This window comes from Lyngbya confervoides BDU141951 (assembly GCF_000817775.3).
Classification (GTDB): Bacteria; Cyanobacteriota; Cyanobacteriia; order Thermosynechococcales; family Thermosynechococcaceae; genus Lyngbya; species Lyngbya confervoides.
Genome location: NZ_JTHE03000053.1, coordinates 1 through 42,802 on the forward strand (window position 1 = coordinate 1; position 42,802 = coordinate 42,802).

The window sequence follows — 42,802 nt, forward strand, 5'->3', positions numbered from 1 at the left end:
GGACGAGTTTGATACGTTTAGAGACTGTGTTGATGCAGCTTTTAATAATCATCCTAACGTTTACTCGTAGCGCTATATTTTGAAGCTTTTGGCGATTGTCTGCGACATCCAGATTTTCAGTTTGCGGGGCGATCGCGTCGTCCCCCCGGAAACCCGGTCAATGCCATGTTGAGTTTTGGCTATCAGGTGGTTTGGAATCATATCCTTTCTCTGATTGAGGTTCAGGGATTAGACCCCTACTTCGGCTGCTTACATCAAAGTTCTGATCGCCACCCTGCACTGGCGTCGGATTTGGTGGAGGAGTTTCGGGCTGCGGTCGTCGATTCGCTGGTTTTGCAGTTGGTGAATAATCGGATGGTGGAGGCCTCCAGGGATTTTGAAAACCGGGATGGGGGGTGTTTTTTGAATACTTCCGGGCGGCGAATTTTCTTGAATGCTTTTGTTCAGCGGATGGAACAGGTGATCCAAACCTCTGATGCGGATCCTGAGCCTCGCTGGGATACTTTAAATCGTCAGGTCAAGGCTTTTAAGCAATTTGTCTATGACCCCAGTTTGGGATATGAACCTTATACCATTCGATAAATGGACCGCCATGTTACTCTACGTGATCACCTACGATATTCCTTGCGATCGCCGTCGGAAAAAGGTTTCGGATTTACTGGAAGGGTATGGACAACGGGCACAGTACAGCGTCTTTGAATGCATTTTGTCTGAGAGAAAATATACGGAGCTACAAAGTCGGTTACGCAAGCGGGTAAACTTAGCAGAGGATTCGGTGCGGTTTTATCCGCTTTCGAAGCATACGCTCGGTGGTGTTGATGTTTGGGGGGGAATACCCCTGGTGAAGATGCCGGGTTCTGTGATCGTTTAAGCGCTCGATACCTTGGCTGGATTGGGTTTTGGGTCATGAAAGGGAGTTTGGGAAGGGTTAATGGGTGTGATTTTTGGGAGCGTTCGCAAACGTGGCTTGAAAGTCTTACCTGCTATGGGTTTTAATAGGGGTAGCTCCCCACTCGCTGGGGAACTCATTTGATTGGAAACACACTCCATACCTCGTCACCGACGTAGGTCACCTCGATAAACTCCCCACTCGCTGGGGAACTCATTTGATTGGAAACGACAACTCAAAGTAGGGGGTTGCATCCAGTAATAGCGACTCCCCACTCGCTGGGGAACTCATTTGATTGGAAACCTTCTACGATGTAATCAATCCGCAGAAGTTTGTCTACTCCCCACTCGCTGGGGAACTCATTTGATTGGAAACTCGAAGATGGAGCCGACATCACGGCCCCCGTTTTGGTATTCTCCCCACTCGCTGGGGAACTCATTTGATTGGAAACGCGGATGATTCCCCACCTGCTTAAGGCGATCGCATTCCCTCCCCACTCGCTGGGGAACTCATTTGATTGGAAACAGGGCTATGGACCGGAGGTTTGTATTTCTACCTCTATTTCTCCCCACTCGCTGGGGAACTCATTTGATTGGAAACTACGACAGAAGGCGGCAACATCTGCGCGATCGCTTGCTCCCCACTCGCTGGGGAACTCATTTGATTGGAAACTCTACCACAGAGCTAACCCTCCACGGTCGGGACGACGATGCTCCCCACTCGCTGGGGAACTCATTTGATTGGAAACTCGCCTTTAACTCCTTGTAACCGTCGCTATTTGATCCTCTCCCCACTCGCTGGGGAACTCATTTGATTGGAAACGCTCATCTTTTTAGAACAGATGAGCCGAAACGAGGCGCTCCCCACTCGCTGGGGAACTCATTTGATTGGAAACAAGGATGCGGCCCTAGAGTGGCTGCTAAACCCCAAACCCGCTCCCCACTCGCTGGGGAACTCATTTGATTGGAAACTACCTCAAATCGGGGTCGGTGAACGATTTCACTGAACTCATGCCTCCCCACTCGCTGGGGAACTCATTTGATTGGAAACGCCTGATACCCCCCGGACCGGATAATGAGCTGTTGCTCTTCGAGCTCCCCACTCGCTGGGGAACTCATTTGATTGGAAACAATCAAACCTCAACTTCTCTTAAATATTGATTAGTCCTCCCCACTCGCTGGGGAACTCATTTGATTGGAAACCGGGATGCCTTGGCAACGGACTTACCAAATCCCACCTCCCCACTCGCTGGGGAACTCATTTGATTGGAAACGATCGCCAGGAAGCTGGGGCAGGAAATAATCAGCAAACTCCCCACTCGCTGGGGAACTCATTTGATTGGAAACTTTGATGCCTCCGTGCGGGGCCTAGCTAGCCAGAAATCTCCCCACTCGCTGGGGAACTCATTTGATTGGAAACCAGGATTAGACTGGTATAAAAATGCTGAGCTTATTGCAACTCCCCACTCGCTGGGGAACTCATTTGATTGGAAACTCATGTTACATGACCGTGGTGTGGGGCATCACGTAGCAACTCCCCACTTGCTGGAGGACTCATTTAATTGGAAACAATACGATCGCCCCCTCATCCCCCCTGAGACCCCCACCCAAAATCACCCGCCCTCAGCCCCCTCCCGTTGGTCATTCGCACCAAAAAAAAGATCTGCGATCGCAGCCTCGATAAGCTGAATTTGTTGATGAGACCGAGGCGTGCCCATGACCAGCCTGACCCCCCAATCCAAACTCTCTGCCCACCTCACCGAAAAAAACGTCATCACCGGAGCCATCCTCTCCGCGATCGCTGGCGTTCTCTTCCAGCAAACCACTCTGACCGCCGTACCGCTGGGGATCACCCTGCTCCTGACCCAAACCCAGCGGCGCAGTAACAACACCGAACTCCGCAAAACCCTGCGCCAGCAGACCCAAAGCACAGAGCAGATCTACGCCCAGATCCTCCTGATGCAGCAGCAGCTTAAAACCCTCCAGAACACCAAGCCTGCCGCTGAACCCACCCCCTTAATCCGGCAACACACCACGCCCATCATTCAGCAAATCCATCGACTGCAACGCCAGCAAAAAGCCCTGGAGCTGAGCCACCTGCCCGCCCAACAGCAGCAGTTCACCCACCTGTACAGCCAGCTACAAACCCTCACCCAAACCCTGCAGCAGAGCGTCACCACCTTCCAGGACACCCTCTCCTCGCAGACCCTCGCCCCACCGCCTCCCGCCACCGCGATCAATGCCACCCCCCCGCTCCCCAAGGATCAAACGGTGGTCCTGATCGACGGATCGAATCTCTACCACAGCGCCAAAGGCCTGGGATACAAAATCGACTACCCAGCCCTGCTGACCTACCTCCACACCGAATATCCCCAGGCCCAGATCCGGTTTTATGCCGGCGTCGACCCCAAAAACATCGGCCAGCGATCGCTGTATCGCAGCCTTCGCACAGCCGGCTGTACCCTGATCACCAAACCCGTCATTGCGCGCGCGGACGGATCGTGGAAAGCGAATCTAGACGTAGAAATTGCCCTGGATATGTACGCAACTGCGGCCTCAGCCGCTAAAATAGTCCTGTTCAGTGGAGATGGCGACTTCGTTTGCGCCGTGCGGCGGGTTAAACAGCAAAAAACCCAGGTACAGGTCATTGGCCTGCCAGGATCCACCAGCCAAAAGCTGAAGAAAACCGCCCACCAATACCAGGATTTATCGCAACTGCCAGCTATCTTAAAACCCATCCCCACTCCCCCGGCGAGCCAACCTGCCGACTCCTGAAAGCCGACCCCTGAAAGTTGCCCCCATGCATCCAACCTGTCACATGCTGGTGGGACCGCCCGCCAGCGGAAAAACCACCGTTGCCCAACACCTCAAGCATTGCCTTCCAGAGGCCATTGTGGTGAATACCGACGACCTGCGCCGCGATCTGTTTGGCAATGAAGAAATTCAAGGTCCCTGGGAACCCCTGGAAGCCAGCGTCCTACAGCACATTCAGATCGCCCTTAAGCATGGACAGCCCGTCATTTATGACGCCACCAACGTCAAACGATCCTGGCGCATGGACCTGATCCAAAAGCTAAACTTCCCAGATCTCCCCTGGATCGCCTGGGTCCTGCAAACCCCCCTGGCAATGTGTCTGGAGTGGAACCAGCAGCGTCAACGCCAAGTGCCCAACCCAATCATCCAGACCTTTTATCAAACCCTGCATCAGTTCCCCGTACTTCCCGCAGAAGGATATCAAAGCGTCCTTGCACTGCATCCCCATCTAGAGACTAACCTGCCGCAAGTTCTCCAGCGTGAACTGGACAACCTGGAGACCCGGCAACGAAACCAGCAGAACCGCTATGCTCATTTTCAGCGCCACGGCTACTCACAATTGCTGGACTTCGATCGCCTCATGCACCTGATTCAGCTGTTGAGTCACGCCCCTGGCCTGGGGCAACTGGCCACCCAGGATCCGCAGCGGCTGATGTGTCTCCTTCAAACCCAGCATCTGCCTGCCTTCCTGGAGCCCCTAGAGGAAATTGCCGCCGTGATGGCAGCCCAACACGGTGCCCTCTACGCCGACCCCACGCACCTGGCCCAGGATCTCCAGTGGTTAGAAGCCAACGGATTCTTAGGAAGCCCAGTCCCAAACCGCCCCCTCCAGCTGCCGCCTGCCCCCCCAACCCACCCAATCCGGTGCCATCCCTACAGCGATCGCGACGCCTTCGAGCGTTTGCTCAACACCATTCGCTACATCCTGCAATCGCCCCTCTCCCAAGAACCCGCCCGACAAGCAGAGCAAGACCGGGTCCCCACCCCCCCCGGACAAATCGCCATCCTGGCCCATCAACTCCAGGCCGCAGGCCTGGTCCCCGGCAACCCCCTTCCCATGCTGCGGAAAGACATTGAACGCATCTTGAAACCCTATGGCCTGTTTCCGCCCCAACCGCTACGGAAGGGATACTTTCTGGGCACAGGAATTCTAGATCGTAGCGATCTGCAAGCCCTCTACGAACTGGCCCAAAAACAGGTGGACGGGCTAGATGATGTCCTCTCTAGAGCCCTGGTGGAGCGCTTTGAAACCAGACTGCGCTGGGCTCAATTTGATCTGCAGCAGCATTACCCAGTGCGGGCCATCGAACGCGGCAGCATCGTGAATGTGGATCTGCTCAGTGGAGAGGCCCTGAGTACACCCGCCCAGTCCCAAGCCCTGGAAGCCGATATCCGGCACCGATGTCTAATTGGGCTGGCCTATCGAAAGGGCGCAGCGCTCCACGGCGATCGCCCCCTCCAGGAAACAGTGTGGCCCATTCAAATCTTGTTCCACAACATTGCCTGGTATCTGGGCTATCAGGTCGCCAGTGGCCCCCGCAAAGGACTCTTTTGCTTTGAACGCCTGGATCGCCTCTACCGCACTCCCCCCAAGGAAACCGCCCCCCCCTGGAGTCAACAGCAGCAGCGGCAGGCCCTCAAACATCTGGAAACCCTTTGTCAACATAGTTTTGGCATTTACTTTGGACAAGATCCCGCCCAGCAGGAGGCCTTCCTCCAGGCCACCCCCCGGCAGCGTCTCCAGCACATGGGGACCCTCAAGCTGCGGGTGACCCCAGCGTTGTTTCGCTTCATCAGTGAAGCCACCCAGCAGTTTCCCCGCGCTCAAGTGGCCATGAGTCGACCTGAACAGCGGGACCTCCATGGCCATCCCGACCTCAAAAAACTGTACAAATTACCCAGGGCTCAAGACCCCCAGCATCCCTTTCGTCTCCAGGTCAAACTGCCAGCCTGGTGCTTTGAAGATGTCACCTTAAAAGCCTGGGTCTTGGGCTTAGGTCCAGGTGTGAAGGTCATGGGACCGCCTCCGTTTCAAGCGTGGGTCCTCCAGGAGATCCAGCAAGCCGCAAACCTGTACTCAGCGCCCCCATCCTCAGCGCCTAACCCCAGTCCATCCTTGCCCTCCTAGACATCTCTCCCCCGCCCTAACCCTGCAGCCACCGCCCAGGGCGTCCCGCCTCAGCGCTAAAGATCCGCCTCTGGCAGTTCCTCCTTGAAATCCAGAATGAGCTGCATGGTCTCCACCGATAAATTCCGCAGGTCCCGCGTCATGGGCGCCGCTCCCTCAGGGCCAAACCAGCGATCAAAGACGGCCTGATATTCTGGCTTTTGCTCAAGAAATCCCTGCATGTAGCGCACCAGGGCAAGATTCACCGAGTCTTGGAAATCCGAATGGTTTTCGGGAAGCATACAGGCAATCCCCTCCTTGGAATAGGGATAGCTGGCAATCCTAAACTGTGAGGGATCGGGTTGTCGTTGCAACCACGACTCCAGCAAGATGCCGTCATCCGCAAAGGCATCAATTTCACCCTGGGCCACCGCCTGATACCCACTGGCGCGATCGCGCATGAGAACCAACTTGGCTTCGGGCTGCAGCCTCCGGACAGCCGCTTCATTGGTGGTTTTAGGCAAGGCTCCAATCCGCTTCCCTGCCAGGGACTCAGGATTTGAAAGGACAGAGTTTGCAGGCACGAGCAGACGGGTTCCCGTAATGCCATAGCTCACAGAAAAATCGATCCGCTGATCTCGATCCCAGGTAAAGCTGCTGGCATCACAAACCAAATCCACCTTGCCCGCTTCAAGCTTAGGGATCCGCTGATCCGAGGCCAGGGGGACTAACCGCAGCTGAACCGGTCGCTGCAACTGTGTCTCTAACACCTGACGAACTTGCTGCATCATGTCCACGGAATAGCCCACCAGCTCCCCCTCCTCATTGCGATAGGCGTAGGGAAAGGCATCCTTGCTAGTCCCTCCCACCAAAACCCCAGTCTCGGCAATTTTTTCCATCAGAGGTTGAGCAGGGGCTGGCAACACCAACATCCCAGGAGTTGCCAGAACCAGAATCGAGCCGAGAATTGAACGGAGCATAGCATTAGAAAGTTGAGACTGGCTCGAATATTATCACGGCTTCTCAGAGAAGGCATCCACGATCTGGGGAGTCTCTGGCGCGGGCGGCCCCCCAACGTGATAATGCGCCTTCACCTGTTGCTCAATCTCAGCCAGCAGATCCGGGTTCTCTTGGAGATGGGCCATGGCATTGTCGCGACCTTGGCCAATATTCTCTCCCCCATAGCTGTACCAGGCTCCCTTACGCACCACAATGTTGGCTTCCTCCGCCATGTCCACCAAGCAGCCCAGAGTCGAAATCCCCTGGCCAAACAAAATATCAAACTCTGCAATGCGAAAGGGCGGAGCCACCTTATTCTTGGCCACCTTCACCTTGGCTCGAATCCCAAAATCATCCGTGCCCTTCTTCAAGGTTTGAATCCGGCGAATGTCTAACCGCACCGAAGCATAGAACTTCAGAGCGTTCCCGCCCGTCGTGGTCTCTGGATTCCCGTAGGTGACCCCAATCTTAAGCCGCAATTGATTTAAAAAGATCACCGTGCAGTGGGATTTGCTGACGTTGGCCGTGATCTTTCGCAGGGCCTGACTCATCAAGCGGGCCTGCAGTCCCACATGGGCATCCCCCATTTCTCCCTCCAGTTCCGCCCTTGGAGTGAGCGCCGCCACCGAGTCAATCACCACCAAATCCACGGCGCTGGACCGCACCAGCTGATCGGTAATTTCCAGGGCCGTTTCCCCGGAATCGGGCTGGGCCACCAGCAGGTTGTCAATGTCTACCCCCAGGGCTGCTGCATACCCAGGATCTAGGGCATGTTCTGCGTCCACAAAGGCAGCAACCCCTCCAGTCTTTTGCACCTCGGCGATCGCATGCAGGGCCACGGTGGTTTTGCCGGAACTTTCCGGGCCGTAGATTTCAATGACGCGCCCCTTGGGCAAGCCCCCGCCTAGGGCCAGATCCAAGGTCAAGGCCCCGCTGGAAATGGTCTCCACCCGCATCTGGGGAGCATCCCCCAAACGCATAATCGCGCCCTTCCCAAAGGACTTCTCCAGTTGCCCCAGCACCACCTGGAGGGCCTTTTCCTTGTCTGATACCGGATGGGATGTTGCCATGGTAACCTCGCGCCCTTGACTGAATGGATTTGCATTGATAGTACGCCTATACTATCATGGTGTCAATTCCAAGGGACACCGTCCATGCCAGAGCAACTGATTCAACTGGTGGCCTACAAGGATTGGATCATTGGCGTCACCCATGCAGGTCCGGCGCACTATGCCTGCTGGGTGATTACGCCCGAGGCGATCGCCCTCAATGATGGGGAGATTTATTCCTGTGCCGCTGAGGCGATGACCTCCGGACGAATGCTGGTGCTGATGTCGGTGGATTAGCGCGGTGGATTAGCGCGATCACGCAATGCCTCCCTCTGGGTTTGTCCAAATTTGGGCAGGACATTCAACCTTGTTTTCCAGGCTGAGGCGATCGCCCCGTCAACATCAACGAGGGCTGGCAGTATGACGCCTGCCAGCCCTCGACTCTCATATTTTCTTGGGCGAATGCCTGAGCTTAATAGATCGAGGGTTAGCGGCTCCGGTTGGGAACTGTGGCTTCGATATCCAGTTGTGATAGAGAGGGACGCTCAGGGGAGGCGGCCCGGAGATTGAGCCGACTGGCCATCTGCCTGAACAAGCTAGGATCGCCTGCCTTGGGCTGATTTTCGTAGGAGCGGAATCTGCGAACAGTTTCTTGCCAGATCCCCTGGGGAAAGCCAAGCTGGGTCCGGTGATAGCTATCGTAACGGGGGAGACGAATATTAGACGGCATCTCTCCCAGAACGCGACTGGGCAAAATGCGGCGGCGTTGATAGGGAACGATATTTTCCCCAAAGGCTTCAATGTACTCCTCACTGTCCAAAAGCTGATCGATAAAGCCCTTGACTCCCTGGGTCATCACGATCGCAGACCAGGCAATCTTTTCCGCCTCGCCATAGACCCGCCGTCCTAAGACTCGCTCCACACAGTGCTCCACAAACCGGTAGTTACTGTTCTTGTTATAAAAACTGTCCATGAAGGTGTTGGACAGGAGTAAGCCCCGAATAAAATCTCGAACGGTAATTTGCCGATTGCGGAGCTGAGATTCCAGAATGGTTTCTCGATCCCATCGAAAGGCATGGAAGAAGATCTGACGATAGGCCGCATTGATCAAATTGTCCATCTCCGTGGGGGAGAATTGATCGTCGGCTGAATAAATAATGGCTTCGTCATCCCGAGCGCCCAAGGCATCAACGCGCGAGTTGGGGCAAGTGGGCGAATAGGCTAATAAAGGGATAGTCACAGTGCCAGGAACCTCCAGCCTAAAATTGAAGTACAGATATATGAACAGTAATTATATAGGGGCAAGGGGATCGGCAATGATTCCCTCTGGACAAAACTTTACAAAAGTTCGGGGCGGGGGGAGGCCCAAGGGGATTTCGTGCAAAAAATGTGTAGCTTCTAGCTCAATTATTTTTAATATTTGGCTTTCCGGTTGCAGTGTAAAAAAACTAAAGACCCATTCAAGACCCATTACTGAGATACTCTTTATCTCTTCGGTCATAAGATCAAGGCTGTTTTGAGCTGTGTGCATTTTTTAGGAGATAATCTAATGCTTGATGCCTATACAAAGGTGATTGCCCAGGCGGACATGCAAGGGCAATTGGTCAGTGCGAGTCAAATTGATGCCTTAATGGCAATGGTCAAAGATGGTGCCAAACGGACCGATGTGGTGAACCGGATTACTGGAAATGCCTCCACCATCGTCACCAACGCAGCTCGAGAGTTATTTGCTGAGCAACCCCAATTGATTGCCCCCGGTGGCAATGCTTACACCAACCGTCGGGTGTCGGCCTGCCTGCGCGATATGGAAATCATCCTGCGCTATGTCACCTACGCAATTTATTTAGGCGATGCTAGCGTCCTAGAAGATCGCTGCCTGAATGGTCTGAGAGAGACCTACATCGCCTTAGGGGTCCCCCTCTCCTCAATGGCGAATAGTGTTCAAAAAATGAAGGAAGCCGCCATCGCCATTGCGAATGACCGGAACAATATTCAACCCGGTGACTGCAGTGCTCTCATGGCAGAAGTTGCCACCTACTTTGACCGCGCAGCGGCATCGATTAGCTAAATCGATTAGCTAAATCGATTAGCTAATTAGAGCAGATTATTTGCAGATTATTTAGAGTCTGTAGGGCTCAGCATCAACCTGAAATACCTAAAACAATAGACGGGAGATATCCTTATCCATGAAAACCCAATTAACAGAAGCGGTGGCCAACGCTGATTCTCAAGGTCGCTTTTTAGGAAACACCGAGCTGCAAGTGGCCTTTGGGCGTTTGCGTTTGGCCATGGCGGATCTAGAGGCTGCTAAAACCCTGGGTGCAAAGGCCACCCAGCTAGCAGAGGGGGCCGCCAATGCGGTGTATCAAAAATTCCCCTACACCAAACAAATGCAGGGGCCTAACTATGCCTCAACCTCAGAGGGACAGGCCAAGTGTCTCCGAGATCTGGGATATTACGTGCGGATTATTCAATATTGCCTAATCGCGGGCGGCACCGGTCCTGCGGATGAATACTTGCTGGCAGGACTTGCAGAGATGCATAATCGCTTTGAGCTCGTTCCGGCCTGGTACGTGGAAGCGCTAAAGTACATCAAGGCAAACCACGGCATTTCTGGCGATGCGGGTCTCGAAGTTAACTCCTACATCGACTACATTATCAGTGGTGTGAGCTAGTTTTTGGGAATAAGGCCATGCCATGGTTGTGCAACCTTAAAATTTGGAAGGCAACCGTGGCATTCCCTTGATTATTTGAGAAATTCAAGGCAAGGAAGAGTAGCCCCAGGGCAAATCAACGGGACAGAAGACAGATTACCCTGAAGCTACCGAGTGGAACAGTATTTATGAGGGTCAATCAATATGGCTGGTTTACAAGAGGCGAGTAGACTGGGAATTTCACCCTTTGAAGAAAGCGCACCCGTGGAGTTGCTTCCGGCAAGACCCCCCGAACAAGTGGAAGCCGTGATTGCAGCAGCATACCGCCAGGTCTTTGGCAATGAACATATCCTTGCCAGCGATCGCTTGGGGGGAGCAGAATCCATGCTGCGTTCAGGGGCAATTTCTGTACGAGATTTTGTGCGCATGCTTGCAGAATCGCCGCTTTATCGTGAGAAGTTTTTATATCCTAACTTTCACGTGCGCTTCATCGAGCTAAACTTCAAGCATTTACTGGGGCGATCGCCCTACGAACAGTCTGAAATTTCCGAGCATCTAGATCTATTTCTATCCCAGGGATACGAAGCTGAAATCAACTCCTACCTCAGTTCAGAAGAATATCTGGAGAGCTTCGGGGAGAACATCGTTCCCTACTACCGAGATTTTCAGCTCGATCATCCGGGTCAGCGAGCCATTGGCTTTAGTCGACTGCTGCATCTGCAGCGGGGCTATGCAGCCAGCGATCGGGCGCAGAAGCAAGGGCAGCCCCGTCTCACCACAGAACTGGCCCGCAATACAGCCACCTCAATTACCGCTGCATCCGGAGGGGTGCTATCCGGTGGACTGGGCGGGGCTCGTGGGGATGTCTATCGTCTGCGAGTGATGCAATCGCAAGCGTCGAATGCTCCCGTGGTTCGCCAAAGTATGACGGAATTGCTCGTGTCCTATGATCAGCTGACCACAAAGCTACAGTGCTTAAGTCGGGCGGGTCGGAAGGTGGTGAGTGTCACTGCCGTGTAATTCTGTGGGCAGGGACAGATAAGTCCCAGGGGTGAACGACTCAAATGTATAACCTGTCGATGTTAAGGAGAAATTGAGGTGCCTATTACAACAGCGGCTTCGCGTCTGGGGACATCGGCCTTTACGGATGCCGCACCTTTGGAGTTGCGTCCCAAGGCGACTCCAGATGAGGTGGAAGCCATCATTTCAGCGGTTTATCAACAAGTTTTGGGAAACCCTCACCTGCTGAAGGCGGATAGACTCGTCATTCCCGAGTCCCTCCTGCGCGATCGCAAAATTACGGTGCAAGAGTTTGTGCGTCAGGTGGCAAAGTCAAATCTGTATAAGGACAGATTTTTCCATGGCAACTTTCAAAGCCGCACGATTGAACATAACTTTAAGCACTTACTGGGACGGGCGCCCTACGATCAGTCTGAAATTAGCGAACACATGAATCGCTATGAGACCCAGGGGTTTGAGGCCGATATTGATTCCTACATTGATTCAGCGGACTATCAAGCCAACTTTGGGGAAAACATTGTGCCCTACTATCGGGATTTGGTCACCACGGGAGTCAATCAGCGATCCGTGGGATTTCCCCGGCTGCTCCAGCTTTATCGTGGATACGCCAACAGCGATCGCGCCCAGATCGTCGGCGGGGCACCGCGCTTGGTGCGTGATTTAGCCTTCAATACCGCCACGCCTGTCACCTTACCTTCAGGGAACGGGTTTCAGCCTGCGGCAAAGGGGGACGCCTCCTACAGCGCCTTTGGGGGGTCTAAGGCCTTTGGATCGGGTCGGCTGTTTCGGGTTGAAGTGGCCGCGATCAATAAACCGGGTTATCCCAAGGTCCGTCGCGTGAATAAGGCGGTGATTATTCCCTATGAGTCTCTGAATTCCCATATGCAACGGGTGCAGCGCCAGGGTGGAAAGATCGCCAGCATTACGCCGCTTTAAACGTTTCTGTTCTCACCAGCATGGTCCCGAATTCCCCTCTGCGGTTCTCTGGCAATCCTGGATGAGAACAGATGTCCTCAGGCCTTAACAACGCGCGTCGTCGCCCGACTCTAAGGGGTTCAGACGTCTAACCCCACAGGTCCGCTGGCTGCAACCCTTGGGCTACTGCCCAGACCGGGTCGCCCCCCTCTGTCTAAGCCAGTCAAAGCCTGACCGATCTAGATACCGCCTTTGGTTCAGAAAATCTCGCCCCCCGGCCCAGGAATCTCGCCAAGGGATCTAGAGGCCAAACAGGGCAACGCAGCGACAAGGATCCCTGGCCCACGGGCATAATGGGAGCATCCATCATGAGCTGAGTCGAGCGCAACGATGCTAGTCCCAAAAACGTGGGATCTCCCGGAAGAGATTAGACGCCGCTTTGGATTAAAGGGGGCAGGCCATCAGCGGGCAATGGCGGCGGAGGGACATCTGCTGTTGATTTTGCATTGCTTGCCGCTGACCCAGGGGCGTGGCTCCTCGCAGAGTTCAGACCCATTGGGCCGACGCCAGCCCGTCTTTTTCTGGCGATCGCCCCAGGGTCGTTGGCGTTCGGATCATCGAATATCCGGGATTCAGGGGCTACAGCAGCATGTAAAAAGTTATGAGACGGCCAGTGAGGCCCTGGCGAAACGGCTCCATCGGGCACAGTGGGCGGATGATTATTTTCAGCTTTTGCAAGATATTGCCCCGGTGGAGCTGGCGGCCAAGAATTTGCACGCCACGCTGCAGGCAGCGCGGGAGGCCGTTCCGGAAGATCGAGATTTAATTGATGTACGGGATTGGGCTCGGGAAATTGAGCGATCGCTGTCCTTACTCTATATCAGCACCCAAAATGCGCTGAACTTTTATATGGCGCGCCAGGCGGAGACGCAGGCCCGATTAGGCACTCAGTCGATTAAAATTGGGACGCGGTTAAATGTCTTGGCGGCCTTATTTTTCCCCTTAACAGCGATCGCAAGTTTGTTTGGGATGAATTTACCCAGCGGCTTGGAGCTGCAGGTCGGGTTATTCTGGTTAGTGTTGTTGATCGGAGTGGCCATGGGAGTGGTGACGCAGCGATGGGTATTGGATGGGCGCCATGAGGGATTGAGGGGGCTGTGGCGATCGCCGCAAAAGGCTGAAGGCAATGATTCTTAACAATCCAGGAGAATCCAGGCTGCAAAGGGCTATCCCCTCAAGGGATGCAGCTGACCATTGGCGGCATGGCTCACACCCTCACAAACCGCAAACCACACTGAAATAAACCGCAGGGGAACCACCATTGCTTCGACCGATCACTGGTTTTCATCTAGATGAGGAGTCTCACTGGGTCGCCGACTTGGACTGTGGCCATTCGCAACATATGCGCCACGATCCGCCCTTCTTCTCGCGGCCCTGGGTTCTCTCCGAACCGGAACGGCGCAAGATGCAGGGAACGGCGATTAACTGCGTGCGCTGCGATCGCAGGGAATTCCCGGAGGGATTTAGGGCCTATCGCCAAACCCCAGTGTACGATGCCCACACCATGCCCCCAGGTTTGCGGAACAAGCATTCCACCAAACGAGGGGTATGGGCCAAAATTCATGTCCTGCAGGGGCAGCTTCGCTATGAAATGGCTGATCCCTTCCATCAAGATCACATTCTCACACCAGAAACCCCAGGCATCATCGTTGCAGAAGTCGAGCACGCGGTGCAACCCCTTGCAGACGCTACATTTTTTGTGGAGTTTTGGAAGCGCATTGACTCTGGCCCATCCAACTCCTGACAAGAGGACAGGCCCATTGCCAGATCTCAATCAAATCACCAGAACTGAGCCAGTCTGCCCCTCCCCTGACTGGGCCAAGGGAAGAAAACAGCCTCCCCCTACAACGCCACCTGGGGCCAATTGGCATCGGCCTTAGCAATGTTGCCGGGAATATCCTTTTCCCAACGCTTTTGAACGCTGCGATTGAGATTCAGATACAGCTTGCCATCCACAATTTTCCAAGCGTCTGGATCGCTGGGCGCAGTTGATCCTTGACTCACGGCCCAGGCACAGTAGCCGCCATACTGCGGCGCATACGCCTCAGGATTAGCTGCAAACAGCGATTGATTCTCCGCCGTTGAAAAAAGCCAGGTTTCCCCTGCCCACTGATGACTAAACTCCGGTCGCCCAGCCACCGGCCGTTGTTCCTTAAAGTAAGCAACGGGATCGGTTCCACCCAGGGCTTTCCCATCCTCCACATAAATGGGGAGACGCGCTTGCCCCTGAACAGATCTAGATTCGGGAATGGACCGGTCCGATCCCGCCAGGGTCTGTGTGGATTGGTCGCAGGCTACCAGGCTGGAGGCCCCCAACAGAAGACCTAAAACCATGCCTATCCTCAACTGGATTTTCATCGATATAACTCCATGTCAATCAATCACGTTACTCGACTAGGCCGCTGAGTTTTTAGGGAATTGCAGCCATCCTAACCACTCATGGAGGCTTTCAGCTGAGAAGAACATTAATCTTGCCAGGTGGAAACCACCCACAGCACCTCCGGAATCAGGTCCGTCTGGGGATTAAATTCAAGCTGGGTTTCGCTCAATCCCAGGTAGCCCGAAGCCTGAAAGGCCAGCAAGATGCGTCGAAGCGCCAGCCAAACCTCTGATTCGTATTCCCAGTGACCTGCGCGGGGAGCATGACCCGCGATCGCCTTTAGAGCCCAAAAATAGGAATTGCGCACCACAGATCCCCCCCTTTTGTAACTGGGGCAATCCTCCGCCGCAATAATTAACAGATCCTTTCCCTCTAATCTTGCCTTCATGCTCGCTTGCCTCTGCCGCTTTATCGTCGAGAAAGCAAAGGGGCCTCCCCCTGCGGACTTTTAATTCCCCTATGATGAAAGGGGTATATACTCCTCAAAAGATAGTAATGCGTCCCAAGCTTTCGATCATCCCTCTAATTGCTGCCGTTGTGGTCAGTCTGGCTCTGCTGGGAACTCCAGCCTTCGCAGCCCATGACCTGTCGCCAGCACCAGAAGACGCCAAGGTCTATTTTATTGCGCCTAAAAATGGGGAAACCCTGCCGCAAACCTTTACTGCAAAATTTGGGCTATCGGGTATGGGGATTGCGCCCGCGGGTGTAGATCGGAGCAATACCGGCCACCATCATCTCCTCATTGATCAAGCACCCCTGCCTGATCTCACGGAGCCACTCCAGGTCAATGAGCACATCAAGCATTTTGGAGGAGGGCAAACTGAAGCCGTTCTAAACCTCCCTCCTGGCCCCCACACCCTGCAACTCCTACTCGGCAATGCCGCGCACATTCCCCATGATCATCCGGTCATATCCCCCAAAATCTCAATTACGGTGAAGTAGAGCGCGATCTGTATTCTCTATTTCCTGCCCTTTACCCCCAAACACCGATGAGTGAATCCTTAAACGAACAAGCCAAACGAACCCTGTTGCGCACGCTTCCCCATCCCCTAAACATCTGTGGGGTCAAAGAGGGGGAAACCGTCAACGGCTTTACCCTCAGCTGGACCACCCAAGCCTCCTTCAAACCACCACTGGTGGCCATTGGAGTCCGTCAAGAGTCTCAGTCCCACGCCATGCTGATCGCCAGTCAAGTTTTTGCCATCAGCTTTTTAGAGCAGCATCAAAAAGAGATTGCCGAACTCTTCTTCAAGCCTCAGCAGGGAACGGGGGCCAGATTTGGCGAAGTTGAATACGAGCTTGGGGCAATCACGGGCTGTCCGGTGCTCAAAGATTGCCTTGGGTATGTGGAATGCCGGGTGCAAGGACAGCTAGCCGGGGGGGATCACTCTATTTTTATGGGAGAAGTGGTGGCGGCCCATGAATATCGAACAGGGGACCCTCTGTGGCTTAGCGATACATCCTGGCAGTATGGTGGGTAAACTAAGGGCACAGACTTCGTAACGGATCTGCGCGGCACCTCAGATAGGGGCTCACAGGTTAGGGGTTCTGTGCACTGTCCTGCGTTCTTTGTTTCGGAAATGCCGCATCCTTCTGGTTTTTCGATGGCTCGACTTTCTCTAGGGCTGGGACTCGCCCTTGCCGCAATGACCGCCGCAGGGGACCCAGTTCAGGCACAATATCAAGGCCATGCGGGCGATATTGTGGTTGTCGGAGACTCTCCCGGTGACTGGTCCGCTTATCAAAACTATTGGCGTCAGCTCTTACAGCTCAATCCCGCTCCCCCGCCTAAGGACAACGGACCCGCCGCCCCTTCTGAATCGGCTTCACCAGAAGCCGTGGAAGCCCAATTACTAAAAAACATCACCGTAACCGGTCTCAAGCTTGAACCCATCCTGAAGCTGAACGGATCCTCTCAAGTGCAGGGAACGGTCACCAATCAAAATCAAAAACCGGTCACGATCTCCGCCGTGAATTATGAGATTCGAGATGCAAACGGGCAACTGGTCCAAACGGGCAGCGCGGTTCCTGAACCCGCAATGATTGGGCCAGGACAATCCGTTACATTTCGGAAAGATCTTTTAAATCTTGCGGCTGAACCCGGCTATCGGATTCAGCTGACGCAAAACTCGGTCACCTTGAGCGGGGGGGGCTAGGCCTCTTCTGCTTAAGGCAACCGACAGGGAGCAGAGCCAGGGAGTGTGAACCGGGCCCTGCCGGTTGCACTTGCCCCCTCTCTTAGAGGCCAAAGGTATTCAAGCCCCCATTCCAGGCGGTTGTTCATTGTCCCTCAATTCCGGGAGAAACTTTTGCCGCACTCAACTAGGACTGGAGCACTGGGGGAGAAGCCACGGCCCCCTGGATCGATAAGGCTGAGACAAAGTTTGCGTCAACCTCAGGTAAGCCATCGGTTTCAATCGGCATCCGGGTTTTACAACTTTGGCACAGCCAATACAGACGCCCGGAACTCAAATGCCGCAGCATGGTATCGGAACAACAAGGACAGGTTGTCATCTTTAGATTTTTAACCCTGAATATTAACAAAAAAATCAAGCAGTTTTTAAACTTAGCGATCGCTGAAGTGCTCAATCAACAACTTCAGAAATAATGCAACGGTTTATGCGGGAAAAATGTACAAGTGTATCGCTTTAAGAAGAATCACTAACCCGCTGCTCTAATATAGCGACAAGCCCTCAGTTCCTCTGTGATCCTGGGCACATTTCCAGCGTTGCAACGCTGAAACAATTGCCACCTAAGGCTTAGGGAATTTGTTGTGATTTAATAACTTTTATTTCAGTCCCCAAGGACCCAGGTCGACCCGTGCGGTGATTTTTTAACTCCATCCCCCCAACGGGGAGTGCCAAGATAATCGCGGAAGATGATCTAGGATCGAGGAAAATATAGACCCATAGGACGATGACTGGATTAACAAAACCTGAAGAGATTTCCTCTTTCAATTGCCGGGTTTAATTTCCAGGTTTAACTGCCGAGAAAAGCCCCGGTTGCACACCAGGAACAGACCTATCCACCTGCGAGAGAATCAGGTTTATCCTCGATTAGAGCTATGGCATACTAGGGCCATCCCCCGCCACTTTATCCGCATTAATGGTGAATGAACTAAATCTTGAATGGATTGAAGCGGGTAGCCTCAAAACCCAGAACTTTGTCCCCGGCCAACCCGGTCCGCAGCCAGACACCCTCAGAATTGGCCGCGATCCCAGCCGTTGCGATATTGTGTTGAGCGATGGAAGCGTCTCAGGGCTCCATGTCGAGATCGGCTTTGAGTCTTCATCAGGGCGATTTTATGTTCAAAATCTTCGCCCCACCAATCCAGCCATTGTGAATGGCGAGTCCCTCACCCAGGGGATGATTTATCTGCTACCGGAAAACACCATTCAACTGGGAAATGTGCAAATCCGGGCGATCGCAACGGTTCCGCTGCCGGATCAGGCCGTGCCGCCCACAGAACTTCAACATTGGGGCTATGCCCCGGCGCCGGGTCCCGTCAGTCCCCCCACCCCCGTCTACACTCCGCCCCCCGGCTACGGTGTCGGTGCGCCGGCCCAGTCCCCTCTTCCCTACAATCCGCCCCCCAATTATCAAGGGATTCCGCTACCTCCCCCTGTCACGGGTTCTCCCCCCGGCAGCCAGAATCGGAGCAAACCCTGGGTGTTTGTGCTGGTGGGCGTTGTTGTCTTGGGATTGGTGGGGTTAGTGGGGTCCAACATCCAGCGCTTTTTCGGACTGGCCAACCGCGACAACTCCTCCGGCGAAGTCCAACGGGAGGACTCCAGCAGTCCCTCTAGCAGTGGCCCAGCGGAGGGACCCCTGGGCATAAGCAATCTGGTTCCCTTTGAGCATCCCTCCGGACTCTTTTCCATCAACGTGCCGGACAACTGGCAAGACATTGACAATAGTGAAGCCGGAGAAATTGTCATTCGCGGCTGGCGGCACCCCGACATCTACAGTTTTGTCATCGCCCGGATCTTTGCGGCGGATCGAGCAGTGAGCCTGGATGAGCTCCAAAACTTTAGCGTTGAGCATGTGGAAGCGCTCTTTGAAGACCTTGATCAGTTTAGGCGCAATAATCCTGATCGGCTTCTAGACGGCAGTATTCGCATTACCTGGCAGTATTTAGAGGCCGGAGATGTTCTCAAAGCTGCCACCTTTGTGCGGCAGGACGGTTTAAATGTCTCCTCCTTAACCATTGCCATCCCTGAGGAGTTCGCCAACAGCGACAGCGAGTTTCAGATCAGCATTCATGCCATCGTGGACAGTTTTGAGGTTGATCCTGATGTGACCATTCCTTAAACGCGCCAACCTAGACTGCGGCTTGAGGTGTGGGAGAGAATGAAACTGACCCGGTAGGCAAACCTACCCAAACTCTCCTAAGATTGCTTTAGTTTTCCCCCTTGCATTCTTGTTCGTTCAAGATTGGGTTTGTTCCAGGAGCTGATCAACATCCTCTATGCGCATTCGACGACATCCTTCTAGCCCAGCCGTTTCCATTCGGGAACTCCAGTATCAGATTCAGACCCAGGACTCTCAGCCTCAAAATATTTTGGAGGAGATCGTGTGGCACAAGGAAAAGGAGGTCGATCGCTTTCGAGATCAAACGCCCCTTTCCGATTTGCAGCAGCAGGTGGCGAAGCTCAGCCCACCTCAGGATTTTCTTGCGGCCTTACGTCAAGGGAAGACGACCCCCGCTCTGATTGCGGAGGTCAAAAAAGCCTCTCCCAGCAAAGGGCAATTCCGGGATACCTTTCATCCTGAGGAAATCGCACAGGCCTATGAAAGGGCGGGGGCAAGCTGCCTATCGGTGCTGACCGATCAAAAGTTTTTTCAGGGCGGCTTTGAAATTCTCTCCCAGGTGCGGGAGTCAGTGCAGATTCCCTTACTGTGTAAGGATTTTGTCCTTTATCCCTACCAAATTTATAAAGCTCGCGCCCACGGAGCGGACGCCGTCCTGCTAATTGCTGCCGTCCTGAGCAACCAGGATCTCGCCTATTTTATGAAGATTATCAAAGCCCTGGGGATGACGGCTCTCGTTGAGGTTCATACCCTAGAGGAGCTAGACCGGGTGATCTCGATTCCAGGGGTGGATTTGGTGGGAATCAACAATCGCGATTTAGAAACGTTTCACGTTGATTTAGCGGTGACATGTTCCTTAATTGACGCCAGGGTCAACCCGCTTCGCGATCGCGGCATTTTAGTGGTGAGCGAGTCAGGGATACATGGCCCGCAGGATGTGGCAGCCGTGGCCCAGGCGGGTGCCCAGGCCATTTTAGTGGGCGAGTCCCTGATTAAACAGGAGTCCGACGAGTCCCACTTTGCCTCGGAACTCGAGCGCATGCAGACCAAGATTGACCGGCTCTTTAATCGCCCGGCAGGGAATCTCTAGCTTGGGACGGCTCCACAGGAAGCTCTAGCCGGTCAGCTTGACTCTTGGCTTGGGAGTGCGGTAACTCCAACAGTTCTTTTTCCTTCATCGGCAGAAGCTCCACAGGCTGAGGCACCTGTTCCTTAGGCAACATGACCGGAACGGGCTGTGGCTCTTCCTCCAGCCAGCAGCTCGCGGTGGGCAGAGCGTAATCCAAATCTCCCAAGGGGTTCGGAATGACCATAACGGCATGTAGCTCTCCAATGCGCTCCGCTTCGTACATCCCCGCTTCCACCGCAATAGTGACGTTGGAAATCGATCCGCGGATAATCGCCGTGCAAAGGCCATCTCCCACCGTTTCATAGCCCGCCAGACGAACATCCGCAGCTTTGAGCATGGCATCGGCGGCCCCCACCATCGAAGGAAAACCCCGAGTTTCCAGCAGCCCCACGGCATAGCGAGTCAGGCGATTTTTTCCCTGGGCACGGCGCAGCAACAGCCGCGTTCCAATGGGTAAGATTTTCTCTAAATTCGGCAGCGGTCGCGGGATGACCAGCTTGGACATGAGCTGACCAAATTTCTGAGCAGTTTCGGCCCCCGCCTCTACCGCCAGCCGCACATCGGCTAGTCCCCCCCTCACCACTGCTGTACAGTAACCGGACCCCACCTTTTCGTAACCCACCAGTATGACCCCCGCAGACTTGAGCATCATGTCCGCAGTTCCGACCATGGCCGGAAAACTGCGCGTTGCCACCAGTCCCAAGGCACTCTGTTCCTTAAATTCATTCATGGTTCAGTCTCCAAGGGCAGCCAGACTCTGGTCAACAGGTGATGGGCCGGAGCACCAGATCTAATCTGCCACCGGAATGATTCCAGCATTCAATCCTTCTCACCTACCTCGATAATAATGTTCCTGATCAGGAATGGGGGGAATGGCGAGCCTCTTCAAAGGCTTGTCGATCCGGAAACATCTGACGCACCATCTTCTCAAATTCCGCCTTGCCGATGACTCGTTTGGCAGCATTCGGAGGTCCCCCGGCAGGCGGCGGAGTGGGGCTGGTAGGGGCTGGCGGGGAAGAACCATCCACCGGATCGGGCAGCGGATTCACCGACGGATCTCCAGCCCCCCTTCCTCCCCTGGGGTCCACCTTCGAGGGCGGGGGATCTACTGGGTCCGATGGAACGTCGCGCGGAGATCTGGCGGGCTCAGGGGACTCTAGATTGGGAACATCCCATCCCCGGCTCGAATCTCCAATCCGCGCTTGGGCAGGAACAATTTCGGCCTCGGCAACCGCAGGATTCAGTAAGGTTGCCCCCGCCCCAATGCAGGCCTGACGCCCCAGGGTACCGCATCCCACAATGAGCACATCGCCCGCCACGCAAACCTTTTGATGAATCTCAATCGATCCGCCGGTGGCATGCACAATGACGCCAACCCCCAGACAAGCCCCATCGCGCACAGTGATGGAACAGTTTGGGTCAGCGCGCAAAACCACGCCCGGCGCAATGACCGCGGTGGGAGCAATCATCACATCGCCCACGCAAAACGGGTCGCTTGCGTGAGTGATTGTGGAATAACAAACCTCCCGAAGGGCAATTTCCATCACTGGATCCGCACATTTCACCCAAAGCGGGGACCTCAATCCTCCTAGGGGCGTTGCACAATCGTCTCCGAGACGCGACGCTTTGCCCTGGCATCAATGCCAATCATCCTGACGTAGTTCCCACTTTGCTCAGCCATGCAGCGCTCCAGCGCCGCGATCGCATCGCCCATAGACCGGGCCTGTACCGGAGCGCAGCTTTGCCAGGAGTTAATCTTAAAGCGGCGCGGGTCCGCATATTCAATTCCAACCTTATGCCCCTGACTGACAAGGGCGCGCAGTTGATCGAGGGCCTCCGCATCCAGTTGCCCTGACCCTGCTGATCCGGCCACAGATCGCCCTGAGACACTTCCAGATCCGCTCGCGGCAATGGACGGAGCGGATTGCAAACTGCTGGGAATCCCGTCGGGCTGCTGAATCGGCATCTCCACCACACGCTGCTTACGACCGGTGTCAATCCCGATTAGACGCACGTAATTTCCCTGCTGCTCGGACAAAAAGTGAGCAATGCCATTGAGCACCTCCGCTTCCCGACTGCTTTGGAACGTGGGACCGCTGTACCAGGAGTTCGCCCGGTAGCGACGTGGATCGGCATATTCAGTCCCCACGGCATAGCCCTGCTGCACAAGCTGGCGAACCGTCTGCACCACAGCACTGGGTAAACCGGTGGAGCTGTCCACCGCCGGGCTGCGAGATGCGCCTCCCCCGTAGCTAGCAGCACCGTAGCTCACGGAAGACCCATTCAAGGAAGCCACTGTTTCCCCTGGCCGCTGAATAATGGCTTCAAACACACGACGCTTAGCAGAGGGATCAATGCCCAGAAGCCGCACATATTCCCCTTCATGCTCCGTCAAACAAACATTTAGCGCCGAGAGAACCTCTGACTCATGGCGCCCCTCAAAGGGTTGACAGCTTTGCCATGAACTGGTGCGAAAGCGTCTAGCATCAGCATGCTCAGTGCCAATCTGGTAGCCCTGGGCCAACAGGTTGCGCACCTGCTGCTGAACATCCGCACTCACGCTAAGATTTGCATTGCTGTAACTGTTCACAGTACCGAATCCCTTATTAATAGCAGTAGTTGGTCTCAAGGATTGAGAGGGGTGGGAAGTTGAGGTGCGACGCGTCGTCGCGTTTAATTGACGGCCAGCTTGAACCCTAGCGACGGTCCCATCCGTAGCATTGCTTCCCACCACCTGCTGGGCAAATGCCACATCCTGGGGTCGAACATCAGGAAGGCTGTCCGCCTGCTGCTGCGTAGTAATCACCGCCCCCGAAGGCACATATTTCCCTGGAGGAATGACCACATCTTGAATCAGGACATGCATCATCACGATGCAGCCTGAGCCAATACGCGCATTGAAAACCGTTGTTCTAAACCCAATAAAGCAATCGGAGCCAATATAGACGGGTCCATGGATGAGAGCCTTATGGGTAACAGCAGTGTTCTGACCAATCCAAACAGAATACTGCTGCTGATCATCCCCAAGGACACTCCCCTGCTCTAAACTGTGGATCGCCACCCCATCTTGAATCACCACCCCAGCGGCAATCCAAAACGGGTAGTTGCCATCATCAAACAGGGAAGCCCCCGGTGAAATCACCACGTCTTCAGCCAGAAAGACATGGTGACTCGGGGCTGTCGAATGGGGTGGATAGGCTCCAGTTGCGATCGCAGCCGGGGGCGATATCGAAGGTGCTGGAGCAGCCACACTGCCTACAGCCATAACCCTGAATCTCCTCTAAAATTTTGACTCTATAACCAGGCTCATGGGTCCTAGAGAACCAGCAGCAAACCTGGGGCAAGCCGATTGAACGACACTCTACCAAGAATGAACTGGCCCCCCGTGCCTCGGAGAGTTGCAGCCTCCTTAAAAGAGCGATAAAATCCAACGGCTAATGTCTAGCTTAGGTGAGCCTCTCGCTTGTTGTAAACCAGCTTAGAGGCGACAGAAACGGTGTCAATAATTCCAATCACCAAGGCATCCAACGGACGGTTGGCCTGTTGCTGGGTTTGACGTGCAGCACTGCCGCGACTCACCAAGACCCACTCTCCCACGCCTGCGCCGACGCAGTCTGCCGCCACTTCATATTCCGGCAGCAGTTGGCCAGCCTCATCCACAATTTGCACCAGCAGAAACTTTGTCCCGCGAAGGCTTTCATCTTTGTAGGTACAAACAACGGTACCGAGAACCTGGGCAATCTGCATCCTGAAATCCCTAACTCCGTCGAGAAGGAAGCGTGCGGCGAGGCGCCTGAACTTGCTCTCGAAACTGTTCTACAGCCTCGGTATAGCGAATGGGCAGAACATATTCCAGGTTTTCATGGGGACGAGCAATGATATGGGTAGACAACACCTGCCCCCCATTCACTCGCTTCACCGACTCTGTCCCTGCATCCACCGAAGCCTGAACCTCAGAGACGTCACCTCGAACAATGACGGTAACCCGGCCGCTGCCTATTTTCTCGTAGCCCACCAGGGTTACTCGAGCCGCCTTCACCATGGCATCAGCGGCTTCAACAACTGCGGGGAATCCCAGAGTTTCCACCATTCCAACGGCGATTGACATTGCTAATTTCTACTCCTAAAAAAGAACTCCGCAGTTTGCGAAAGATGGGCCTAGTCTCCACAGGCTAGTCCTTACGGACTGTTTTTCACAGCCTCCTATACACCGGAGGGAATCGAGAGGATGCAGATGGCGCAGGATTGCGCCACTGTTCGCCCAGCTATCCGGTCAAATCCCTAGGTTCGAAACTGCTCCACTGCCTCGGTGTAACTCATGGGCAAGACGTATTCCAGGTTCTCATGGGGACGAGCAATAATGTGAGTCGAGAGCACCTCTCCACCATTCACACGGCGCACCGACTCAGTTCCGGCTGCCACAGACGCTTGCACCTCAGACACGTCGCCCCGAACGATCACAGTCACACGACCGCTTCCAATCTTTTCGTATCCCACCAGGGTTACCCGAGCCGCCTTTACCATGGCGTCAGCCGCTTCAACAACGGCAGGAAAGCCCTTAGTTTCGATCATTCCAACTGCGATAGGCATCTTGATTCTCCATCAAATATTTCGCAAACTGCATTCACGGATTTTGGCCGTAAGCCGAAACAACCCGAGAGTTTCAGACATAGTTCAAACCCAACCTGGAGTGTGTGCAAACCAAGTGACGAACCAATGAAAAGCATAAAATTTCGTATGCCACTTGACAAGATAATCAAGGATTATTATCACAAAACTACTTCATAAACTCTTCTTATTGTCAGCATCGCCTCTAGGGCACCCCATGGGCGGAAAAAGCGCAGGATTATGCAGTCGTCCGGATCGGGCAGGCCAAGGGACCTCGAACCTGGAAAGCGTCTCTGGGAACCGAGGGCGCACCTAACGCTCTTCCTGATTACTCAGGGGTTGCACCCTGCAGGGGCACCAGGAAGGGGACCTGGAATCGAGATTGATGGACTTCCAAACCTGTTGACAATCTATTGACAGTTCTCAGGTCCAGCGCCAAAAACTCATAGATTTTTCTATGATTACGTCAGCTTATGGGTTGGCCGAACCTGGATCTCTGCCTCGAAGGCCAAAGGGACGCAACTAGGGAGGCACCATCCGCGGTATTTTTAAGACATTGGGTTTTATCGCGATGGATAAGCGATTGGGAGGTTTCCCGTTCTAAGGTTCGGTTCGGAAGGCCCTCCATCGGAATGATGCTTCACTTGGTGTGGTTAGAATGGCGCAATATTTTCTTCAAACTTGCTGGTGGATTCCCCTCTATTGTCTGCTAGGCGCCATCGCCACCATTCCCTGGGCTGCCAACATAATTAAGCGCAGCGGGCCTCGTCCGGCAGCTTATCTGAATATTCTCCTCAGCTTGACAGCCTTTATCCATGGGGTGCTAGCTTTTATCGCCATTCGAGGGGATCTGACCCAAACCCTTTCGGTTAACTGGCTCGATATTGCCGATCTCAAGATTTCCTTGAGCTTTGAGCTGTCTCCGGTTTCCCTGGCTGCGCTCACCCTGGTCACCTTCATGAGTCTGATTGCTCAAGTTTATGCCCTGGGCTACATGGAAAAAGACTGGGCTATGGCTCGCTTTTTTGGACTGCTGGGCTTTTTTGAGGCGGCTTTAACGGCGTTTTCCCTGAGTAATTCCCTGTTTTTGAGCTACGGGCTGCTAGAGATGCTGACCCTTTCCACCCTGCTCCTGGTTGGGTTTTGGTATGCTCAACCGCTGGTGGTGACCGCAGCGCGTGACGCGTTTTTAACCAAGCGGGTGGGGGATGTGCTGCTGCTGATGGGCGTCATTTCAGTGTCTTACTACGCCAAGAGCCTGGATTTTCGCGATATTTACGACTGGGTGGATCATGCCCAAATTTCTACCACAACGGCAACCCTGCTGTGTCTTGCCCTGATTGCCGGACCCACGGGGAAATGTGCTCAGTTTCCCCTCAACCTCTGGCTAGATGAGGCCATGGAAGGCCCTGCTCCTGCGTCTATTTTGCGAAACTCTGTGGTGGTTTCAGCGGGAGCCTATTTTCTGATTAAGCTTGAGCCGGTCTTGATTTTGTCCCCGGTTGCTTGCGGGGTTCTCGTGGCCCTGGGCACTATCACGGTGATTGGGTCCTCCCTCGTTTCCATTGCCCAGATGGATATTAAGCGAGCGCTGTCCCATTCCACCAGTGCCTATGTGGGCTTTGTCTTTATCGGTGTCGGCAATCACTGGACGAATTTTGCCCTGCTGGTCCTACTTGCCCATGGGGTAGCCAAGGCGCTCTTGGTCACCAGTCAAGGCAGCATCAGTCTCAACAGCAATTGTCAAAACATGAGCGAAATGGGGGGCGTCTGGTCACGGATGCCGGTCACCACCACAGCCTTTGTGGTGGGCAGTGCGGGACTGGTGGGATTGCTTCCCCTGGGAGGATTTTGGGCCATGCGTGAGGGGATTCACGCCTTCCGCTATGAGCAGATCTGGATTGTGGCGTTGATTTTGCTGGTCAATGTTCTGACGGCAATCAACCTGGTGCGGGTCTTCAGGCTGGTGTTTTTGGGACCCTCAGGCCCTAAGATGCGGCGATCGCCGGAGGCCAACTGGATGATGGTGTTACCCATGGTGACGCTAACGGTGATGACCTTGTTAACTCCAGTCTTTCTCGGCCAGCTCAACGTGATTCCAGCGCCGGAGTATCTTTACTGGGATGAGATTGTGCCGCTGATGATTTCCGGGGCGGTGGGCTGCCTGATTGGGGCCTGGATGCCCCTGAGCCGCGGTGTCTGCCCGGTAAAGCCGCGATTTCAGTTCCTGCGTCAGCTGCTGGCCTACGATTTTTACCTAGATATTGTCTATGACCGCACTGTGGTCGCGGCGGTGGTGTTACTCAGTCGGCTCGGCACCTGGTGCGATCGCGTGATTGTGGACGGGTTAATTAACTTCATTGGCGCAGCGTCGCTGCGTGCGGGAGAGGTGCTGCGTTATAGCGTAGGTGGGCAATCCCAGGCCTATGTCCTGCTGATTTTGGTCAGCATTAGCTTTATTGGTGTGTTTTTGACCTGGTCGTTGTGGTGAGGATCTGTGTGAAATGCTGAGTGTTTTTATCCTGCTGCCGTTTCTGGGCATTACCCTGATTTTTCTCCTCCCCACTCCCCTGGCCACCCAGGCCAGAACGGTGGCCCTGAGCATCCTGGGCGCCCTTCTGCTATGGTCAGCTGTCATTTTGACCCAATTTGACGCCTCGCTGGCCGGATTTCAGCTAGAGGAAGGGTTTAGCTGGCTGGAGGGACTGGGGCTGAGCTATCGCCTCAGCGTGGATGGGTTGTCCTTGCCACTGTTAATCCTAAACGGCCTATTAACCCTGGTCGCCGTTTACTGTAGCGCCCCTGAGATTCATCGCCCTAAGCTCTATTACAGTATGCTGCTGCTGATTTATACCGGGGTCGCTGGGGCCTTTCTTGCAGACAACACGATCTTATTTTTCCTGTTCTACGAGCTAGAGCTGATTCCCCTCTATTTGCTGATTGCCATCTGGGGCGGAACCCGCCGATCCTATGCCGCCACCAAATTTTTAATTTATACCGCCGTTTCCGGGATTTTGATCCTGGCGGGATTTCTGGGACTCGGCTGGCTTTCCGGCAGCTCAAGCTTTAATTACGAAGCAGGATTGGGCAGTAGCCTGCCCCTGGGGCCACAATTTATTTTGCTAACCACACTCCTGGTCGGATTTGCCATCAAGCTGCCCCTGGTGCCTTTTCACACCTGGCTCCCCGATGCCCATGTGGAGGCCTCCACCCCCGTTTCCATTTTGCTGGCGGGAGTCCTTTTAAAGCTGGGCACCTATGGTCTGTTGCGCTATTGCCTGGGGCTGTTTCCCGAGGCCTGGGCCATTGCGGCGCCGGCCCTGGCCACCTGGTCGGTGATCAGCGTCCTCTACGGGTCCGTGAACGCGATCGCCCAAACCGACATGAAAAAGATGGTGGCCTACAGTTCCATTGGCCACATGGGATTCGTCCTGCTTGCCTGCGCCGCCAATACCTCCATTAGCCTGTTGGGCACCCTGTTTCAAATGGTGAGCCACGGCATGATTTCTGCCCTGATGTTTTTACTGGTGGGAGTGGTCTATACCAAAACCGGAACTCGCGATTTACGGGTGCTGCGAGGGCTGCTCAATCCCGAATGTGGTCTACCCATTGTCGGCACCTTGATGATTGTGGGCGTGATGGCCAGCGCGGGTCTGCCAGGAATGATGGGCTTTGTATCAGAATTCCTGGTTTTTCGAGGCAGCTTCGGTAATTTTCCGATTCAGACCCTATTGTGCATGGTGGGTACCGCGTTTACCTCTGTTTATTTTTTGCTTCTCGTCAATCGCGCCCTGTTTGGTCGCTTAGCCATTGAACCTGGCGTGGAACCTGGGAAGCAAGACTTCGTGTTGCCTCCAGTACATTGGAAGGAATACGTACCAGGGCTGGCGCTAGCCGGAGTGATTATCTGGGGAGGACTGCAGCCAAACCTGATTTTACAAATGAGCGAAGCCACCCTGGAAAATTTTATTGTGTCGCCTTCGCTGGAACTGGCGCAGCTTACCCCTGAAGCCCATTCTGCATTGGTTCCCTAGCCTCTCCCTCCCGTAAATCCAACACCGTTAAGTCAACCCATGTCTGCACCGATCAACGTGAAGTCCTCCCACCCTCTGGCTGAATACATTGATCGCTTTTTGAACGGTCAGGCGCTCCTGCCGAATTCTCCCACTAACGTTCAGGAAGTCGTTGGCATTTTAGATAGCTACGGAGTGGTTCTAGATGCCTATTCCAAAAATTTAATTTACATTGCCGATCATCAGTTCCTAGTCTTTTTTCCCTTCTTCAAGTACTTTAACGGCGAGATTTCGCCCCAGAAGCTTCTCAAGCACTGGTGGAACGATCGCATTAACTACGAATATGCAGAATATTGCATGAAGGGCATGTTCTGGCATGGCGGGGGTGGGCTAGATGCCTACCTCGATACCCCAGCGTTTGCCACCCAGGCCCGCAAAGCCATTGAAGCGCGCCTGGGCGCCAACATTGTCCTGCGCCTTTTAGATCAAGCCTTCCCGGATTTCATGGTGGAGCATGTTCGGCAGATGGCCTACTACAGCGGCCTGGGGCAGTTTTGGCGAGTCATGAGTGATATGTTCCTGGGGCTGCGGGATGCCTACGCGGCCGGAAAAATTCAGTCCATTCCCGACGTGGTGGACTTTATCAAGGCTGGCTTGGTCCAGGATGCAGGACGCCCCATCACCTATGCTCCCTGGGTTAGAGGCAAGCGCTACGACCTCTTACCCCAGACAGCTGGGTTGACCTTTTTAATGGACACAGCCGTTCCCTACGTGGAGGCTATTTTCTTCCGGGGAACCCCGTTTCCGGGAACCGTCTCCTACAATGCCCAAGCCTTTCAAATTCCCAGCGAGCAGTCTCAGTTCCAGTATGGGGCACTCTATGCAGATCCCTTACCCATTGGCGGGTCCGGGATTCCACCGACCCAGCTGATGCAGGATATGCGCCATTTTCTGCCGGACTATCTTCAGGAGATTTACCAGTCCCGCGGTCGCGGCCTGGAGAATGTCCGGGTGCAGATCTGTCAGAGTTTTCAAAAATCCATGTTCTGCGTGACCTCAGCCGCTATTTTAGGTCTAGCCCCCCATCCGCTAGACACTCAAGATGAGGCGGAGCAAAGAGCCAACATTAAATATTTTGAGGGATGGATGAGTCGATTGGCCACCTCTCGTCTACCGGTGGTGCAGTCGACCTAGCCTTGCGCTGGGTATAATGGTAAAGTTTTGTGAATATTAAGCGTCTCCAACTGTCGGGGGCGATACCGGACATTGGGACATTAAAGATGCTGCGATTGGAACATATCAGCAAAATTTATCCGACGGGCGAGGTACTCAAGGATGTGACATGGGAGGTCAAGCCCGGCGATCGCATTGGGCTGGTCGGCGTCAACGGGGCGGGCAAGTCCACCCAGCTTAAGATAATTGCTGGAGAAATTGAGCCCACTGCTGGAGAGGTGATTCGGCCTGCCAGTTTACACATTGCCTATTTAACCCAGGAGTTTGAGGTCGAGCCCTCCCGAACGGTGCGCGAAGAATTCTGGACGGTGTTTTCCGAAGCCAATCAGGTGCAGCACCAGCTCTCAGAAGTGCAGCGAGCCATGGAAGCCGCCGACCCCGAGGAGCTAGACCGGCTGATCCATAGACTCGATAAGCTTCAGCGCCAGTTTGAAGCCCTGGATGGCTACGGCCTGGATGCACGCATTGAAAAGATTTTGCCGGAGATGGGGTTTAGCAGTGAGGATGGCGATCGCCTGGTGAGCGCCTTTAGCGGGGGCTGGCAGATGCGTATGAGTTTGGGCAAAATTTTGCTCCAGGACCCCGATCTGCTGCTGCTGGACGAGCCGACCAACCACCTGGATCTCGAAACCATTGAGTGGCTGGAAAACTACCTGCGGGAGCTCAGCACCCCCATGGTGGTAGTCTCCCATGACCGAGCCTTCTTAGACCGGCTCTGTAACCAGATTGTGGAGACCGAGCGGGGCGTTTCCAGCACCTATCTGGGAAACTATTCGGCCTATCTAGAGCAAAAGCTGGAGCAGCAGCAGGCGCAGATGAGTGCCTATGATCGGCAGCAACGAGAAATTGAAAAGCAACAGGCGTTTGTAGACCGATTCCGGGCCAGTGCCACCCGTAGCACCCAGGCTAAAAGCCGGGAAAAGCAGCTGGAGAAAATAGAGCGGATTGATGCGCCCGTAGCCAGCGTTAAAACCTTGAAGTTTCGCTTTCCCGAGCCCCCCCGCAGTGGCCGCGAGGTGGTTAACATTCAAAACCTGGTGAAGACCTTCGGTGAAGATATTTTGTATCTGGGGGCCAATTTACTCATTGAGCGCGGCGATCGCATTGCCTTTTTAGGACCCAATGGCTGCGGCAAATCGACGCTGCTCCACATGATGGTGGGCATTGAGCCGGTGGATGACGGCAGGATCGATCTGGGCGAGCACAATGTGATTCCCGGCTACTTTGAGCAAAATCAGGCAGAGGCGCTGGATCTTAAGAAAACAGTTCTAGAAACCATTCACGATGAGGTGCCCACCTGGAAGAACGACGAGGTGCGGACGCTGCTGGGACGGTTTTTGTTCAGTGGCGATACGGTTTATAAAAAGGTGGAAGCTCTGAGCGGAGGCGAGAAGGCCCGTCTGGCCCTGGCCAAGATGCTGTTAACCCCGGTGAATCTACTCATCCTGGATGAGCCGACCAACCATCTGGATATTCCGGCCAAGGAAATGCTGGAGGAGGCGATCAAGCACTATGAAGGAACGGTGGTGATTGTGTCCCACGATCGCTTCTTCATTTCCCAGGTCGCCAACAAAATTGTGGAAATCCGCGACGGGGATTTTCGGGTGTATCAGGGAGATTACCATTACTACCTCGACAAAATTGCAGAGGAGAAGGAAACGGCACAGCTCGAAAAAATTGCCGCCGAGAAGGAGGCCAAGGCCAAAGCCAAGCGTGAGAAGCAGAAGACTAAGCAAAAAGCGAAGCAGCAGAAGGCCAAAGCCTAGGTCCAATTCGGAGGCACCGGCGCCCTTGGGGAGATAAAACTTGGCACAACGGCAAGGGGCCTTCTCCCTCCTAGGCCCCTTGACCATGCTTAGGGAGCTAACCGCTGAATCTCCCATTCTTGCCTGGCGTTGAGAAGATATAAAAAGCGATCGTGTAGGCGATGGGGGCGTCCTTGCCAAAATTCCAGACTATCCGGCACGACTCGATACCCGCCCCAGGCCTCCGGTAAGGGAATTTCTCCCTGTTGAAACTTGCGTTTCATGGCCTCAAATTGCTTTAACAACAGCGATCGCGAGGAAATAATTGAGCTTTGCTGAGAACACCAGGCCCCTATCTGGCTCTCCCTGGGACGAGACAAGAAATACCGGAACGACTCTGCGGGGGAAATTTGTTCGGCTCTGCCGGTGATCTGAACCTGTCGCTCCAAAGGAAGCCAGAGAAAGAGGCAAGAGACCTGGGGGTTAGCTTGAATATGCTGGGCTTTCCGACTGTTGTAGTTGGTGAAAAAGACAAATCCCCTGGGATCGAAATATTTGAGGAGAACGGTGCGGGTCATGGGCTGTCCCCCCGAGGACACGGTAGCCAGGACCATGGCATTCACCTCTGGAATTTCTGCGACCCTCGCCTGCTCAAACCAGATCTCAAACTGATCGATGGGATCTGCGCAAAGATTGTGTCGATGCAGCTCTGCTTGACGATATTCCTGTCTTAGACTGCTAATATCCATGATTTAATCGGTAATATACCCTTTTACCCTCTCTCTGAGCTGTGGTTGACCCTGACCGTCCCATACCATCTGCCTTACCCCTAACGCTGATCCCAACTCCCCTGCTATTTGGCTAAGATGAAAGCCTCACCTGGGATGGTTTACCGATGCACAGCGATCTGGCCGCGCTCATCCAATCTATTGGATATTTAGGGGTTTGGGCGATTATTTTTGCCGAATCAGGCCTCCTCATCGGCTTTTTTTTGCCCGGAGATAGCCTGCTGTTTACGGCGGGATTTTTAGGATCTCAACATCTCCTAAATCTCTGGATTTTGACGGTCGGGGCCGCCCTGAGTGCGGTGCTGGGCGATAACGTCGGCTACGCCACCGGGCACCGCTTTGGGCGACGGCTGTTTCATCGGGAAGATTCACGGTTTTTTCATCGGAAGCATCTGATTAAAGCCCAGCGTTTTTACGATCGGCACGGAGGCAAAGCCATTATATTGGCAAGGTTTATGCCCCTGGTGCGCACCTTTGCCCCCATCACTGCCGGCATTGGCAAAATGCGCTATTCCACCTTCATGACCTACAACTTGGTGGGGGGCATCCTGTGGACAGTGGGCCTGACCCTGCTGGGATTTTTCCTCGGTCACGCTATCCCCGATATCGAACACTACCTGCTCCCGATCCTGGCCATCCTTGTGATCCTTTCTGCAGCCCCCTCATTGATCCATCTCTGGCGCGATCGCATCCGGGATGAGCAGGGGAAACGGTGAACCGATCAGTGAATCTAGAAACCGCAACGCCCCTGAAACTGAGCCATCGATGATTGCTACGATACGACATGTAACTTTGTACAATCGGCACTTGCCCATGGCTGACCAAGATCTTACCCCTGCAATTGATCCCTCCCCAAGCACCGCTAGCGCCAAGGATAGCCCTGCGGACCAATCCCGCAAAGCTCGGCAGCTTTTGGGCATGAAAGGGGCTCAAAGCGGCGAAACCAATATCTGGAAAATTCGCCTGCAGCTGATGAAGCCCATCACCTGGATTCCGCTCATTTGGGGGGTGCTCTGCGGAGCGGCTTCCTCCGGTCACTTTCACTGGTCTGGGGAATATGTGCTGATCGCCCTGGCCTGTATGCTGATGTCTGGGCCACTCCTGACCGGCTACACTCAAACCATTAACGACTACTACGACCGCGAGATTGACGCAATTAACGAGCCCTATCGCCCCATTCCCTCCGGAGCCATTTCTGTCCCCCAGGTGGTCACGCAGATTGTAGTCCTGCTCCTCGGGGGCTTGGCCATTGCCTACGGTCTAGATCGCTGGGCTGGCCACGAGATTCCCACCTTAACTATTTTGGCCGCGGTCGGGTCCTTAATTTCCTATATTTATTCTGCGCCGCCGTTGAAGCTAAAGCAAAATGGCTGGCTGGGGAACTATGCCCTGGGAGCAAGCTATATTGCCCTGCCCTGGTGGGCGGGACAGGCTCTATTTGGGGACTTGAATCTGAAGATTATGATCCTCACCCTGGTGTATAGCCTGGCAGGCCTTGGGATTGCGGTGGTGAACGACTTTAAGAGCGTCGAGGGCGATCGCCAACTGGGACTGCAATCTCTCCCCGTGATGTTTGGGGTCAAGACCGCCGCCTGGATCTGCGTGCTGATGATTGATGTTTTTCAGCTGGCCATGGCAGTCTACTTGATCAGCATTCACGAGAATCTCTACGCTTCACTGCTAATGTTACTGATCATCCCGCAAATCACCTTCCAAGACATGTATTTTCTGCGAAATCCCCTGGAAAACGACGTTAAGTACCAAGCTAGCGCCCAACCATTTTTAGTCTTTGGCATGCTGGTGACCGGGTTAGCCCTAGGGCATGCTGGCATCTAATCCATGAGTCCATTTTCTTATCAATGCCAGAAAACCTGCTCCTGCACCCAGGCCCGAGCCGGAATTTTCCAGACGCCCCACGGTCCGGTGGAAACTCCCCGCTTTATGCCCGTGGGCACCCTGGCCAATATAAAAACCGTAACCCCGGCCCAAATTCAGCAAACCGGGGCGCAAATGATCCTGGCCAACACCTACCATCTGCATCTTCAGCCTGGGGAACAGATCGTGCACAGGGCCGGAGGACTCCACCGGTTTATGGGGTGGGAGGGGCCCATCCTCACAGACTCTGGCGGGTTTCAGGTGTTTAGCCTCAGCCAACTGCGAGAGATCACGGATGAAGGCGTTACCTTTCAGTCGCCCCGCAATGGCGATCTGATTCACCTGACCCCGGAAAAATCCATCGAAATTCAGAACGCTCTGGGGGCCGACGTGATCATGGCCTTTGATGAATGTCCGCCCTACCCAGCCAGTCAAACCGAGATCACCGCGGCGGTGCATCGCACCACAGCCTGGTTAAAGCGCTGCGTTCAAGCCCACCAGCGCCCCGATCAGGCCCTATTTGGGATCGTGCAGGGGGGAATTTATCCCCCTTTGCGCCAGATCTCCGCCCAGGCGCTCGTGGATTTGGACTTACCCGGCTACGCCATCGGTGGCGTCAGCGTGGGCGAACCCCCTGATCTGATTGAAAAAATTGTGCAGGCCACCACGCCCCTACTTCCCCAGAATAAACCCCGCTACCTGATGGGAGTCGGCACCTACCGGGAGATGGCCCAGGCCATCGCAGCAGGCGTGGATTTGTTTGACTGCGTGATTCCAACGCGCTTGGCTCGCCATGCCAATGCTCTGGTCCAGGGCGATCGCTGGAATTTAAAAAATCGTAAGTTTCGGGAAGACTTCCAGCCCCTAGACGCGAGTTGCCCCTGCTACACCTGTCAAACCTTCACCCGAGCTTATTTAAGCCATCTGGTGCGATCTCGTGAGCTATTGGGGTATACCCTCCTCAGCATTCACAACATTACCGAACTGGTCCGGTTCACCCAGCGAATTCGAGCTGCAATTTTAGCAGACCGTTTTGCTCAAGAATTTCAGTCCTGGCTCCAGCCCCTGTCCTCCAAAGTTTCCTCTTCCCAAACTCCCCGTTGAGAGGGGGAGTCCCCATGGTACGATCAACCATTATTTAATGCTGTTGGTGTCAAAAGGAATTTGAATTCATGGAAGCAGCCCTGCACATTGCCAAACTGCCCGAGGCTTACGCTTTGTTTGGACCTCTCATTGACGTAATGCCCGTTATCCCTGTATTTTTCCTACTTTTAGCCTTCGTTTGGCAGGCAGCAATTGGGTTTCGTTAATAGACTCCACACTTAGCTAAGTCTCTCCCTTAATGACCCAGACACGTGGGGCGTCCAGTCCAGCAGCTCCCGTTTCGGTCTGTCCTCGCTCAGACCGGAAAGAGCTCCAGGGGCAAGGAGGGATTGAGCCCTTGAGGCAGTCTGAACCCGATGATCTGTGGATCTAGGCAATTAAAAGCGGCGATTCCCTCTGAGAATCGCCGCTTTTTAGCAGTACCTTGGCGAATCAGCCTCACTTCGCACCGCAGGGGAAGTTAGGACTGCAGGGGAAGTTAGGGCTGTCCCCCTATATCCCCTTGGAGATGTCCGCGAAGGCGCTGGCGAATCCACTGCACCCAGAAGGGGTCAATGCCGTAGAGATATTCGCCGCAGGCCCAACCGGCCCCGATCATGATCCCGGCCACAATGGAGATGATCACCAAGGCCCAAAACCGACTCACGCCTGCCGTTTGCAGCTCCAGTCGAGAAAACAGTGTACTGGCCACCAGCATGATAATGAGGATAAACCCCGTGGGCGAAGCGATCGCCACCGTCAGTCCCAGGGTGAGGCTCACCATGGCCGACAGTAGCCTTGGACAGGAGAGAAGCATCCGGTAGAGAAACTGGCCACTCCAAATCACCATGAAGGATGCTCCGAAGGCCCAGCAGTAGGGCGCAATGCGCCAGAGGGTCGGAAATCCTGCGGAATACCATCCCATCAGCGCATAGCACAGCCCCATGCACACCAAGGCAATCCAGGGGTGGGGCCGAAAGGTCTCATCCTGAGCGACCTGGAAGGATCTGGGTTTTTCAGGAGCCATGGGGAGTGCTTAACCCGGACAAGCGTCCCGATGAGGTTTTCTGCATCAAACTAACCGCCGACCTCTGCAAACTGGCGCGAAACTACGATAGATTTTATGGGTTCAGGCAGCTAGATCGCGTCCAGCCTCCCTTGAAACATTCCATTTATCTTAATGGGTTCTTCTGCCCCCGTTGACTGCCCCTTTGCAATCTGTCCGTCTCGTGAATAGTTCGTTCCCCTCTGATTCCCATTCTGAAATGATGCAGCGCTGTATTCAGCTTGCACGCAGCGCAGCGGGTCGCACCGCGCCAAATCCAATGGTGGGCTGTGTGATTACGCAGCAGGGTGAAATTGTGGGCGAAGGCTTTCATCCCAAAGCTGGAGAACCCCATGCGGAGGTTTTTGCCCTGCGTGCAGCAGGAACGCGTGCTCACGGGGCCACGGTCTATGTAAGTCTAGAGCCTTGTAATCATTATGGCCGCACCCCTCCCTGTGCCGAAGCCCTGATTAAGGCGCAGGTCTCCCGCGTGGTGGTAGGCATGGTAGATCCTGACCCTCGGGTTTCTGGAGGGGGCATTGCGCGCCTCCGCGAGGCTGGTATTGAGGTCATTGTGGGGGTTGAAGAAGCGGCCTGTCGTCAGCTCAATGAGGGATTTATTCAGCGGGTACTGCACCAGCGTCCCTTTGGAATTTTGAAATATGCCATGACCCTAGATGGCAAGATTGCCACGCCCCAAGGCCATAGCGCTTGGGTGTCCAATGAAGCAGCGCGATCGCAGGTCCATCAACTGCGATCCACCTGCGATGCCATCATTATCGGGACCCATACAGTGGCGCGGGATAATCCCAGTTTGACCAGTCACTGCGTCAGCCAGGACAACTGCCACAATCCCCTGCGGGTCGTCATGAGCCGATCTTTGCAACTGCCCGTGGAGGCCCAGATCTGGGATGTGACCCACGCGCCCACCTTAGTGCTCACCCAAGGCAATGGCAATCCTCAGATCCTCCAACAGATTCAGGACCAAGGGGTGGAGGTTCTGCCGGTTGATCAACTCACTCCCCAAGTGGCCATGGCAGAACTCTACCGACGCGGCTGTGCCACCGTCCTGTGGGAATGTGGGGGCACCTTAGCTGCCGCAGCGATCGCCCAGGGGATGGTGCAAAAGGTGATGGCCTTTATTGCACCCAAGGTCATTGGCGGTGTGGGGGCCCCCTCTCCGGTCGGAAATCTGGGCTTTTCCCGGATGAGCCAGGCCCTAGAGTTAAACCAGGTGACCTGTGAAGCCATCGGCACCAACTTTCTCATCCAAGGCTATCTTGAGCCGCCCAAGTCAGACGAGATTCCGCGCTGAGTCAGTTAGGGCATAGCGTCTCCATTCATTAAGATCCCCTCATCGGGGGGCCATGTCAGCAGGCCCATATCCAGGAAAGACTTGACGAGATTGGTATCTCATGGTTGAACTGTAGGGAATGGAGGGAGCGCAGGGAAAGTCAACGGACAATCTTGAACCCACCGATGAACCTCGAACCTATAAACCTCGAACCTATAAACCTCGAACCTATGAACCTCGAATCATCGGTAGGTGATTAACCTGAGTCGATCCTTACCTGAGTTGCGCCATAGGTGGTAAATCGCAGGAAGGGTTCTACAGGGCGGATCCAATTTCGCACGATCCGCTACATTGTAAAAACAAACGGCCTGCTACTTTACGTCTAGAGTTTTTCCTGCTGATCTCTACTCTGCACAACTCGATTCACTCTCACTGCTTGATCTATGGCTGTATCGACTGGGGTAACCCTACAAGCTGGAAAGTACCGACTCGATGCTTTATTAGGGAAGCATGAGATGGGAAATACCTATCTGGCAACCCATCAAGGGGTGAACCAATCCGTTGTTCTCAAGAGCTATCATCCGGCGGTCCCCCAAGCAGATCAGCAGGTTCAAGCTTTTATCACCTATGCCCAATCCCTGAGTCGCTTCCATTACCCCCACCTATCTCGAGTCATTGGCGCGTTTCAGGAAGACGGGGTTGGCTATATGGTGAGTGAATATATTGAAGGCGTCTCCCTCGGGTCACTGGTGAACCGTCAACCCCTCCCGGAATCAGTGGCGATCGCCTATATCCGTCAAGTTGGCCTGGGTCTAAAAACGCTGCACCGCCACGGACTCCTGCACCTCAATGTCAGACCTAGTCGTATTCTCCAGCGTTCCTACGATCAGTCCCTGGTCCTCCTGGGACTGAACTCCCGCCAAAGGATCCACGCCAGACAACCCGCCCCACCCCAGCCTTACCTGGCCCCGGAACACTATCAAGCCCAGCCGAAGGTTTCTCTACCCGGCGAGGTGTATGCCCTCGCCGCCACCCTTTACACGCTGGTCACCGGTCAAGAGCCCGTGAACGCTAACGCTAGAGGAGTCTCTCCGCTGCCCGCTCCACGCCAGATTCGCCCCGACCTCAGCCCAGGATTAGAGCAAGCCATTCTCCAGGGCATGGCCCTGTCTCCCCAAGATCGACCCACCTTTATTGCCCAATGGCTCAGCCTGCTGCCAGATCCAGCCCTGGTGAGCAGCGTAGCCACCCCCTCCCCAAGCCCACAAAGCACACCCACCCAGCTTCAGACTGTTCCAACCTGGCAAGTCAAATTGCCCTCCTTTGCCGGAACCAAAGCGGCAACCACCACCGTTGTCGCTGAGCCGCCGCTCCAAAGCGACCCCTTTCTCTGCTCCACCACCTGCGATCCTCCCATCGATAGTCAGCCAGACCTCAGTCCTACCAACTTATCGGGCGAGCAAGGTCAATTTTCTCCCGCAAAGGTCCATCCTAAGGCCAGCCCGACAGAGGCGATCTTCGATGGGCAAAGCAAACCCATCAGCCCCGAGGCTCATTCAGGCCCAGCCCCAACACCTGGAGAAACAGCCATCACCTGGGTTGCACCAGAACTTCCCCTCCAGGTGGCAGAGGAAGCTCCCCCCTTGATGGCTCCCGCCCAAGAAACCAGCCCTGAACAATCGAGTCCTGAACAATCTCAATCTGAAGGGACACCCGCTGCCCCATTTGCATCGACTCATCTTGAATCCACTCACCTTGAATCCACTCACCCTGACGATCCTCCAGCAAGCCCCCCTACCCCGTCCGCGCAGCCTATGACCGCCCGATCCCTGAAAACCAAGCATCGCTTCCCCGCCTGGCCACTTTTTTGGTGTGCGCTGCTTGCAGCCTGTGGCGGTCTTGGGGTTGGCCTCTGGTTTCGCTGGCAGCTGACCCGTCAATTTGCCATGCCCCTGCAACCGCAGTCCGCTGAATCCGGTAATCCACTCCCCCAGCAAGAGCAGTTCTTACCCACCTCCACAAGCATTATTCCGGAACCTGAGCGAGAATCTCGCCCAGGCGAAGATTCCTCAGAGCGCGGACTCACCGAATCCCCATGGAGCAATACGGATCTCCCTGCAACTCCCATTGAGGCCTACCCCCGTTCAACCCAGTTTGATCCAGCCCCCCCGGCCCCAGAGGCTGTTCAAACCGACCCACTGCCCTCCGAGACCTGGCCTGAGGAGCGCAGTGCTCAGAGTCCGGAACTAGACGACTATCAGTCCTCGGACACCATCCCCTGGTCTCCCAGCGACCCCTACACCGAAGAAAGCTTTGAAGCGGAGGCCACCGATGTCCCTCCGGCAACCTATGAGCAATCCGCTTCCGACCCCAATAATTCAAACTATTTCTAGGCCCTTATGGACGGTTTCGATCATTCTCCGTTAGCCTATTTTCTGGTGGCCCACGGGAGCCGTCATCCGGCCAACCGTGAGTCTATGCTGAGTTTGGCGAAACATCTTTGTGCCATCCTCCCCCCATCTGCTTCCGGGCCAGTGGGCATCGGGGCCTTAGAGCTAGATGCAACACCTTTAGATCAACAGCTGGTGGAGTTTTGTCGTTCTCTTCCCCCCACTTGGGTACAGGTCATTCCTATTTTTTTACTGCCGGGAACCCATGTGACCGCGGATCTTCCCCAGGCCGTCACCAGAGCGCAACAAAAGCTCTGTTCGCACTATCAGCTGGTCCTCTCCCCCCACCTGGGTCAGCATCCGCAACTCCATCGACTGTTCCGGCCCCAGGGTTCGATGTCCCCTGAGGCCTGGATATTGGTGGGCCATGGCAGTAAGCGACCCGCGGGATATCAGGCAATTGAAAAGATGGCCCGTCGACTCAATATGAAGCCCGCCTATTGGGTGGGTGAGCCCTCCCTAGCTCAACAGCTGCAATTCCTAAAACAGGAGGGAATACAGCAGGTAGGCCTTGTTCCCTATTTCTTATTTCCAGGCCGCATTGTGGAAAGCATTGCGCAGCAGGCGCGGGATTTGGCCGCAGAACTCAACTTAACGATGCAAGTTCTAGCGCCGCTGCAGCCGAGCCACGACATGGCAAAGATGATCCTAGATCTGGGATCGTTGGCGGCCCCGCCCCTGGATTTTGCCTGTTAGTGGCATCCCCCCCCTTTAAAATGTGGGGCGACTTTGCATTTTACGAGAACCTGAAGTGACTTCCGCTTACCCCTGATGCGATACAGACAGGTCAGGAGTGACAGTCTTTTGAACTCACCGTCAGTTAAAATAGAGGACCATTCCAGCCCTGGGCTCTGTTTCTCATCCTTTTCAGATCTCGCTAGATCACATCCAGATTTTTATTGTCCGCCTTGTTTCAACCTGCGCATATTTTTGGGAACTGACGCAACCAATGACGCAACTCCATTCCCCGGTTGGTAAAGTTTACCTGGTGGGGGCAGGTCCAGGCGATCCAGGCCTGCTAACCCTTAAAGGGAAAGCCCTTCTAGAGCGGGCAGAGGTCGTCATCTACGATGCTTTGATTAGTCCCGCCATTTTGGCGATGGTGAACCCCCAGGCAAAGCTCATCCACGCCGGCAAGCGCCGGGGTCAGCATTCCCTACTTCAGGAAGAAATTACCCAGGTCTTGATTCAAGAAGCACAAACCCACCGGTGGGTTGTTCGCTTAAAGGGTGGCGACCCCTTTGTGTTTGGTCGCGGTGGCGAAGAAATGATGGACCTGGTGGCAGCCGGAATCCCGGTGGAGATTGTGCCCGGTGTAACCTCTGGCATTGCAGCTCCCGCCTACGCTGGCATTCCCCTCACTCACCGCAACTATAGCTCCTCGGTGACCTTTGTCACAGGCCATGAACGATCCGGAAAATATCATCCCTCGGTGCAGTGGGAACAGTTGGCTCAGGCCTCGGAAACCCTGGTCATCTATATGGGAATTCACAACTTGCCACACATCATTGAATCCTTACTGGAGGCCGGTCGAGTGCCCCAAACTCCCATTGCCTTGATTCGCTGGGGCACTCGACCGGAGCAGGAAGAGATTACCGGAACCCTGGGTGATATCGTTGAGAAGCTTCAGCAAACCCAGTTTGAAGCGCCAGCCATTGTGGTGATTGGCGATGTGGTCAGCCTACAGGCACAGCTCCATCCGGGGGGTCCCCTGCCCATGCATCAGGTTAATCTTCCCGTACCCGAAGAGGCAACCTCGCTCAGTTCAAGGGTTTAATCTCCTGCAAAAACTGTCTGAGTTTCTGCTTTGCCTCCCCCGCCTGGTTTAAACCTCCGGTGGACCTCATGCCCAGGGAGGGAGCCTCAGGGGACAAGCCCGTCAATACCGCCAGCCAGTCTTGATCGAGAGCCTGGGTAAAAACCACCGCAGGCCAAACTAGATCTGAGTCTCCCCGCACATCGTGAATCTGACGTAGAGTGAGCGGATCACTGCAAAGAACCCGAGGCTCGTACTCACACAGGCACAGTGGACGAACCCAGAGGCGCTTTCGCCCCTCAATCTTTTGAATCACCTCTGCATAGAGGCGATGGCAATCTCGCTCTGCGTAAACTACCTCGTAGACTTCAGACGAAGTTACCGAACCCATAGTTAAACCTACGCCACCCCAAGAATATCCCCCTTCGACAATAGTGCAAGCGCCTGGGGAATCGCAAGATCCCTCCTAGCGCCCTCTGCCTGGGAAGCAAGGGATCTAGAAGGCACCCCTTAGTGGTGCAGAAAAGTCTCTGCCCTGTCCTATGCATCCCAGCAGGGGTAGAGGATCTAGCGGAGAGGGGCACTT

Annotated in this window: 42 protein-coding genes, 1 pseudogene and 1 CRISPR repeat array; of the genes and pseudogenes, 28 read left to right on the forward strand and 15 right to left on the reverse strand. The window is 54.6% G+C overall.

The annotated features are described in order from the left end of the window. Positions 1–69 precede the first annotated feature (69 nt). From cas1 to QQ91_RS09335, 4 genes and pseudogenes are all read left to right on the forward strand, one after another. Positions 70–582: pseudogene (gene cas1 / locus QQ91_RS09320) on the forward strand (CRISPR-associated endonuclease Cas1); the annotation flags it as partial. A gap of 10 nt (positions 583–592) precedes the next feature. Next, positions 593–871, forward strand: coding sequence for a CRISPR-associated endonuclease Cas2, Ssr7093 family (cas2, locus tag QQ91_RS09325; RefSeq protein WP_166281809.1), 279 nt, complete (start codon positions 593–595; stop codon positions 869–871). Positions 872–1,005: 134 nt separating this feature from the next. Beyond that, positions 1,006–2,458: direct repeats of the CRISPR family, unit length 36 nt; unit sequence CTCCCCACTCGCTGGGGAACTCATTTGATTGGAAAC. Between the two features lie 146 nt (positions 2,459–2,604). After that, the gene (locus tag QQ91_RS09330; RefSeq protein WP_166281811.1) at positions 2,605–3,663 is read left to right on the forward strand and encodes a LabA-like NYN domain-containing protein; all 1,059 of its coding nucleotides are present in this window, start codon (positions 2,605–2,607) and stop codon (positions 3,661–3,663) included. A 25-nt stretch (positions 3,664–3,688) separates the two neighbouring features. Further along, positions 3,689–5,830: an AAA family ATPase gene (locus QQ91_RS09335; RefSeq protein WP_166281813.1), complete on the forward strand. Its 2,142-nt coding sequence runs from the start codon at positions 3,689–3,691 to the stop codon at positions 5,828–5,830. Positions 5,831–5,886: 56 nt separating this feature from the next. Here QQ91_RS09335 and QQ91_RS09340 read toward each other — a convergent pair whose 3' ends face one another. Beyond that, positions 5,887–6,789 carry an amino acid ABC transporter substrate-binding protein gene (locus tag QQ91_RS09340; RefSeq protein WP_166281815.1) on the reverse strand — a complete coding sequence of 301 codons (903 nt, stop codon included), beginning with the start codon at positions 6,787–6,789 and terminating at the stop codon, positions 5,887–5,889. Positions 6,790–6,822: 33 nt separating this feature from the next. Continuing rightward, entirely contained in the window at positions 6,823–7,878 is a 1,056-nt protein-coding gene (recA, locus tag QQ91_RS09345) for a recombinase RecA (protein WP_166281817.1), read from the reverse strand. 84 nt (positions 7,879–7,962) lie between these two features. On the opposite strand from recA, the gene QQ91_RS09350 reads away from it, so the two are divergent. Continuing rightward, positions 7,963–8,154 (forward strand): hypothetical protein, encoded by a 192-nt coding sequence (locus QQ91_RS09350; RefSeq protein ID WP_166281819.1) that lies wholly within the window; start codon positions 7,963–7,965, stop codon positions 8,152–8,154. A gap of 190 nt (positions 8,155–8,344) precedes the next feature. Here QQ91_RS09350 and QQ91_RS09355 read toward each other — a convergent pair whose 3' ends face one another. Then, on the reverse strand, positions 8,345–9,097 hold the full coding sequence (locus QQ91_RS09355) for a phycobilisome rod-core linker polypeptide (RefSeq protein WP_166281821.1): 753 nt from the start codon (positions 9,095–9,097) through the stop codon (positions 8,345–8,347). Positions 9,098–9,406: 309 nt separating this feature from the next. On the opposite strand from QQ91_RS09355, the gene cpcB reads away from it, so the two are divergent. The 6 genes from cpcB (at position 9,407) to QQ91_RS09385 (ending at position 14,250) form a co-directional block, all read left to right on the forward strand. Further along, a complete protein-coding gene (gene cpcB, locus QQ91_RS09360) occupies positions 9,407–9,925 on the forward strand; it encodes a C-phycocyanin subunit beta (RefSeq protein WP_166281823.1) in 519 nt (172 codons plus the stop codon). A 118-nt stretch (positions 9,926–10,043) separates the two neighbouring features. Beyond that, positions 10,044–10,532, forward strand: coding sequence for a bilin-binding protein (locus QQ91_RS09365; RefSeq protein ID WP_166281825.1), 489 nt, complete (start codon positions 10,044–10,046; stop codon positions 10,530–10,532). Between the two features lie 183 nt (positions 10,533–10,715). Beyond that, positions 10,716–11,531 carry a phycobilisome rod-core linker polypeptide gene (locus tag QQ91_RS09370; RefSeq protein WP_166281827.1) on the forward strand — a complete coding sequence of 272 codons (816 nt, stop codon included), beginning with the start codon at positions 10,716–10,718 and terminating at the stop codon, positions 11,529–11,531. A gap of 78 nt (positions 11,532–11,609) precedes the next feature. Next, on the forward strand, positions 11,610–12,467 hold the full coding sequence (locus QQ91_RS09375) for a phycobilisome linker polypeptide (protein WP_166281829.1): 858 nt from the start codon (positions 11,610–11,612) through the stop codon (positions 12,465–12,467). Between the two features lie 369 nt (positions 12,468–12,836). After that, positions 12,837–13,643: a CorA family divalent cation transporter gene (locus QQ91_RS09380; RefSeq protein ID WP_166281831.1), complete on the forward strand. Its 807-nt coding sequence runs from the start codon at positions 12,837–12,839 to the stop codon at positions 13,641–13,643. A 124-nt stretch (positions 13,644–13,767) separates the two neighbouring features. Beyond that, the gene (locus QQ91_RS09385; protein ID WP_166281833.1) at positions 13,768–14,250 is read left to right on the forward strand and encodes a DUF3565 domain-containing protein; all 483 of its coding nucleotides are present in this window, start codon (positions 13,768–13,770) and stop codon (positions 14,248–14,250) included. A gap of 98 nt (positions 14,251–14,348) precedes the next feature. Here the strand turns inward: QQ91_RS09385 and QQ91_RS09390 are convergent, their stop codons facing one another. Next, entirely contained in the window at positions 14,349–14,840 is a 492-nt protein-coding gene (locus QQ91_RS09390) for a YHS domain-containing (seleno)protein (RefSeq protein WP_236096141.1), read from the reverse strand. Positions 14,841–14,971: 131 nt separating this feature from the next. After that, on the reverse strand, positions 14,972–15,274 hold the full coding sequence (locus QQ91_RS09395) for a hypothetical protein (RefSeq protein WP_166281837.1): 303 nt from the start codon (positions 15,272–15,274) through the stop codon (positions 14,972–14,974). A gap of 107 nt (positions 15,275–15,381) precedes the next feature. Here QQ91_RS09395 and QQ91_RS09400 point away from each other — a divergent pair, with 107 nt between their 5' ends. The 3 genes from QQ91_RS09400 to QQ91_RS09410 all read left to right on the forward strand — a co-directional run bounded on the left by QQ91_RS09400 (position 15,382) and on the right by QQ91_RS09410 (position 17,042). Further along, complete coding sequence (locus QQ91_RS09400; RefSeq protein ID WP_166281883.1) at positions 15,382–15,828, forward strand: DUF4399 domain-containing protein; 447 nt, start codon at positions 15,382–15,384, stop codon at positions 15,826–15,828. 47 nt (positions 15,829–15,875) lie between these two features. After that, positions 15,876–16,367: a flavin reductase family protein gene (locus tag QQ91_RS09405; RefSeq protein ID WP_166281839.1), complete on the forward strand. Its 492-nt coding sequence runs from the start codon at positions 15,876–15,878 to the stop codon at positions 16,365–16,367. 123 nt (positions 16,368–16,490) lie between these two features. Next, positions 16,491–17,042 carry an FxLYD domain-containing protein gene (locus QQ91_RS09410; protein ID WP_166281841.1) on the forward strand — a complete coding sequence of 184 codons (552 nt, stop codon included), beginning with the start codon at positions 16,491–16,493 and terminating at the stop codon, positions 17,040–17,042. A 166-nt stretch (positions 17,043–17,208) separates the two neighbouring features. On the opposite strand, the gene QQ91_RS09415 is transcribed toward QQ91_RS09410, so the two are convergent. Further along, complete coding sequence (locus tag QQ91_RS09415; protein ID WP_201277400.1) at positions 17,209–17,400, reverse strand: hypothetical protein; 192 nt, start codon at positions 17,398–17,400, stop codon at positions 17,209–17,211. Between the two features lie 591 nt (positions 17,401–17,991). Here QQ91_RS09415 and QQ91_RS09420 point away from each other — a divergent pair. Then, positions 17,992–19,197: an FHA domain-containing protein gene (locus QQ91_RS09420; RefSeq protein WP_166281843.1), complete on the forward strand. Its 1,206-nt coding sequence runs from the start codon at positions 17,992–17,994 to the stop codon at positions 19,195–19,197. A gap of 157 nt (positions 19,198–19,354) precedes the next feature. Beyond that, positions 19,355–20,287 (forward strand): indole-3-glycerol phosphate synthase TrpC, encoded by a 933-nt coding sequence (gene trpC, locus QQ91_RS09425; protein ID WP_166281845.1) that lies wholly within the window; start codon positions 19,355–19,357, stop codon positions 20,285–20,287. On the opposite strand, the gene ccmO is transcribed toward trpC, so the two are convergent. The 6 genes from ccmO to QQ91_RS09455 all read right to left on the reverse strand — a co-directional run bounded on the left by ccmO (position 20,262) and on the right by QQ91_RS09455 (position 24,916). Continuing rightward, positions 20,262–21,056 (reverse strand): beta-carboxysome assembly protein CcmO, encoded by a 795-nt coding sequence (gene ccmO, locus QQ91_RS09430; protein ID WP_166281847.1) that lies wholly within the window; start codon positions 21,054–21,056, stop codon positions 20,262–20,264. The two genes, trpC and ccmO, sit on opposite strands and share 26 nt — an antisense overlap. Before the next feature lie 127 nt (positions 21,057–21,183). After that, entirely contained in the window at positions 21,184–21,870 is a 687-nt protein-coding gene (ccmN, locus tag QQ91_RS09435) for a beta-carboxysome scaffolding protein CcmN (RefSeq protein ID WP_166281849.1), read from the reverse strand. A 44-nt stretch (positions 21,871–21,914) separates the two neighbouring features. Then, positions 21,915–23,591 carry a RuBisCO small subunit-like domain-containing protein gene (locus QQ91_RS09440; protein WP_166281851.1) on the reverse strand — a complete coding sequence of 559 codons (1,677 nt, stop codon included), beginning with the start codon at positions 23,589–23,591 and terminating at the stop codon, positions 21,915–21,917. 176 nt (positions 23,592–23,767) lie between these two features. Next, on the reverse strand, positions 23,768–24,073 hold the full coding sequence (ccmL, locus tag QQ91_RS09445; RefSeq protein ID WP_166281853.1) for a beta-carboxysome shell vertex protein CcmL: 306 nt from the start codon (positions 24,071–24,073) through the stop codon (positions 23,768–23,770). A 10-nt stretch (positions 24,074–24,083) separates the two neighbouring features. Then, entirely contained in the window at positions 24,084–24,434 is a 351-nt protein-coding gene (locus tag QQ91_RS09450; protein WP_166281855.1) for a carbon dioxide-concentrating mechanism protein CcmK, read from the reverse strand. A 173-nt stretch (positions 24,435–24,607) separates the two neighbouring features. Further along, complete coding sequence (locus QQ91_RS09455) at positions 24,608–24,916, reverse strand: carbon dioxide-concentrating mechanism protein CcmK (RefSeq protein ID WP_161824233.1); 309 nt, start codon at positions 24,914–24,916, stop codon at positions 24,608–24,610. 676 nt (positions 24,917–25,592) lie between these two features. Between QQ91_RS09455 and QQ91_RS09460 the strand changes: the two genes are divergently transcribed. The 4 genes from QQ91_RS09460 (at position 25,593) to QQ91_RS09475 (ending at position 31,946) form a co-directional block, all read left to right on the forward strand. Continuing rightward, entirely contained in the window at positions 25,593–27,425 is a 1,833-nt protein-coding gene (locus QQ91_RS09460) for an NAD(P)H-quinone oxidoreductase subunit F (RefSeq protein ID WP_166281857.1), read from the forward strand. A 13-nt stretch (positions 27,426–27,438) separates the two neighbouring features. Next, positions 27,439–28,968: an NADH-quinone oxidoreductase subunit M gene (locus QQ91_RS09465; RefSeq protein WP_166281859.1), complete on the forward strand. Its 1,530-nt coding sequence runs from the start codon at positions 27,439–27,441 to the stop codon at positions 28,966–28,968. Positions 28,969–29,007: 39 nt separating this feature from the next. Next, positions 29,008–30,141, forward strand: coding sequence for a CO2 hydration protein CupB (locus QQ91_RS09470; RefSeq protein WP_166281861.1), 1,134 nt, complete (start codon positions 29,008–29,010; stop codon positions 30,139–30,141). A gap of 86 nt (positions 30,142–30,227) precedes the next feature. Beyond that, the gene (locus QQ91_RS09475) at positions 30,228–31,946 is read left to right on the forward strand and encodes an ABC-F family ATP-binding cassette domain-containing protein (RefSeq protein ID WP_166281885.1); all 1,719 of its coding nucleotides are present in this window, start codon (positions 30,228–30,230) and stop codon (positions 31,944–31,946) included. A gap of 89 nt (positions 31,947–32,035) precedes the next feature. Here the strand turns inward: QQ91_RS09475 and pdxH are convergent, their stop codons facing one another. Then, positions 32,036–32,674: a pyridoxamine 5'-phosphate oxidase gene (gene pdxH, locus QQ91_RS09480; protein WP_166281863.1), complete on the reverse strand. Its 639-nt coding sequence runs from the start codon at positions 32,672–32,674 to the stop codon at positions 32,036–32,038. A 146-nt stretch (positions 32,675–32,820) separates the two neighbouring features. Here pdxH and QQ91_RS09485 point away from each other — a divergent pair, with 146 nt between their 5' ends. The 4 genes from QQ91_RS09485 (at position 32,821) to QQ91_RS09500 (ending at position 35,898) form a co-directional block, all read left to right on the forward strand. Next, a complete protein-coding gene (locus QQ91_RS09485; RefSeq protein ID WP_166281865.1) occupies positions 32,821–33,429 on the forward strand; it encodes a DedA family protein in 609 nt (202 codons plus the stop codon). Positions 33,430–33,526: 97 nt separating this feature from the next. Then, entirely contained in the window at positions 33,527–34,549 is a 1,023-nt protein-coding gene (gene chlG / locus QQ91_RS09490; RefSeq protein ID WP_166281867.1) for a chlorophyll synthase ChlG, read from the forward strand. Between the two features lie 3 nt (positions 34,550–34,552). Beyond that, positions 34,553–35,692, forward strand: coding sequence for a tRNA guanosine(34) transglycosylase Tgt (gene tgt, locus QQ91_RS09495; RefSeq protein WP_166281869.1), 1,140 nt, complete (start codon positions 34,553–34,555; stop codon positions 35,690–35,692). Between the two features lie 68 nt (positions 35,693–35,760). Continuing rightward, on the forward strand, positions 35,761–35,898 hold the full coding sequence (locus QQ91_RS09500; protein WP_166281871.1) for a photosystem II reaction center protein K: 138 nt from the start codon (positions 35,761–35,763) through the stop codon (positions 35,896–35,898). Positions 35,899–36,170: 272 nt separating this feature from the next. Here the strand turns inward: QQ91_RS09500 and QQ91_RS09505 are convergent, their stop codons facing one another. Further along, entirely contained in the window at positions 36,171–36,698 is a 528-nt protein-coding gene (locus QQ91_RS09505; RefSeq protein ID WP_166281873.1) for a hypothetical protein, read from the reverse strand. 238 nt (positions 36,699–36,936) lie between these two features. Here QQ91_RS09505 and ribD point away from each other — a divergent pair, with 238 nt between their 5' ends. From ribD to cobA, 4 genes are all read left to right on the forward strand, one after another. Beyond that, positions 36,937–38,031 (forward strand): bifunctional diaminohydroxyphosphoribosylaminopyrimidine deaminase/5-amino-6-(5-phosphoribosylamino)uracil reductase RibD, encoded by a 1,095-nt coding sequence (gene ribD, locus QQ91_RS09510; protein ID WP_166281887.1) that lies wholly within the window; start codon positions 36,937–36,939, stop codon positions 38,029–38,031. Between the two features lie 422 nt (positions 38,032–38,453). Continuing rightward, positions 38,454–40,403: a serine/threonine protein kinase gene (locus tag QQ91_RS09515; RefSeq protein WP_166281875.1), complete on the forward strand. Its 1,950-nt coding sequence runs from the start codon at positions 38,454–38,456 to the stop codon at positions 40,401–40,403. A gap of 6 nt (positions 40,404–40,409) precedes the next feature. After that, on the forward strand, positions 40,410–41,156 hold the full coding sequence (locus QQ91_RS09520; RefSeq protein ID WP_166281877.1) for a sirohydrochlorin chelatase: 747 nt from the start codon (positions 40,410–40,412) through the stop codon (positions 41,154–41,156). A 253-nt stretch (positions 41,157–41,409) separates the two neighbouring features. Then, positions 41,410–42,237 carry a uroporphyrinogen-III C-methyltransferase gene (gene cobA / locus QQ91_RS09525; RefSeq protein WP_166281879.1) on the forward strand — a complete coding sequence of 276 codons (828 nt, stop codon included), beginning with the start codon at positions 41,410–41,412 and terminating at the stop codon, positions 42,235–42,237. Here cobA and QQ91_RS09530 read toward each other — a convergent pair. Continuing rightward, positions 42,221–42,607 (reverse strand): hypothetical protein, encoded by a 387-nt coding sequence (locus tag QQ91_RS09530; RefSeq protein WP_166281881.1) that lies wholly within the window; start codon positions 42,605–42,607, stop codon positions 42,221–42,223. The genes cobA and QQ91_RS09530 overlap by 17 nt on opposite strands. Positions 42,608–42,802: the final 195 nt, after the last annotated feature.

What these genes read in the sequence shown, in the direction of transcription:
- QQ91_RS09455 (WP_161824233.1), bottom strand. Translation starts at nt 24,916, where the DNA reads ATGCCTATCGCAGTTGGAATGATCGAAACTAAGGGCTTTCCTGCCGTT.
- QQ91_RS09405 (WP_166281839.1), top strand. Translation starts at nt 15,876, where the DNA reads ATGAGTGAATCCTTAAACGAACAAGCCAAACGAACCCTGTTGCGCACG.
- QQ91_RS09505 (WP_166281873.1), bottom strand. Translation starts at nt 36,698, where the DNA reads ATGGCTCCTGAAAAACCCAGATCCTTCCAGGTCGCTCAGGATGAGACC.
- QQ91_RS09395 (WP_166281837.1), bottom strand. Translation starts at nt 15,274, where the DNA reads ATGAAGGCAAGATTAGAGGGAAAGGATCTGTTAATTATTGCGGCGGAG.
- tgt (WP_166281869.1), top strand. Translation starts at nt 34,553, where the DNA reads ATGAGTCCATTTTCTTATCAATGCCAGAAAACCTGCTCCTGCACCCAG.
- QQ91_RS09460 (WP_166281857.1), top strand. Translation starts at nt 25,593, where the DNA reads ATGGCGCAATATTTTCTTCAAACTTGCTGGTGGATTCCCCTCTATTGT.
- QQ91_RS09530 (WP_166281881.1), bottom strand. Translation starts at nt 42,607, where the DNA reads ATGGGTTCGGTAACTTCGTCTGAAGTCTACGAGGTAGTTTACGCAGAG.
- cas2 (WP_166281809.1), top strand. Translation starts at nt 593, where the DNA reads ATGTTACTCTACGTGATCACCTACGATATTCCTTGCGATCGCCGTCGG.
- QQ91_RS09390 (WP_236096141.1), bottom strand. Translation starts at nt 14,840, where the DNA reads ATGGTTTTAGGTCTTCTGTTGGGGGCCTCCAGCCTGGTAGCCTGCGAC.
- QQ91_RS09420 (WP_166281843.1), top strand. Translation starts at nt 17,992, where the DNA reads ATGGTGAATGAACTAAATCTTGAATGGATTGAAGCGGGTAGCCTCAAA.
- QQ91_RS09350 (WP_166281819.1), top strand. Translation starts at nt 7,963, where the DNA reads ATGCCAGAGCAACTGATTCAACTGGTGGCCTACAAGGATTGGATCATT.
- ccmL (WP_166281853.1), bottom strand. Translation starts at nt 24,073, where the DNA reads ATGCAGATTGCCCAGGTTCTCGGTACCGTTGTTTGTACCTACAAAGAT.
- QQ91_RS09450 (WP_166281855.1), bottom strand. Translation starts at nt 24,434, where the DNA reads ATGTCAATCGCCGTTGGAATGGTGGAAACTCTGGGATTCCCCGCAGTT.
- cpcB (WP_166281823.1), top strand. Translation starts at nt 9,407, where the DNA reads ATGCTTGATGCCTATACAAAGGTGATTGCCCAGGCGGACATGCAAGGG.
- QQ91_RS09365 (WP_166281825.1), top strand. Translation starts at nt 10,044, where the DNA reads ATGAAAACCCAATTAACAGAAGCGGTGGCCAACGCTGATTCTCAAGGT.
- QQ91_RS09335 (WP_166281813.1), top strand. Translation starts at nt 3,689, where the DNA reads ATGCATCCAACCTGTCACATGCTGGTGGGACCGCCCGCCAGCGGAAAA.
- QQ91_RS09330 (WP_166281811.1), top strand. Translation starts at nt 2,605, where the DNA reads ATGACCAGCCTGACCCCCCAATCCAAACTCTCTGCCCACCTCACCGAA.
- ccmN (WP_166281849.1), bottom strand. Translation starts at nt 21,870, where the DNA reads ATGGAAATTGCCCTTCGGGAGGTTTGTTATTCCACAATCACTCACGCA.
- QQ91_RS09485 (WP_166281865.1), top strand. Translation starts at nt 32,821, where the DNA reads ATGCACAGCGATCTGGCCGCGCTCATCCAATCTATTGGATATTTAGGG.
- QQ91_RS09515 (WP_166281875.1), top strand. Translation starts at nt 38,454, where the DNA reads ATGGCTGTATCGACTGGGGTAACCCTACAAGCTGGAAAGTACCGACTC.
- QQ91_RS09400 (WP_166281883.1), top strand. Translation starts at nt 15,382, where the DNA reads ATGCGTCCCAAGCTTTCGATCATCCCTCTAATTGCTGCCGTTGTGGTC.
- QQ91_RS09370 (WP_166281827.1), top strand. Translation starts at nt 10,716, where the DNA reads ATGGCTGGTTTACAAGAGGCGAGTAGACTGGGAATTTCACCCTTTGAA.
- QQ91_RS09475 (WP_166281885.1), top strand. Translation starts at nt 30,228, where the DNA reads ATGCTGCGATTGGAACATATCAGCAAAATTTATCCGACGGGCGAGGTA.
- recA (WP_166281817.1), bottom strand. Translation starts at nt 7,878, where the DNA reads ATGGCAACATCCCATCCGGTATCAGACAAGGAAAAGGCCCTCCAGGTG.
- QQ91_RS09410 (WP_166281841.1), top strand. Translation starts at nt 16,491, where the DNA reads ATGGCTCGACTTTCTCTAGGGCTGGGACTCGCCCTTGCCGCAATGACC.
- trpC (WP_166281845.1), top strand. Translation starts at nt 19,355, where the DNA reads ATGCGCATTCGACGACATCCTTCTAGCCCAGCCGTTTCCATTCGGGAA.
- ccmO (WP_166281847.1), bottom strand. Translation starts at nt 21,056, where the DNA reads ATGAATGAATTTAAGGAACAGAGTGCCTTGGGACTGGTGGCAACGCGC.
- QQ91_RS09520 (WP_166281877.1), top strand. Translation starts at nt 40,410, where the DNA reads ATGGACGGTTTCGATCATTCTCCGTTAGCCTATTTTCTGGTGGCCCAC.
- QQ91_RS09500 (WP_166281871.1), top strand. Translation starts at nt 35,761, where the DNA reads ATGGAAGCAGCCCTGCACATTGCCAAACTGCCCGAGGCTTACGCTTTG.
- cobA (WP_166281879.1), top strand. Translation starts at nt 41,410, where the DNA reads ATGACGCAACTCCATTCCCCGGTTGGTAAAGTTTACCTGGTGGGGGCA.
- QQ91_RS09465 (WP_166281859.1), top strand. Translation starts at nt 27,439, where the DNA reads ATGCTGAGTGTTTTTATCCTGCTGCCGTTTCTGGGCATTACCCTGATT.
- ribD (WP_166281887.1), top strand. Translation starts at nt 36,937, where the DNA reads ATGATGCAGCGCTGTATTCAGCTTGCACGCAGCGCAGCGGGTCGCACC.
- QQ91_RS09440 (WP_166281851.1), bottom strand. Translation starts at nt 23,591, where the DNA reads ATGGCTGTAGGCAGTGTGGCTGCTCCAGCACCTTCGATATCGCCCCCG.
- pdxH (WP_166281863.1), bottom strand. Translation starts at nt 32,674, where the DNA reads ATGGATATTAGCAGTCTAAGACAGGAATATCGTCAAGCAGAGCTGCAT.
- chlG (WP_166281867.1), top strand. Translation starts at nt 33,527, where the DNA reads ATGGCTGACCAAGATCTTACCCCTGCAATTGATCCCTCCCCAAGCACC.
- QQ91_RS09340 (WP_166281815.1), bottom strand. Translation starts at nt 6,789, where the DNA reads ATGCTCCGTTCAATTCTCGGCTCGATTCTGGTTCTGGCAACTCCTGGG.
- QQ91_RS09470 (WP_166281861.1), top strand. Translation starts at nt 29,008, where the DNA reads ATGTCTGCACCGATCAACGTGAAGTCCTCCCACCCTCTGGCTGAATAC.
- QQ91_RS09380 (WP_166281831.1), top strand. Translation starts at nt 12,837, where the DNA reads ATGCTAGTCCCAAAAACGTGGGATCTCCCGGAAGAGATTAGACGCCGC.
- QQ91_RS09415 (WP_201277400.1), bottom strand. Translation starts at nt 17,400, where the DNA reads ATGACAACCTGTCCTTGTTGTTCCGATACCATGCTGCGGCATTTGAGT.